The organism is Azospirillum sp. P4_B5 (assembly GCF_056402275.1).
Window position 1 is genome coordinate 110,807 of sequence record NZ_JBFUHT010000012.1, and the last position, 53,615, is coordinate 164,421.

At 69.4% G+C, this 53,615-nt stretch carries 53 protein-coding genes and 2 pseudogenes (2 of these 55 running past the window's edge); 27 read left to right on the forward strand and 28 right to left on the reverse strand.

The genetic code is table 11. The features are described 5' to 3' along the window. Positions 1-1,035: the 5' portion of a pentapeptide repeat-containing protein gene (locus tag AC1DVI_RS12005; RefSeq protein WP_149164178.1), read on the reverse strand. It extends 330 nt beyond the left edge of the window; only the first 1,035 of its 1,365 coding nucleotides appear in the window; it begins with the start codon at positions 1,033-1,035; the stop codon falls past the left edge of the window. A gap of 396 nt (positions 1,036-1,431) precedes the next feature. Here AC1DVI_RS12005 and ffh point away from each other — a divergent pair, with 396 nt between their 5' ends. The 5 genes from ffh to rplS all read left to right on the forward strand — a co-directional run bounded on the left by ffh (position 1,432) and on the right by rplS (position 4,990). After that, complete coding sequence (ffh, locus tag AC1DVI_RS12010) at positions 1,432-2,799, forward strand: signal recognition particle protein (protein ID WP_014239324.1); 1,368 nt, start codon at positions 1,432-1,434, stop codon at positions 2,797-2,799. Positions 2,800-2,881: 82 nt separating this feature from the next. Continuing rightward, entirely contained in the window at positions 2,882-3,235 is a 354-nt protein-coding gene (gene rpsP / locus AC1DVI_RS12015) for a 30S ribosomal protein S16 (protein ID WP_014239325.1), read from the forward strand. 15 nt (positions 3,236-3,250) lie between these two features. Continuing rightward, entirely contained in the window at positions 3,251-3,757 is a 507-nt protein-coding gene (gene rimM, locus AC1DVI_RS12020; protein WP_476958160.1) for a ribosome maturation factor RimM, read from the forward strand. After that, complete coding sequence (gene trmD / locus AC1DVI_RS12025; protein ID WP_476958161.1) at positions 3,754-4,554, forward strand: tRNA (guanosine(37)-N1)-methyltransferase TrmD; 801 nt, start codon at positions 3,754-3,756, stop codon at positions 4,552-4,554. The genes rimM and trmD overlap by 4 nt, the downstream gene beginning before the upstream one ends. Positions 4,555-4,594: 40 nt before the next feature. Then, positions 4,595-4,990: a 50S ribosomal protein L19 gene (gene rplS, locus AC1DVI_RS12030; RefSeq protein ID WP_014239328.1), complete on the forward strand. Its 396-nt coding sequence runs from the start codon at positions 4,595-4,597 to the stop codon at positions 4,988-4,990. 141 nt (positions 4,991-5,131) lie between these two features. On the opposite strand, the gene AC1DVI_RS12035 is transcribed toward rplS, so the two are convergent. Together AC1DVI_RS12035 and AC1DVI_RS12040 are read right to left on the reverse strand one after the other, a co-directional pair. Next, a complete protein-coding gene (locus AC1DVI_RS12035; RefSeq protein ID WP_476958162.1) occupies positions 5,132-6,043 on the reverse strand; it encodes a DMT family transporter in 912 nt (303 codons plus the stop codon). A gap of 111 nt (positions 6,044-6,154) precedes the next feature. Then, positions 6,155-6,352, reverse strand: a complete 198-nt coding sequence (locus AC1DVI_RS12040; RefSeq protein WP_014239330.1) for a hypothetical protein — start codon at positions 6,350-6,352, stop codon at positions 6,155-6,157. Between the two features lie 248 nt (positions 6,353-6,600). Here AC1DVI_RS12040 and leuC point away from each other — a divergent pair, with 248 nt between their 5' ends. Further along, the gene (gene leuC / locus AC1DVI_RS12045; RefSeq protein WP_476958163.1) at positions 6,601-8,004 is read left to right on the forward strand and encodes a 3-isopropylmalate dehydratase large subunit; all 1,404 of its coding nucleotides are present in this window, start codon (positions 6,601-6,603) and stop codon (positions 8,002-8,004) included. A gap of 77 nt (positions 8,005-8,081) precedes the next feature. Here the strand turns inward: leuC and AC1DVI_RS12050 are convergent, their stop codons facing one another. From AC1DVI_RS12050 to AC1DVI_RS12080, 7 genes are all read right to left on the reverse strand, one after another. Then, on the reverse strand, positions 8,082-9,428 hold the full coding sequence (locus tag AC1DVI_RS12050; RefSeq protein ID WP_476958164.1) for a branched-chain amino acid ABC transporter permease: 1,347 nt from the start codon (positions 9,426-9,428) through the stop codon (positions 8,082-8,084). 83 nt (positions 9,429-9,511) lie between these two features. Then, on the reverse strand, positions 9,512-10,249 hold the full coding sequence (truA, locus tag AC1DVI_RS12055; RefSeq protein ID WP_038526072.1) for a tRNA pseudouridine(38-40) synthase TruA: 738 nt from the start codon (positions 10,247-10,249) through the stop codon (positions 9,512-9,514). Beyond that, positions 10,231-11,199 (reverse strand): methionyl-tRNA formyltransferase, encoded by a 969-nt coding sequence (gene fmt, locus AC1DVI_RS12060; protein WP_476958165.1) that lies wholly within the window; start codon positions 11,197-11,199, stop codon positions 10,231-10,233. The genes truA and fmt overlap by 19 nt, the downstream gene beginning before the upstream one ends. A gap of 39 nt (positions 11,200-11,238) precedes the next feature. Further along, a complete protein-coding gene (gene def, locus AC1DVI_RS12065; RefSeq protein WP_476958166.1) occupies positions 11,239-11,745 on the reverse strand; it encodes a peptide deformylase in 507 nt (168 codons plus the stop codon). A 138-nt stretch (positions 11,746-11,883) separates the two neighbouring features. Continuing rightward, the gene (locus AC1DVI_RS12070) at positions 11,884-12,114 is read right to left on the reverse strand and encodes a hypothetical protein (RefSeq protein ID WP_145674796.1); all 231 of its coding nucleotides are present in this window, start codon (positions 12,112-12,114) and stop codon (positions 11,884-11,886) included. A gap of 108 nt (positions 12,115-12,222) precedes the next feature. Next, entirely contained in the window at positions 12,223-12,432 is a 210-nt protein-coding gene (locus tag AC1DVI_RS12075; RefSeq protein WP_014239340.1) for a cold-shock protein, read from the reverse strand. 199 nt (positions 12,433-12,631) lie between these two features. Next, positions 12,632-14,062 carry a DNA recombination protein RmuC gene (locus AC1DVI_RS12080; protein WP_476958167.1) on the reverse strand — a complete coding sequence of 477 codons (1,431 nt, stop codon included), beginning with the start codon at positions 14,060-14,062 and terminating at the stop codon, positions 12,632-12,634. A gap of 163 nt (positions 14,063-14,225) precedes the next feature. Here AC1DVI_RS12080 and AC1DVI_RS12085 point away from each other — a divergent pair, with 163 nt between their 5' ends. After that, on the forward strand, positions 14,226-14,822 hold the full coding sequence (locus AC1DVI_RS12085; protein WP_476958168.1) for an NUDIX hydrolase: 597 nt from the start codon (positions 14,226-14,228) through the stop codon (positions 14,820-14,822). 20 nt (positions 14,823-14,842) lie between these two features. Here AC1DVI_RS12085 and AC1DVI_RS12090 read toward each other — a convergent pair whose 3' ends face one another. Next, entirely contained in the window at positions 14,843-16,030 is a 1,188-nt protein-coding gene (locus AC1DVI_RS12090; RefSeq protein WP_476958169.1) for a ChaN family lipoprotein, read from the reverse strand. A 141-nt stretch (positions 16,031-16,171) separates the two neighbouring features. Here AC1DVI_RS12090 and AC1DVI_RS12095 point away from each other — a divergent pair, with 141 nt between their 5' ends. Next, entirely contained in the window at positions 16,172-16,909 is a 738-nt protein-coding gene (locus tag AC1DVI_RS12095; RefSeq protein WP_059399062.1) for an SDR family NAD(P)-dependent oxidoreductase, read from the forward strand. Positions 16,910-17,003: 94 nt separating this feature from the next. On the opposite strand, the gene AC1DVI_RS12100 is transcribed toward AC1DVI_RS12095, so the two are convergent. The 3 genes from AC1DVI_RS12100 to hemA all read right to left on the reverse strand — a co-directional run bounded on the left by AC1DVI_RS12100 (position 17,004) and on the right by hemA (position 19,823). After that, a complete protein-coding gene (locus AC1DVI_RS12100) occupies positions 17,004-17,780 on the reverse strand; it encodes an Hpt domain-containing protein (RefSeq protein WP_476958170.1) in 777 nt (258 codons plus the stop codon). A 113-nt stretch (positions 17,781-17,893) separates the two neighbouring features. After that, positions 17,894-18,439 carry a hypothetical protein gene (locus tag AC1DVI_RS12105; RefSeq protein ID WP_476958171.1) on the reverse strand — a complete coding sequence of 182 codons (546 nt, stop codon included), beginning with the start codon at positions 18,437-18,439 and terminating at the stop codon, positions 17,894-17,896. 169 nt (positions 18,440-18,608) lie between these two features. Next, on the reverse strand, positions 18,609-19,823 hold the full coding sequence (gene hemA / locus AC1DVI_RS12110) for a 5-aminolevulinate synthase (RefSeq protein ID WP_145625333.1): 1,215 nt from the start codon (positions 19,821-19,823) through the stop codon (positions 18,609-18,611). Positions 19,824-20,279: 456 nt separating this feature from the next. Between hemA and AC1DVI_RS12115 the strand changes: the two genes are divergently transcribed. Beyond that, positions 20,280-20,681 carry a hypothetical protein gene (locus tag AC1DVI_RS12115; RefSeq protein WP_476958172.1) on the forward strand — a complete coding sequence of 134 codons (402 nt, stop codon included), beginning with the start codon at positions 20,280-20,282 and terminating at the stop codon, positions 20,679-20,681. A gap of 73 nt (positions 20,682-20,754) precedes the next feature. Here the strand turns inward: AC1DVI_RS12115 and AC1DVI_RS12120 are convergent, their stop codons facing one another. Next, a complete protein-coding gene (locus tag AC1DVI_RS12120; RefSeq protein ID WP_476958173.1) occupies positions 20,755-22,155 on the reverse strand; it encodes an aspartate aminotransferase family protein in 1,401 nt (466 codons plus the stop codon). A 208-nt stretch (positions 22,156-22,363) separates the two neighbouring features. On the opposite strand from AC1DVI_RS12120, the gene AC1DVI_RS12125 reads away from it, so the two are divergent. Further along, positions 22,364-22,999 carry a glutathione S-transferase family protein gene (locus AC1DVI_RS12125; protein WP_476958174.1) on the forward strand — a complete coding sequence of 212 codons (636 nt, stop codon included), beginning with the start codon at positions 22,364-22,366 and terminating at the stop codon, positions 22,997-22,999. 16 nt (positions 23,000-23,015) lie between these two features. Here the strand turns inward: AC1DVI_RS12125 and AC1DVI_RS12130 are convergent, their stop codons facing one another. Further along, positions 23,016-24,764 (reverse strand): putative bifunctional diguanylate cyclase/phosphodiesterase, encoded by a 1,749-nt coding sequence (locus tag AC1DVI_RS12130; protein ID WP_476958175.1) that lies wholly within the window; start codon positions 24,762-24,764, stop codon positions 23,016-23,018. Positions 24,765-25,222: 458 nt separating this feature from the next. Between AC1DVI_RS12130 and AC1DVI_RS12135 the strand changes: the two genes are divergently transcribed. The 4 genes from AC1DVI_RS12135 to AC1DVI_RS12150 all read left to right on the forward strand — a co-directional run bounded on the left by AC1DVI_RS12135 (position 25,223) and on the right by AC1DVI_RS12150 (position 27,814). Further along, positions 25,223-26,062, forward strand: coding sequence for a universal stress protein (locus AC1DVI_RS12135; protein ID WP_476958176.1), 840 nt, complete (start codon positions 25,223-25,225; stop codon positions 26,060-26,062). A gap of 137 nt (positions 26,063-26,199) precedes the next feature. After that, positions 26,200-26,604, forward strand: coding sequence for a hypothetical protein (locus tag AC1DVI_RS12140; protein WP_476958177.1), 405 nt, complete (start codon positions 26,200-26,202; stop codon positions 26,602-26,604). 202 nt (positions 26,605-26,806) lie between these two features. Beyond that, a complete protein-coding gene (locus tag AC1DVI_RS12145) occupies positions 26,807-27,322 on the forward strand; it encodes an outer membrane lipoprotein (RefSeq protein ID WP_476958178.1) in 516 nt (171 codons plus the stop codon). A gap of 165 nt (positions 27,323-27,487) precedes the next feature. Next, positions 27,488-27,814 (forward strand): hypothetical protein, encoded by a 327-nt coding sequence (locus AC1DVI_RS12150; protein ID WP_476958179.1) that lies wholly within the window; start codon positions 27,488-27,490, stop codon positions 27,812-27,814. 461 nt (positions 27,815-28,275) lie between these two features. On the opposite strand, the gene AC1DVI_RS12155 is transcribed toward AC1DVI_RS12150, so the two are convergent. After that, entirely contained in the window at positions 28,276-29,166 is an 891-nt protein-coding gene (locus AC1DVI_RS12155; RefSeq protein WP_149164341.1) for a LysR family transcriptional regulator, read from the reverse strand. A gap of 423 nt (positions 29,167-29,589) precedes the next feature. Here AC1DVI_RS12155 and AC1DVI_RS12160 point away from each other — a divergent pair, with 423 nt between their 5' ends. Further along, entirely contained in the window at positions 29,590-29,835 is a 246-nt protein-coding gene (locus tag AC1DVI_RS12160; protein WP_476958180.1) for a hypothetical protein, read from the forward strand. A 27-nt stretch (positions 29,836-29,862) separates the two neighbouring features. Here the strand turns inward: AC1DVI_RS12160 and AC1DVI_RS12165 are convergent, their stop codons facing one another. Next, positions 29,863-31,302: a DHA2 family efflux MFS transporter permease subunit gene (locus AC1DVI_RS12165; RefSeq protein ID WP_476958181.1), complete on the reverse strand. Its 1,440-nt coding sequence runs from the start codon at positions 31,300-31,302 to the stop codon at positions 29,863-29,865. Positions 31,303-31,411: 109 nt separating this feature from the next. Continuing rightward, entirely contained in the window at positions 31,412-32,191 is a 780-nt protein-coding gene (locus AC1DVI_RS12170; RefSeq protein ID WP_476958182.1) for an enoyl-CoA hydratase-related protein, read from the reverse strand. A gap of 167 nt (positions 32,192-32,358) precedes the next feature. Here AC1DVI_RS12170 and AC1DVI_RS12175 point away from each other — a divergent pair, with 167 nt between their 5' ends. From AC1DVI_RS12175 to AC1DVI_RS12185, 3 genes are all read left to right on the forward strand, one after another. Next, a complete protein-coding gene (locus tag AC1DVI_RS12175; RefSeq protein WP_476958183.1) occupies positions 32,359-34,020 on the forward strand; it encodes a peptide ABC transporter substrate-binding protein in 1,662 nt (553 codons plus the stop codon). A 90-nt stretch (positions 34,021-34,110) separates the two neighbouring features. Next, positions 34,111-35,076, forward strand: a complete 966-nt coding sequence (locus tag AC1DVI_RS12180) for an ABC transporter permease (protein ID WP_149164206.1) — start codon at positions 34,111-34,113, stop codon at positions 35,074-35,076. A 29-nt stretch (positions 35,077-35,105) separates the two neighbouring features. Further along, entirely contained in the window at positions 35,106-35,981 is an 876-nt protein-coding gene (locus AC1DVI_RS12185) for an ABC transporter permease (protein ID WP_476958184.1), read from the forward strand. A 138-nt stretch (positions 35,982-36,119) separates the two neighbouring features. Here AC1DVI_RS12185 and AC1DVI_RS12190 read toward each other — a convergent pair. From AC1DVI_RS12190 to AC1DVI_RS12205, 4 genes and pseudogenes are all read right to left on the reverse strand, one after another. Beyond that, positions 36,120-36,521, reverse strand: a pseudogene (locus AC1DVI_RS12190) (protease complex subunit PrcB family protein); the annotation flags it as partial. Between the two features lie 8 nt (positions 36,522-36,529). Beyond that, the gene (locus AC1DVI_RS12195; RefSeq protein ID WP_476958185.1) at positions 36,530-37,150 is read right to left on the reverse strand and encodes a glutathione S-transferase family protein; all 621 of its coding nucleotides are present in this window, start codon (positions 37,148-37,150) and stop codon (positions 36,530-36,532) included. 139 nt (positions 37,151-37,289) lie between these two features. Further along, entirely contained in the window at positions 37,290-38,693 is a 1,404-nt protein-coding gene (gene hemN / locus AC1DVI_RS12200) for an oxygen-independent coproporphyrinogen III oxidase (RefSeq protein WP_476958186.1), read from the reverse strand. Positions 38,694-38,774: 81 nt separating this feature from the next. Beyond that, entirely contained in the window at positions 38,775-39,200 is a 426-nt protein-coding gene (locus AC1DVI_RS12205; RefSeq protein WP_476958187.1) for a DUF4112 domain-containing protein, read from the reverse strand. Between the two features lie 523 nt (positions 39,201-39,723). Here AC1DVI_RS12205 and AC1DVI_RS12210 point away from each other — a divergent pair. From AC1DVI_RS12210 to AC1DVI_RS12220, 3 genes are all read left to right on the forward strand, one after another. Beyond that, complete coding sequence (locus AC1DVI_RS12210; RefSeq protein ID WP_476958188.1) at positions 39,724-39,960, forward strand: hypothetical protein; 237 nt, start codon at positions 39,724-39,726, stop codon at positions 39,958-39,960. A 138-nt stretch (positions 39,961-40,098) separates the two neighbouring features. Then, entirely contained in the window at positions 40,099-41,187 is a 1,089-nt protein-coding gene (locus tag AC1DVI_RS12215) for a Tim44 domain-containing protein (protein ID WP_476958189.1), read from the forward strand. Positions 41,188-41,324: 137 nt separating this feature from the next. Continuing rightward, positions 41,325-42,134, forward strand: a complete 810-nt coding sequence (locus AC1DVI_RS12220) for an ImuA family protein (RefSeq protein ID WP_476958190.1) — start codon at positions 41,325-41,327, stop codon at positions 42,132-42,134. A gap of 59 nt (positions 42,135-42,193) precedes the next feature. Here AC1DVI_RS12220 and AC1DVI_RS12225 read toward each other — a convergent pair whose 3' ends face one another. Then, positions 42,194-42,364 carry a hypothetical protein gene (locus tag AC1DVI_RS12225; RefSeq protein ID WP_476958191.1) on the reverse strand — a complete coding sequence of 57 codons (171 nt, stop codon included), beginning with the start codon at positions 42,362-42,364 and terminating at the stop codon, positions 42,194-42,196. Positions 42,365-42,611: 247 nt separating this feature from the next. On the opposite strand from AC1DVI_RS12225, the gene AC1DVI_RS12230 reads away from it, so the two are divergent. Beyond that, on the forward strand, positions 42,612-43,313 hold the full coding sequence (locus AC1DVI_RS12230) for a tRNA-uridine aminocarboxypropyltransferase (protein WP_476958192.1): 702 nt from the start codon (positions 42,612-42,614) through the stop codon (positions 43,311-43,313). Positions 43,314-43,609: 296 nt separating this feature from the next. Then, complete coding sequence (locus AC1DVI_RS12235) at positions 43,610-44,188, forward strand: tyrosine phosphatase family protein (protein ID WP_476958193.1); 579 nt, start codon at positions 43,610-43,612, stop codon at positions 44,186-44,188. A gap of 21 nt (positions 44,189-44,209) precedes the next feature. Here the strand turns inward: AC1DVI_RS12235 and AC1DVI_RS12240 are convergent, their stop codons facing one another. The 3 genes and pseudogenes from AC1DVI_RS12240 to AC1DVI_RS12250 all read right to left on the reverse strand — a co-directional run. After that, complete coding sequence (locus tag AC1DVI_RS12240) at positions 44,210-47,500, reverse strand: error-prone DNA polymerase (protein WP_476958194.1); 3,291 nt, start codon at positions 47,498-47,500, stop codon at positions 44,210-44,212. 10 nt (positions 47,501-47,510) lie between these two features. Beyond that, positions 47,511-48,554, reverse strand: coding sequence for a Y-family DNA polymerase (locus tag AC1DVI_RS12245; protein ID WP_476958195.1), 1,044 nt, complete (start codon positions 48,552-48,554; stop codon positions 47,511-47,513). A 142-nt stretch (positions 48,555-48,696) separates the two neighbouring features. Next, positions 48,697-49,164 (reverse strand): annotated as a pseudogene (locus AC1DVI_RS12250) (Y-family DNA polymerase); the annotation flags it as partial. 97 nt (positions 49,165-49,261) lie between these two features. Here AC1DVI_RS12250 and AC1DVI_RS12255 point away from each other — a divergent pair. The 3 genes from AC1DVI_RS12255 to AC1DVI_RS12265 all read left to right on the forward strand — a co-directional run bounded on the left by AC1DVI_RS12255 (position 49,262) and on the right by AC1DVI_RS12265 (position 51,676). Continuing rightward, positions 49,262-49,798 carry a hypothetical protein gene (locus tag AC1DVI_RS12255; protein ID WP_476958196.1) on the forward strand — a complete coding sequence of 179 codons (537 nt, stop codon included), beginning with the start codon at positions 49,262-49,264 and terminating at the stop codon, positions 49,796-49,798. Between the two features lie 104 nt (positions 49,799-49,902). After that, a complete protein-coding gene (locus AC1DVI_RS12260; RefSeq protein ID WP_476958197.1) occupies positions 49,903-50,466 on the forward strand; it encodes a HupE/UreJ family protein in 564 nt (187 codons plus the stop codon). A gap of 118 nt (positions 50,467-50,584) precedes the next feature. Beyond that, complete coding sequence (locus tag AC1DVI_RS12265; RefSeq protein ID WP_476958198.1) at positions 50,585-51,676, forward strand: TAXI family TRAP transporter solute-binding subunit; 1,092 nt, start codon at positions 50,585-50,587, stop codon at positions 51,674-51,676. A gap of 13 nt (positions 51,677-51,689) precedes the next feature. Here AC1DVI_RS12265 and AC1DVI_RS12270 read toward each other — a convergent pair whose 3' ends face one another. After that, positions 51,690-52,349 (reverse strand): glutathione S-transferase family protein, encoded by a 660-nt coding sequence (locus AC1DVI_RS12270; RefSeq protein WP_476958199.1) that lies wholly within the window; start codon positions 52,347-52,349, stop codon positions 51,690-51,692. 149 nt (positions 52,350-52,498) lie between these two features. Between AC1DVI_RS12270 and AC1DVI_RS12275 the strand changes: the two genes are divergently transcribed. Further along, positions 52,499-53,615: the 5' portion of a leucyl aminopeptidase family protein gene (locus AC1DVI_RS12275; RefSeq protein ID WP_476958200.1), read on the forward strand. 272 nt of this gene lie beyond the right edge of the window; 1,117 of the gene's 1,389 nt are visible here — the first part of the coding sequence; its start codon is at positions 52,499-52,501; the stop codon falls past the right edge of the window.

Sequence of the window (53,615 nt, forward strand, 5' to 3'; positions counted from 1 at the left end):
CAGGTCGGCCTTGGTGAAGTTCACCTTGCGCAGGTCCGACAGCGACAGGTCCGCGATGGCCAGCGAGGTGCCCATCATCGAGGCGCCGCGCAGCGTGATGCATTGCAGGATGCCGGCGGACAGGTTGATGCCGTCGAGGGTGCGCCCCGACAGGTCGAGCGAGGAGAGGTCGGCGCGCTTGCCGTCCTTGCCGCCGCTGTCGATCCAGGAGAGGTGCAGGGTCAGGATGTCGCGCAGGTCGTCGTCCGGATTCTCCAGAACCTTCGCCATCACCGCGGCGGACAGGTTGGGCGAGCGGAGTTGGGCCGCGTCCAGGATGGCGCCGATCAGGTTGGCGTTGGTGAAGTTGGCGCGCCCGATGGCGCAGTTGGTCATCACCGCGCCGGACAGCCGGGCGCCGGACAGGTTGGCCTCCGACAGGTCGGCGTCGGTCAGGTCGCAGCCCGTCAGGTTGGAGTTCGTCAGGTTGGCCCGCATGAACTTGGTGCCGCGCAGGATCGCGTCCGTCAGGTCGGTCTGCATGACGAAGGCGTTCGCCACCTTGGCCCGCGACAGGTCGGCGCCGCGGATGACCGCCGCCGTCAGCTCCGAGGTCAGGACCGAATCCTCGAAATTGTGCGGCATCATCTCGCCCGACGGGGTGTAATGCAGCAACGTGCCGTCGCGCAGGTCCACCTCCACCAGCATGGCTTCCGACAGCACGGCGCCGCGCAGGCAGGCGCCGCGCAGGTCGGCGCGGCGCAGGTCGGCCTTCTCCAGGTTCGCCAGCCGTAGGTCGGCGGCGTAGAGGTTGGCGTTGGTCAGGTTGGCCCGCGTCAGCCGGGCGCTGAACAGCTTCGCCCCGGACAGGTCGGCGTCGGACAGGTCGATGCCGGACAGGTCCAGATGCGACAGGTCGCGCATCTTCAGGTTCGCGCGCACACCGCCCGGCTGGCTTTTCCGGAAAGCCTGATGCCGGAGCAGGATCGTGTTCAGCTGACTTTGTGTCAGCTTCGTGCGCGGTGTGTTCGTTCCGAAGCCTTGCGCGGGGGGCATCAGGGAAATCCCGGGTTGGAGTCGCGGCACACTCTAAAGGAGAGCCGCGAAGAAAAAGTTAACAACCGGTAACGCTTTATTCAAGTACGCCTCGAATGCGTTCTATCGCGGGCGCTGTTCCCGGGCCGCAAAGCCCTTGGTTGTGTGTGGAAATAGTGGCCCTTTGCGCGCCGTTGCGCAAGAGGCTCCCGCACGGCATGCCGTTGCTGCGTGGTTGACTCCGCCTCCCGTGATGCGTATGGTCCGCCGACCTGCATCCGTCGAGCCATCGACCGGGTACCATCGGCCTGTGTGCCGGGGACCTCCGCCAGTCCGCGAGTTTCGCGCACTGGCTCGTTTGTGCTTGAGCCGATCGTGTTCGAGCGGATGGAGACCGAAACTGAGGACCGCTGACCCATGTTCGATGGCCTGACCGGACGCCTGGGCGACATCTTCGACAAGCTGCGCCGCCGTGGCGCGCTGAGCGAGGAGGACGTCAACGCTGCGCTGCGCGAGGTGCGCGTGGCGCTGCTGGAGGCCGACGTCGCCCTGCCGGTGGTCAAGCAGTTCGTCAACCAGGTCAAGGAACGCGCGATCGGCCAGGAGGTCCTGCGCTCGATCACCCCCGGCCAGCAGGTCATCAAGATCGTCCACGACAACCTCGTGGAGATGCTGGGGCAGGGCGAGGAGATCAACCTCAACGCCGCCGCCCCCGTGCCGATCCTGATGGTCGGCCTGCAGGGTTCGGGCAAGACCACCAGCACCGCCAAGATCGCGCTGCGCCTGAAGAACCGGGACCGCAAGAAGGTCCTGATGGCCTCGCTGGACGTGCGCCGTCCGGCGGCGCAGGAGCAGCTGAAGGTCCTGGGCGAGCAGACCGGCGTCGCCACCCTGCCGATCGTTCCCGGCCAGGACCCCGTCGCCATCGCCCGCCGCGCCATCGAGACCGGCCGGCGCGAAGGCTACGACGTGGTCATGCTCGACACCGCCGGCCGCCTGTCCATCGACGAGGAGCTGATGGCCGAGGTCGCGGCCGTGCGCGACGCGACCAAGCCGGCGGAAACGCTGCTGGTCGCCGACGCCATGACCGGCCAGGACGCGGTGACGGTCGCCACCAACTTCAACGACAAGGTGGGAATCACCGGCATCCTGCTGACCCGCGTGGACGGCGACGCCCGCGGCGGTGCCGCCCTGTCGATGCGCCAGATCACCGGCAAGCCGATCAAGCTGCTGGGCATGGGCGAGAAGATCGACGCCCTGGAGGCCTTCCACCCCGACCGCATCGCCGGCCGCATCCTCGGCATGGGCGACGTGGTGTCGCTGGTCGAGAAGGCCGCCGAGAGCATCGACAAGGAAGAGGCCGAGAAGCTCGCCCGCAAGATGGAGAAGGGCCAGGGCTTCGACCTCGACGACATGGCCTCCCAGCTCAAGCAGCTGCGCAAGATGGGCGGCATGTCCGGCCTGATGGGCATGCTGCCGGGCATTGGCAAGATCAAGAACCAGCTCAAGGACGCGAACATCGACGACGGGGTGATCAAACGCCAGGAGGCGATCATCTCCTCGATGACGAAGAAGGAGCGCAAGCACCCCGAGCTCATCAAGGCATCGCGCCGCAAGCGCATCGCCGCCGGCTCCGGCACCAGCGTGCAGGAGGTGAACAAGCTGCTCAAGCAGTACGACACCATGCGCGGCATGATGAAGCAGGTGCAGAAGCTGGGGCAGAAGGGGCTGATGCGCCACGGGCTGCAGAGCCTCCTGCCGAAGAATTTCCGGGGACCGAACTGATCCCCGGCGAAAGCAACCGCGCGATGAGCGCGATTACCTTCAACCGCACACCAAGCGACTACACCAAGGAAGCGACTGTCCCATGTCCCTGAAGATCCGTCTGGCCCGTGGCGGCGCCAAGAAGCGTCCGTTCTACTCGATCGTCGTCGCCGACGCCCGCAGCCCGCGCGACGGCCGCTTCATTGAGAAGATCGGCACCTACAACCCGATGCTGCCGCGCGAGCACGAGCAGCGCATCGTCCTGGACGCCGAGCGCGCCAAGCATTGGCTGTCGGTCGGCGGCCAGCCGACGGACCGCGTCGCCCTGTTCCTGGCGAACGCCGGCCTGATCGCCAAGCCGGAAATCCGCGAGACCCCGAAGAAGTCCGCCCCGAAGGCCAAGGCGCAGGAGCGTCTGAAGGCCGAGGCCGCCGCCAAGGCCGCCGCCGAGGGCTGATAAGGATCGGCGTGTTTGCCCCCACCCTCCCGCGCTTGCGCGCGGGTCCCTCCCTCCCCCGCTTCGCAGGAGCGCTTCGCGCTGACGCTTCAGGGCACCATGAAGGACCTGTTCCTGGTCCGCGTCGATGGCATCGCCACGCGCGAACAGGCGCAGGAACTGACCGGCGTCCGCCTTTATGTGGACCGTTCCGCCTTGCCCGAGACGGAGGACGAGGACGAGTTCTACCACGCGGACCTGATCGGGCTGCGTGCGGAACTCGCCGACGGCACCGTCTGGGGCACGGTGAAGGCGCTGTACGACTTCGGAGCCGGTGACGTGCTGGAGATCCGCACGGAATCGGGGCCGCTGGAGATGCTGCCCTTCACCCGCGCCTGCGTTCCGGTGGTCGATGTGAAGGGAGGCCGCGTCGTGGTCGATCTTCCCGCCGTCATCGAAGCGCGCGAAGGCGAGGCGGAAAAGGACGGAGAGGATGCGCCGGAAGGCGCGGATGTCGCTGAAGACGAGGGGACCGGCCCGTGAATCACGGCGCTTCCGGTTCTCTTGCCTGGACGGCCAAGGTTCTGACGCTGTTCCCGGAGATGTTTCCGGGTCCGCTGGGGCTCAGCCTCGCGGGAAAGGCGCTGGAAAATGGAGTCTGGGCGTTGGAATCAGTGGACATTCGCACGTTCGCGCGCGATAAACACCGCTCCGTCGACGACACTCCCTTCGGCGGAGGGGCCGGCATGGTCATGCGGCCCGACGTGCTGGACGCGGCTCTGACCGCGACGGCGGGTCCTCCGGGCACTCCTGGACGCGGACGGGCGATCTACCTGTCGCCTCGCGGACGGGTGCTCGACCAGGAGCTGGTCAAGGAGTTGGCGGCCACCCCGGTGGTCACCCTGCTCTGCGGCCGGTACGAAGGGGTGGATGAGCGGGTGCTGGACGCGCACAGCCTTGAGGAGGTCAGCCTCGGGGATTTCGTGCTGTCCGGCGGCGAGACCGCCGCCCTGTGCCTGATCGACGCCGTGGTGCGCTTGCTCCCCGGTGTCATGGGCAATGTGGAGACGGCGGGCGAGGAAAGTTTCGAACGGGGGTTGCTCGAATACCCCCACTACACCCGGCCCGCGGTCTGGACCGACGGGCAGGGTGTGGAACGGTCGGTTCCGGACATCCTGTTGTCCGGCCACCACGAGAAGGTTCGCGCCTGGCGGCTCGCCGAGGCGGAGCGGATCACGCAGGCCCGGCGACCGGACCTGTGGGACCGCTACGAGGCGGGCAGGAAGGCCGAGGGTCAGATTGGAAAACGGGGTCGCCGGCGCGGCCCGAAACCAGAGTGACGGTCCGCCGCGAGGCGCACCGATGGAAAGGGGTAGTGTCATGAACCTGTTGCAGCAGCTCGAGCAGGAGCAGATCGAGAAGGCCCTCGGCGGCAAGACCATTCCTGTGTTCTCGCCGGGCGACACCGTCCGCGTGAACGTGAAGGTGGTCGAGGGCACGCGCGAGCGTGTCCAGGCTTACGAGGGCGTCGTGATCGCCCGCCGGAACGCCGGCGTGAACTCGTCCTTCACCGTCCGCAAGATCAGCTACGGCGAGGGTGTGGAGCGCGTGTTCCCGCTCTACAGCCCGCGTCTGGAGTCGATCGAGCTGGTCCGCAAGGGCGCCGTCCGCCGCGCCAAGCTGTACTATCTGCGCGACCGTCGCGGCAAGTCGGCCCGTATCGCCGAGCGCACGACCGGCCGTGGCATGAACAACACGAAGGCCGCCGCGGAGTAATCCGGCGCCCTTTCGTTCGGTACGCCTGAACCAGCACCCGCCCGGAGCGATCCGGGCGGGTGTTTGGCGTTGGGGAATGGGGAATTGGTTGCGTCGGTGCCCCCCTCCCGACCTCCCCCCGCTTTCGCAGGGGGAGGAGATTTAAGCCCTCCCCTGCGGAGCTCTCGCGCAAACCATAGGTTTGCGCTGACGCGGCAGGCGGACCTTCGGTCCGCCGAGAGCGGGGGAGGGTTGGGTCAACAGGGCGGTGACGGGGACGAGGCAGATGATCTGCCCGGCCTGGGCCGCAGGCATGGCGGTCAGCGACTTCGCCCACCACCAGAAGCACAGGCCCGTGGCGATCACCCAGTTGAAGGCCAGCACGGTGCCCAGCGCGGGCGTCCAGTGGATCGGCCGGGCGTGCTCCGCCGCCAGGGCCAGTGGGGCGGTCGCCACGGCGCTGACGGCGATCTGCCAGAAGGTCTGGGTCCAGAAGGGCGTGCGCCAGCCGCCGCGGCGACGGCGGTAGAGGGTGGCGCCGAGCGCCCAGCTCAGCGCGCAGGCCAGCAGCAGCCCGTTGCCCAGCAGAACCGCCGGGTCGCTCCAGTCCATCAGCGCCGGGTTGAAGAAGACGAGGACGCCGGCGAAGGTCAGCAGCGCACCGATCACCCGCCCGCGCGTGAAACGCTCCCCGGCGAGCAGCACGCCCAGCGGCAGCGCCCACATCTGCATGGTGTAGGCGAGCACCGCGGCCCGTCCCGGCGGCACGACCCGCAACGCGATGGAGCTGAGATCCAGCATGCTGGCGATCTGGAGCAGCCCGACCAGGGCCAGCGGCCAGCGTTCCCCCGGCGGCGGCAGGAGGGGGAAGCGCAGCACCCGCGACAGCAGGGCCAGCACCGCGGCCGCCCCGGCGAAGCGCAGAAGACAGAAGGTCAGCGGCCCGATGTCGGACAGGGCCAGCTTCATCAGGGGCCAGTTGGCGCCCCAGAACAACACGATTCCCGCAAGCTGCGCGTAGACCACGGTGTCCGGACCGCCCACGGGTCCCTGGCCGGCCGCGGCGCGTGGCATGGCCTGATCCGCCATGAGTCCTCCCAACCCTGAATTTTGCCGCATCCTACGGCGCGGGCGGGGGTGGGAGGTCTGCGTTCCTGGTGCGGCAGCCCCGCGAGGGGGCCGGCGTTACGGCGTGCCGCCGGTGGAGAAGCCGGTGAAGACCTGGATGCCGAACCAGCCGCCGATGGCGAACAGCACCAGAAGGATCATGGTGGTGGCGATGGCGATGTTGGTCTGGCGGATGCGCCGGCAATTCGGGCAGCCGGGAAGCTCGGCGGGATAAGGCCGTTCGCAGCGTTCACAGCGGACAGTGGGGTCCGTCACGGGATGACCCTTCATCGAATGGGGCAATGGAGATCGGTGGGCGGACGCTACCATAAGGAGCGCCTTCCCCGCCAGCCGATGGGCGGCGCGGGGGAGCGGCGATTTTTCGGTGCGGGATGCGGGGTGTTTTCCACAGCCTCGGCCTTGTCCTGCTTGAAAGAGACGGCTATTGTGCGGCCCTCTTACCGCACGCTTCGTTCGTCCGGTCTGTGGTTTGCGAGAGAGAATTGCCGCGAGAGAGAGTTGCTATGTCCAAGCCGCGCACCCTGTTCGACAAGATTTGGGACAGCCACGTCGTCCACCGTCAGGACGACGGCACCTGCATCCTCTACATCGACCGCCATCTGGTCCATGAGGTGACCAGCCCGCAGGCGTTCGAGGGGCTGCGGCTTGCCGGCCGTCCGGTGCGCCGTCCGGAAGCGACCCTCGCCGTGCCCGACCACAACGTGCCGACCACCGACCGCTCCAAGGGCATCGTCGAGGAGGAAAGCCGCATCCAGGTCGAGACGCTGGACAAGAACGCGCGCGACTTCGGCGTCCGCTACTTCCCGATGGACGACGTCCGCCAGGGCATCGTGCACATCGTCGGTCCGGAGCAGGGCTTCACGCTGCCCGGCGCCACCATCGTCTGCGGCGACAGCCACACGGCGACGCACGGCGCCTTCGGCGCGCTCGCCTTCGGCATCGGCACGTCGGAGGTGGAGCATGTGCTGGCCACCCAGACCCTGCTGCAGAAGCCGGCCAAGAACATGCTGGTCCGCGTCGACGGCGAACTGCCGGAGGGCGTGACCGCCAAGGACATCGTGCTGGCGATCATCGGGCGGATCGGCACGGCCGGCGGTACCGGCCACGTCATCGAGTTCGCCGGGGACGCCATCCGCGGCCTGTCGATGGAAGGCCGCATGACCGTCTGCAACATGGCCATCGAGGGCGGCGCGCGTGCCGGCCTGATCGCCCCGGACGAAAAGACCTTCGAGTATGTGAAGGGCCGCGCCCTGGCCCCGAAGGCCGGCGCCTGGGAGCAGGCGGTGGAGTACTGGAAGACGCTGCCGTCGGACGAGGGCGCCGTTTACGACACCACCGTCGTGCTGAACGCCGCCGACATCGTCCCGCAGGTCACCTGGGGCACCAGCCCGGAGGACGTGCTGCCGATCACGGCGACCGTGCCGAACCCGGCCGACGTGGCCGACGCCGGCAAGCGCGCCGCCGTCGAGCGCTCGCTGGCCTACATGGGCCTGGAGCCCGGCCAGAAGCTGACCGACGTGAAGGTGGACACCGTCTTCATCGGCTCCTGCACCAATGGCCGCATCGAGGATCTGCGCGCCGCCGCGGTGATCGCCCAGGGCCGCAAGGTCGCCGAGGGCGTGCGCGCCCTGGTCGTTCCGGGCTCCGGTCTGGTGAAGGAGCAGGCGGAGGAAGAGGGTCTGGACAAGATCTTCACCGAGGCCGGTTTCGAGTGGCGCGAGCCGGGATGTTCCATGTGCCTCGCCATGAACGCCGACCGCCTGTCGCCGGGCGAGCGCAGCGCCTCGACCTCCAACCGCAACTTCGAGGGCCGCCAGGGCCGCGGTGGGCGCACCCACTTGCTCAGCCCGGCCATGGCCGCCGCGGCGGCGGTGACCGGGCACCTGACGGACGTTCGGTCGTTGTAATCCGGCGCTGTCATCCGGCAGAGTTTTCGGAAGCGGGGGCGGAGACATCCGCCACCGCTTTTCTGTTTCCGCTTTCCTCAATCCCCCCGCCCGCGGCTTCGGCCCATCAGCCCGTCCGGGCGGTAGATCAGGAAGAGGGTGAGCAGGCCGAAGGCCACGATGTCCTTGTAGGCGATGGCGAAATAGGCCGACCAGAAGGTCTCGACCAGCCCCAGCAGGGCGCCGCCCAGCATGGCGCCGGGGACCGACCCGATGCCGCCGACCACCGCGGCGGCCAGCGCCTTGAAGCCCACCAGATAGCCCGTGTAGAAGTTCACCCCACCGTAATAGAGCGCGATCACCGCCCCCGCCGCCGCCGCGAGCGCGCCGCCCACTGCGAAGGTGGTGGCGACGGTGCGGTCCACATCTACCCCGACCAGCTCCGCCGCACCCACATCGTCGGCGCAGGCGCGGTGGGCGCGGCCGTAGGCGGTGCGCTGCATGATCGCCCACAGCAGAGCATACAGCCCGCCGGTCATCAGCAGAATGACGGCCTGCGAGGTCAGGGCGGTGACGGTGAAGGCGCCGTCGCTGAGCAGCTCGTGCCGGTCGGCCAGGAACTGGGCGGGCCACCAGTCGCGGGCGCCGTGCAGGAGCCGCATCCCCTCCTGATAGGCGATGGACAGGCCCACCGCGGCGATCAGCGGCGTGTGATTGTGGGTGCGGCGCAGGCGGCGGAACACCAGCCGGTCCATGGTCCAGCCCTGGACGGCGGTGAAGGCCATCACCGTGGCGAAGACCCCCAGCACCGCCAGCGGCAGGCTGCCCAGCCCGGCCATGCCCAGCGCCGCCGCTCCCATGGCGGTCAGCATGGCGCCGATCATGGTCAGTTCGCCCATGGCGAGGTTGATCTGTCCCAGGATGCCGTAGACCAGCGTGTAGCCCAGCGCCAGCAGCCCGTAGACGCAGGCCACCGTGGCCGCGTTGATGAGCTGTTGCAGGAAGAAGAGAAGCGGCGCCCAGTCCGTCCGCGGCCGCGGTTCCGGGCCGCTCGACTCTGGCGGCAGGCCGAGGCGGGCGGCGGGCAGGCCGGCCCAGATGCGCAGCATGGTGAATTGCATGGGCCGCAGCCGCCCCATGCGGTCGGTGGCCACCGCCACCAGCTCGTGCCGGCGCGAATCGAAGAAGCGTCCACCGAAGCGGCAGGCGATCCAGTGGGTCCCGGTTTCCGCGCGGCCAATGTCCGAGCGGTAGGTCAAGCGTAGCGCCGGCTCCTCGCCCGCTATCTCGGCCGTGTCCAGGATGGTGACGGGGCCGGAGTCGAAGGCGGGGATCAGCTTGCGGCACAGCGCGGCCTGATCGCCGTCCACACCGCAGCCGGTCAGCAGCAGGGCGGCGATCAGCAGGAGAAAGGGCGGGAACAGGCGCGGCGGACGGCGGTGCACGGCGACGGAAACCCGGCCGGTTGTGCTTCGCCGGAGAGTCTATCGGCAATTGGCGACGAGCGCCAGACGCCGCCTTGGGAGTGTCAGTAGCGGGCGCCGACGAAATACAGACCGTCCGGCGGGGCGGTCGGCCCGGCGGCGGAGCGGTTGCGGGCCTCCAGCGCGCGGCGCAGGTCGTCGGCGCTCCATTTGCCGGCCCCGACCAGCTCCAGCGTGCCCACCATGTTGCGCACCTGATGGTGCAGGAAGGAGCGGGCGGCGGCGTGCACCCGGACCTCGTCGCCGACCCGCTCCACCGCCAGCCGCTCCAGCGTCTTGACCGGGGAGTTGGCCTGGCAGAGCGCGGCGCGGAAGCTGGTGAAGTCGTGCTGGCCGACCAGGACCTGTGCTGCCGCGTGCATCGCCTCGGCGTCCAGCGGGCGCATGACGTGCCAGGCGCGGCCCGTCTCAAGGGCGAGCGGGGCGCGGCGGTTGACGATGCGGAAGACGTAGCTGCGCCCCAGGCAGGTCATGCGGGCGTGGAAGTCCTCCGGCACCGCCTCGGCCAGCAGGACGGCCACCGGGGCGGGCCTCAGGTGGAAGTTCAGCGCGTCGCGCAGCTTCAGCCCGGTGAAGGGCTTTTCCAGGTCGAAATGGCAGACCTGCCCCAGCGCGTGCACCCCGGCGTCCGTCCGTCCGGAGGTGTGGACGCGCACGGTCTCGCCGGACAGGCGCTCGATCGCCTCCTCCAGCGTCTGCTGGACGGAGGGGCCGTTGTCCTGCCGCTGCCAGCCGACGAAGGGCCGGCCGTCATATTCGAGGGTCAGTTTCCAGCGCTGCATGCGGCGTCGCCGAGACGGGTGCCGACGGGCAGGGCGAAGCCGCGCAGCAGGGCGGCGCCGTCCACCGGGGCCTTGCCGGGCCGCTGCACCAGGGTGAGGCGCACGGCGCCGTCGGCGCAGGCGACGGTCAGGCGGTCGTCGAGCAGCGTGCCGGGCGCCGAATTCCGGGCTTCGGGGGCCGGTTCGGCCTTCAGCACCTTGATGCGCTCCACCCCGCCGGTCGGCGTCGGGGCGTCGAACCAGCAGCCGGGCCAGGGCGTGAAGGCGCGGACCTGCCGCTCGACGAAGGCGGCGTCGCGCGTCCAGTCGAGCCGGCCATCCTCGCGCGTCAGCTTGGCGGCGTAGGTCACGCCCTCCTCGGGCTGTGGCTCGGCGGTCAGACGGCCCGCGGCGAGGCCGTCGAGCGCCTCGACGATCAGCCGCGCGCCCATGTCGGCGAGCGCGTCATGCAGGCTGCTGGCGGTGGTCTCGGCGGTGATCGGCACCGCGTCCTTCAGCAGCATGGCGCCGGTGTCGAGCCCGATGTCCATCTGCATGATGGTGATGCCGGTCTCGGCGTCGCCGGCCAGGATCGCGCGCTGGATCGGGGCGGCCCCGCGCCAGCGCGGCAGCAGGGAGCCGTGCACGTTCAGGCAGCCCAGCCGCGGCGCGTCGAGGATCGGCTGCGGAAGGATCAGCCCATAGGCGGCGACCACCGCGGCGTCGGCCTTCAGATCGGCGAACTCGGCCTGGGCTTCGGCGTTGCGCAGCGACTTGGGCGTGCGCACGGGGATGCCGCGCTCCTCGGCGAAGCGGTGGACCGGAGATTTCTGGACCTGCTGCCCGCGCCCAGCGGGGCGGGGCGGCTGGCTGTAGACGCAGACCACCTCGTGCCCGGCATCGGCCAGGGCGCGCAGGCTGGGCACGGCGAAATCCGGCGTGCCCATGAAAACGAGGCGGAGCGGCGTCATGAGGAGTCGTCCAACGTCAGAAGGTTAGGCGTCAGAAGGTTAGGCGCGCTGCATCTTCTGGACTTTGCGCAGGATCATGTTGCGCTTCAGCATCGACAGGTAGTCGACGAACAGCACGCCGTTCAGATGGTCGATCTCGTGCTGGATGCAGGTCGCCAGCATGCCGTCGGCTTCGATCTCGCGCGTCTCGTTGGTCTCGTCCAGATAGCGGACGCGGACCGAGGAGGGGCGGGTGACCTCGGCGTACTGGTCGGGCACCGACAGGCATCCCTCCTCGCACACCGACGTCTCGTCCGATTTCCAGACGATTTCCGGGTTGGCGAGGCGGATGGGGTTCGGCTTCTCGTCCTTCTCGTGCACGTCCACGACAATCACGCGCTCCAGGATGCCGATCTGCGGCGCGGCGAGGCCGATGCCCTTCGCGGCGTACATGGTCTCGACCATGTCGTCCATCAGCTTGGCGATGCGGGCGTCGACCTTGTCGACGGGCTTCGCCTTCTGCTTCAGGACGGGGTGCGGGGCGACGAGGATATCGAGAACGGCCATGGGAACTCAGCAACGGTGCGTGGAGGTGCGACAATCCGTCAAAATATGAGGGGCGGGCCACGAGGTCAAGGAAGGCGCAAGGCACAACCCGCCTTCCTTGACCTCGCGACCCGCCGATCCGGTCATGACGGCCGCGCCTCAGAGGGGCGAGCGGGTGATCGACTTGATGGGGCCGCGGGGATTGCCGGACATTTCGGCGATTTTGCGGTCCTGCTCCTCGATGAAGCCGCGGGCCGGCTCGTCGCCGTCCAGGCCGCCGACCAGCGTGCCGGGAACCTTGCGGTTGGAGGTGCGGGCGCCGTCTTCGTACAGAACGTCGAACAGCACGTAGGCGCTGTCCACCGGCTGCTTCTTCTTGGTCTTGGCCATGGGGGGAAACTCCGAACGTCAGGGGGGTGCTTGTAGAGGAAAAGCGCGCAACGGAAAAGGGCACCGGTTTCCCGGTGCCCCCTCCGATGCCGTGCCGTGAGACGTGGCTCAGACGGCCTTCAGGTTCTCCGCCGAGGTCTTGCCGCGCTTCGGATCGCGCTGCTCCTCGTAGGACACCTTCTGGCCCTCGTTCAGGCTGCGCAGACCCGCGCGCTCAACCGCGGAGATGTGGACGAAAACGTCCGCACCACCGTTGTCCGGCTGAATGAAGCCATAACCCTTGGTGCTGTTGAACCACTTGACGGTACCGACGGGCATGATTGCTCTCCGATTAGTATGAAAGGCGCCGCATCGGCCGGTGCGGCGCATCAGACTGTGTCCAGGCATAGCGACGATCTGGGCACCCGAAGGCGTAGCAGGCCGGCAGTCCGAAGCACAATGACAGGAGGGAAATTGGGACCGCCTCCGCTCTTTGCAAGGCGAAACAGAACAGGGCAAATCTGGGTTGCTGCGGACCTCACACTCTGGCCGCCGCCCGAAGCTCCGGCGCCTGGATCGGGCGCGGGGCGTGTTCCAGCGGTTCCAGCAGGGGGATCTCCTCGGCGCTGTCCGGGGTGGCGTGCAGGTCCCGGAAACGGCGGGCGGTGACCAGGACGCGGGACTCCAGGCTGCCGACCGCCCCGTTGTAGCTGCCCACGGCCTTTTCGAGCTGCCCGCCCAACCGCTCCATGTGGCCGCCCAGGTCGTGCAGGCGCTTGTAGAGTTCGGCGCCCAAGGCGCTGATCTCGCGGGCGCTGTCGGTCAGCCGCTCCTGCCGCCAGCCGTAGGCGACGGCGCGCAGCAGCGCGATCAGCGTCGTCGGGGTGGCGAGGATCACGCGGTGGTCGATGCCCGCCTCGATCAGCGCCGGATCGTGCTCCAGCGCCGCGGAGAAGAAATTCTCGCCGGGCAGGAACAGCACGACGAATTCCGGGGAATCCGCGAACTGGTCCCAATAGGCCTTGGTGCCGAGCTGCTTCATATGCTCCCGCACATGGCGGGCGTGGCGCGACAACCCGTCGCGGCGGGCGCCGTCGTCGGCGGCCTGGACCCCGTCGAGATAGCCCTCCAGCGGCGTCTTGGCGTCCACCACGATGGTCTTGCCGCCGGGCAGCTTGACCACGAGGTCGGGGCGCAGCCGTCCGCCGGCGGCCTCCACGCTCATCTGCTCCACGAAGTCGCAATGGTCGAGCATGCCGGCCATCTCGCAGACCCGGCGGAGCTGGATCTCGCCCCAGCGCCCGCGGGCCACCGGGCTGCGCAGGGCGCGGACGAGGTTGCCGGTCTCCGTGCGGAGCTGGGCCTGGGTCTCCACCAGCGACAGCACCTGCTGCTTCAGCCCCTCATAGGCGCCGGCGCGGCTGCGCTCCATCTCCTGGATCTGGCCGTCCATGCGTTCCAGCGACTGCCGGACCGGGGCGACGATGTCGGCGATGGCGGTCTGCCGCTTCTCCAGGTCGCCGCGTGCCTGCTCCTGGAAGGTCGTCAGCGTCTCCTTGGCGAGATCGAGGAAGCTCTGGTTGTTGGAGCGCAGGGCCTCCGCCGACAGGGCCTTGAAGCTGTCGGACAGGGTGGCCTGCGCGCGCTCCAGGAGGGCGAGCTTTTCAGCCGCCGAGGCGCGCTCGCGGGCCAGCGTGGTGGACAGCTCCGCCTGCCGTTCGCGGGCGGCGGACAACTCGCCGGTCAGCCGGGTGATCTGGTGGTCGCGGGCCTCCACCTCCTCCCGCAGGTCGCCCTCGATTCGCTCGGCGACGTCGAGCCGGGTGACCAGCTCGGCGTGGATGGCGGCGGCCTCCGCCTCGGCGCGTGCGGCGTAGAGGCGCACGATCATGCCGGCGAGGATCGCCCCGAGAAGGGCGCCGGCAAGGCCACCGAGAGCCACCGACTGTGCGTCGAACGCGAACTGCATGAAATTCCCCGAAGAATGCTGCAAATCCCCAGACCACAGGGGAGACTACAGGAACGAATCAGGAAAGAGAACGGGCAATGAACAAAGATGAATCCAAACCACAGCTCCGGCCTGTCTGCGATGCAGACTTGCCCGCCGTCCCCGTCTGCGCCATATCCGACGGATGCCCGACGATCCGCCCGCCCCCTCCGGCCTTCCCTCCGGCTCCCCACATGGCCCCCTCAAGGGGCCCCGGCTCCGCACCATCCCGCCCGGCGAGGATCGCGAGCGGCTGACCTGTCCGGACTGCGGCTACATCGCCTACCAGAACCCGCTGATCGTCGTCGGGTCGGTGGCGACGTGGGAGGACCGCATCCTGCTGTGCCGTCGCGCCATCGAGCCGCGCAGGGGTTATTGGACGCTGCCCGCCGGCTTCATGGAGGAGCGGGAGAGCACCATGGAGGGCGCCGCCCGCGAGGCGTGGGAGGAGGCGCGGGCCAAGATCGCCATCGATTCACTGCTGGCCGTCTACGACATCCCGCGCATCAGCCAGGTGCAGATGATCTTCCGCGCCCGCCTGCTGTCGCCGGACGTGTCCGCCGGGCCGGAGAGCCAGGAGGTCGGGCTGTTCCGTTGGGAGGAGATCCCCTGGGACGATCTGGCCTTCCCGACCGTCCAGTGGGCCTTGCGGGAGCACCGCTCGCGGCTTGGCCGCCAGGACTTCGCGCCGGCGATGAACCCCACGCCGGACGTGTTGGCGCAGTGGGAGCGGATGCTCTAGCCGGGCCTCACTCCACCCCGTTATTCCACGGTGGGCGAGGCGGGGAACTTCGCCACCAGCTCCGTCGTGCCCTGCTCGCGCTTCACGGTCAGCGGCAGCCATGTGCCGGGGGCTTGGCGCTGCACCACCGCCGTCAGGTCGGAGGTCTCGCGCACCGGCGACCCCGCCGCAGCGACCACGAGGTCGCCCGCCGTCAGGCCGGCGGCGGCGGCGACGCTGCCTTCGGTGACGGAGCGCACGCGCACCCCCTCGGTTCCTGGCTCCAGCATCACGCCCAGCCGGGGGCGGGGCGTCTCGGCCGGCGCCTCGCTCTCGCCCAGTCCGTAGACCGCGTCGGCGATCCGCCCGTCCAGCTCGGCGCAGGGGCGGTCCTCGTCCCAGGGCAGCAGGACGACGCTGTTCCGGACGCCAAGGTCGGCAAGCTGGTGGGGGACGCCGTCGCGGCCTTCGATGTGGCCTTGGCCCAGGATGGCGACGACGGTGCGGCTGGTCCGGCGGTGGGTGTCGGCGATCCGCTCCGCCATGGCGCGGTCCCAGACCGATTGCGCCTCGACGAATCGCTCGAAGCTGCCGGAGCGGCGCTCGGTCGGGCCGTGGGCGGCCATCACCTGGCGCAGCCGCTCGGTGTAGGATGCCGGGGGAGGGGCTGGATCGCCCACGCCTTCCCGTTCGTTGGCGGGAACGGCGGCCCAGCCCTCGCGCGCGGTGCGGCTGACCAGCCCGCGGTCGACGTTCAGCGCGACCACCGGCAGCCGGTTCATGCGGGCGAAATGCAGGATCGGCAGGTAGAAGCGGGCGTCGTAGCCCCAGACCTTCGGCCAGTTGGTGTCGCGCAGCAACTCCGCCTCGGTCAGTTGCCCGGCGCTCCAGCGGTCGAGGACCGGCTGGACGCTGCGCGGGAACATCTCCATGCCGACTGCCAGATCGGGATTCAGCGCGTGCAGCGCCGCCAGACTGTGCAATTGCCAGCGGTGGTGGTCGGCGTTGTCGTGCCGCTCCCCCAGCAGAACGGCGGGCGAGGCCGCGGCGCGGCGCAGCAGGTCGGCGGCGTTCAGCGGGCGGGCGGCGGCGTCGGACCAGCCGCCGGGCGGCACGCAGGCATTGTTGGTCTGGGTGGCTTGGGCGGCGGCCTGCGCCGGGGCCGTGGCGCCCAGGCCGGCCAAGAGGCCGCCGGAGAGCAGAAGGACGGCCATCAAACGGGGGAGCACGTCGGCGGTCCTCCAGGACTCTGTGAAACGGTTGGCCTCAGGCTGAAGGTTGGGCGGTGGGGTGCGCCCGTCAACGGTGCATGGTCTGACCGGCAACGGCCGCGCTGGCGCGCTGCGGCGAAGCGGGGTATCGTGGACATCATGCCGCACCGTAAAACCGTCATTCTGACCGGCGCGAGCCGGGGCATCGGCCACGCCACCGTGCAGCGCTTCAGCGCCGAGGGCTGGCGGGTCATTTCCTGTTCCCGCGAGGAGGTGCCGGACCATTGCCGGCGCGATCCGAACTGGACCCATCACATTCCGACGGACCTGTCCGATCCGGACAGCCGCGCCCGTTTCCTGGAGGAAGCCAACCGGGCGCTGGACGGCGGGCCGCTGCACGCGTTGATCAACAACGCCGGCATCTCGCCCAAGACGCCGATCAAGGAGCGTCTCGGCTGCCTGAACGGGGCCATCGAAGGCTGGCACCGGGTGTTCGAGCTGAACTTCTTCGCCCCGCTGGTGCTGGCCCGCGGCTTTGCGGCACCGCTGTCGCGGGCGAAGGGGGCGATCGTCAACGTGACTTCGATCGCCGGCCATTCGGTGCACCCCTTCGCGGGGTCGGCCTATTCGACCTCAAAGGCGGCGCTGTCCGGCCTGACCCGCGAGATGGCCGTCGAATTCGCCGAGATCGGCGTGCGCGTCAACGCCGTGGCGCCGGGCGAGATCGAAACCGCGATGACCGGGCCGGAGTACGACGTGCTGATCCCGCGCATCCCGCTGAAGCGCATGGGCACGCCGGAGGATGTGGCGGCGGTGGTCTTCTACCTGTGCGGTCCCGACTCGGGCTACGTCACCGGAACGGAGATGTTCATCACCGGCGGGCAGCACCTGTATTGATGCGGGTGGCTGACCCCACGGATTGCACGGATTTCTCTAAGTAACTCCGTGCAATCTGTGAAGCCGTTGTTGCCCGCTGCAGCGTTCCCGCGCTTCAGCCGAGGTTGTGCTTCGCCACCACCGCCGCGAAGTCGTCCCCGAAATGCTCGCCGACGCGGATGACCGAGACGCCATGCGGGATTTCCTTCAGGGCCGGGTTGTCCAGGCTCATCGATGTCAGCAGCGCCATCGGCACGGTGTGGGTGACGCTCATCGCCCGCAGGCCGCGGATCAGGTCCAGGCCGGACAGGCCGTCCATCACCATCGACGCGATCAGCATGTCCGGCGGGACGCGCACGGCGAGGCTGATCGACTCGATGGGGTCGCTGACCGTCACGGTGCGGAAGCCGCAGGCCGCCAGTTCCCCGCCCACCTTCTTGGCGACGACCTTGGACGGGGTGACCAGCATGATCTCGACGTTGCTGATCTGGATGTCGGTGATCTCGAACTGGTAGCGCACCGGCAGGGCACGGATGATCCGGTTCGTTTCCGCAACCTGCGGCTGCTCGGCGCGGTCCACCAGCTCGGCGATCCGGTCCACGAAGGTCTGGGCGTCGTTCAACTCGCGCTGCTCCAACCGTTTCAGGCCGGACAGGTAATCCTCCAGGCGGTGCGCGACGAGGCTGACGGTGGGGTAGCCGAAGCTGGTGCCCATGCCCTTGAAGTTGTGGGCTTCCAGCCGGAGCACGCCGATGACCGCGCTTTCCTCCCGCGTGCCCTTGGACAAGCCTTCCAGGGCGGCGTTCATCACTTCCAGCCGGTCGCGGGCGTCGTCCATGAATTCGACGCGCAGGCGGTCTTCAAGATCGTCGGGCGACAGGTTGGAAGCCATGGGAGGGGGTCCTGACTATGCTTTCGGGTTAGGCAGTATGGCCCCGAAAGTTACACCAGAACCCTAACGCGGAACAAATGTTGGCATGAAAGGCGGCTAAAACGCCGCGCCGATCACAACCGGGACAGGAGATTGTTGAACCAGTTCAGCCGCTCTTCGGCCTGGGCGATGTCGTGCTCCAGCCATTCGGCGAAATGGCCGTCGGTTCCCGCACTCGCCCGCTTCAGGTCGCCCAGCCGGGCCAGCTCCGTCTCGCACAGGGAGGCGAGGTGGTCGATCTGGTCGCGCTGCGACTCGACGTCCAGAAGATGCAGGAAGCGCAGCTTCAGCGCGATGACCAGCTTGTTCACACCATCCGCAGAGGGTGCGCGCACGTTGGCGCGCATCAGCGTGTCGAACTCCGACCGTCCGGCCCCGGTGGCGCCGAGCAGGGCGTTGTCCTCCATGCCGGTGCCGTCCAGCGCCTCGATCAGCCCCTCGTAGCGCAGCATCTCCAGCGAGGTGCCCATGAGGTCGAGCGACGGGCCGACGATGCGGTCGAGGAAATGGCGGAGCGCGCCGGCCAGTTCGGCGTAACGCTGCGGCCCGTTCTGGATCAGCGTGCCCAGGACGGCGAGGCGCACGGCCTCCTTCGGCATCAGCGAGTTGTCACGGTACATGGCGAACCCCTGGGCGGTGGCTGTCGACGTTTACGGACCGAACGTTGCGAAACGTTCTCAGATACGTCTAAAGGTAAGGCGCTCCGGCCCACAAGTCCAGAGCGCCGATGCCATCATCGCCGGGAGATCACCGAATCCCCTCCTCCCTGGAGGAGGGATGCCGTGGGGCTTACGCCGCCAGACGCAGGTCCAGGCGGCTCCACACGTCGAGCAGGGCGTCGACGAGGCGCGCCATCTCGGCGTCGCTGTGCAGCGGGGTGGGGGTGAAGCGCAGGCGCTCGCCGCCGCGCGGCACGGTCGGGTAGTTGATCGGCTGGACGTAGATGTCGTGCCGCTCCATCAGCTCGTCCGAGGCGCGCTTGCAGCGGTGGGCGTCGCCGACCATCACCGGGACGATGTGGCTGGCCGACGGCATGACCGGCAGGCCGGCCTCGGCCATTAGGCGCTTCAGGGTCGCCGCGCGCTCCTGGTGCCGGTCGCGCTCCGTCTGGCTGGTTTTCAGGTAGCGGATGCTGGCCAGCGCCCCGGCGGCGAGGACCGGCGACAGGGACGTGGAGAAGATGAAGCCGGCGGCGAAGCTGCGGATGCAGTCGACCAGCGCTGTGGAGCCGGTGATGTAGCCGCCTTGGACGCCGAACGCCTTGCCCAGCGTGCCCTCGATGATGGTCAGCCGGTCCATGGCGCCGTCGCGCTCCGCCACGCCGCCGCCGCGCGGGCCGTACATGCCGACCGCGTGCACCTCGTCCAGATAGGTCATGGCGCCGTGCTTGTCGGCGACGTCGCACAGGTCGTGGATCGGGGCGACGTCGCCGTCCATGGAATAGACGCTCTCGAAGGCCACGACCTTCGGGCGGTCCGGGGCGATCTGCGAGAGCAGCTCGTCCAGATGCTTGGGGTCGTTGTGGCGGAAGATGTGCTTCTCGGCGCCGCTGTTGCGGATGCCGGTGATCATCGAATTGTGGTTCAGCGCGTCCGACAGGATCACGCAGTTCGGCAGCAGCTTGCCCAGCGTCCCCAGCGTCGCGTCGTTGGACACGTAGCCCGAGGTGAACAGCAGCGCCGCCTCCTTCCGGTGAAGGTCGGCCAGCTCGCGCTCCAGCAGCACGTGGTAGATGTTGGTGCCGGAGATGTTGCGCGTGCCGCCGGCGCCCGCACCCACGCCGTCGATGGCGTCGTGCATCGCCTTCAGGACGACCGGGTTCTGGCCCATGCCCAGATAGTCGTTGGAGCACCAGACGGTGACCTCCCGCTCCTTCCCGGCGGCGTCGCGGAAGGTGGCTTTCGGAAAGTTCCCCGCGTGCCGTTCGAGGTTGGCGAACACCCGGTAGCGGCCATCCTGCTTCAGGCTGGCGATCTGGGTGCGGAAAAAGCTCTCGTAATCCATCGCGCGTTCCGTTCGCGTTCATCCGAAGGGGCGGGTGCCGTCCGGGCGGTTCAGCCGCCGGGCCTAGCACGTTAGGAAGATGGCATGATCGTCGCCGCGTTGCCACCCGGCATTGACCGATGTCAATAGGTCCGCCATGCAGGGAGGCAATTCTCGCCGATCCGCCGCCGCGGGGCCATTCGACCTATGGATGATCGTCCGCGCCGGGCGATTCATGTCCGGCTCCCGTCGCGCCGTTTCCGAGGGCGGGAAACACCCTTTCGTCCTGGCATTCCATTGATGATCGAAAGTGATCGTGAATATCAGCGAGGTATAGCGGATAGCAAAGGCGGAGGCGTCTCCTGTCCGATTATGCCGAATACCTTTGTTGTATTCCTTTACGAGCAAGGTCGTATGGACGAAAACGGGGAGTAAGTGAGAGGGTTCAGTCAAGCCGTTGATGGGGAGTGTTGTGCGATGAGTGCCGTTCTGACGTTCGACAGCGCGCGGGGCCGGCAAATGTCCGGCCCGGAATTGAGCCATGGTGCCATCGGTCCGGGCGGCAGCAAGGTCATCCCCTTCCGCCCAGCCTCCTTCACGGCGGATTCCCCAGCGCCGCTCCTGCCGCGGCGCCCCGCCGTGCCGTCTCCGGCCTACGCCGATGGGGTGGCCCATCCGGCGGAGCCCGCGCCGCAGCCGGAGCGTCTGGCGCGGCTGATCTACATGGCGAGTGTGGGCGGCTACGTGGCCATGCGCGAGGGCACGCTGGTGCAGTTGGACGGGCGCATGGTCTGGCCGACCGCCGATGCGCTGATCCGCGACGCGGCGGCGGCGGGCGTCCCGGTTTCGTCGCACGTCATCAACACCGCCCGTTCCTGACGCCTGCCTTCGACTGAAAAGGGCCGCCCGCGCCGGATGGCGGGGCGGCCCTTCGTCGTCGCGGAGTCCGGCGTTACCCGCGCAGGACGGGGATCGCGGCGTCCAGCGCCGTGGTCAGGCGATCGAACATCAGGTTGATGTCCTCCTCGCCGATGACCAGCGGCGGGCAGACCGCCACGCTGTCGCCCATGGCGCGGATGATCAGGCCGTTCTCCTGGCTCAGCCCGTTCACGACGGCGCCGGCCCGGCCCACCGGATCGAACGGGGCCTTGGACTCCTTGTCGGCGACCAGTTCGAGGGCGCCGATCAGCCCGATGCCGCGCGCCTCGCCGACCAGCGGATGGTCGGCCAGGGCCTTCAGCCGTCGCTGGAACAGCGGCGCGACGGCGCGGACATGGCCGACCATGTCCCGCTCCTCGTAGATCTTCAGCGTCTCCACGGCGACCGCCGCCGCCACCGGGTGGGCGGAGTAGGTGTAGCCGTGGCCGAAGGTGCCGATCGTCTTGCTCTCCTCGACGCAGGCCCGGTAGACTGCGTCCGACACCATCACCGCGGAGATCGGCAGATAGCCGGAGGACAACTGCTTGGCGCAGGTCACGATGTCCGGCTGCATGCCCATGGTCTGGCTGCCCCAGAAATTCCCGGTGCGCCCGAAGCCGCAGATCACCTCGTCGGCGACCAGGAGGATGTCGTACTTCTTCAGGATCGGCTGGATCTTCGCGAAGTAGGTCGCGGGCGGGACGATGACGCCGCCGGCGCCCATCACCGGCTCGGCGAACATGGCGGCGATGGTCTCCGGCCCCTCGGCCAGGATCAGCGCCTCCAGGCTTTCCGCCAGACGGGTCGCGAAGGCCTCCTCGCTCTCGCCCGGCTCGGCGAAGCGGTAGTGGTGCGGGCAGTCGGCATGGTGGATGCGGGCGATCGGCAGGTCGAAGTCGCGGTGGTTGTTCACCAGGCCGGTCAGGCTGGCCGTCGCCACGGTGACGCCGTGATAGGCCTTCACGCGCGACAGGATCTTCTTCTTCTCCGGGCGGCCCAGCGCGTTGTTGTAGTACCAGACCAGCTTGACGGCGGTGTCGTTCGCCTCCGACCCGGAGTTGGCGAAGAACACCTTGGACATCGGCACCGGAGCCAGCTTGATCAGCCGCTCGGCCAGATCAATGCCCGGCTCGTGGCTCTTGTGGCCGAAGACATGGTAGGTCGGCAGCTTGCGCATCTGGCGGGTGGCGGCCTCGACGAGGCGCTCCTCGCCCCAGCCCAGCGACACGCACCACAGGCTGGCCAGACCCTCGATGTATTCCTTGCCACTGTCGTCGAAGACGCGCACGCCCTCGCCGCGCTCGATGATCAGCGGACCCTGGGTCTCGTGCGCGTGCAGGTTCGTGTAGGGGTGGAGGAAATACGCCTTGTCGCGGCTGGCTGCGGAGTTTCCGGCCCCGGAATTTCCGATCGCCACGGTGCCTTGTTCGGTCATGTTTGCTATCCCTGTATTCGCTGCCGGAGTCGGTCGTTGCCGGTGCCCGTCCGCCGCTGTTGAAAATGTTAAACGGCGTCCACGATCATAGGCATGGTTGGCCCTCCTGACAAAGCCGGAGAATCAGGGGGTGGAACGGGCATTCCCGTCCTGCATGGCGCCCAGGTTCGCTGCACAAGCTCCGGAGTTTCGGAAGAGAAGGGGAACGATGATCACCTTGTATGGAATGCCGAGCAGCGCGTCGATGGCGCCGCACATCCTGCTGCGCGAGATCGGGCTGCCCTTCGAGCTGGTCCTGCTGGACCGGGCCACCGCTGCGCACAAGGCGCCGGACTATCTGCGTCTGAACCCCAACGGGCGTGTGCCGACGCTGGTGGACGGCGATCTCGTGCTGTTCGAGGCGGCGGCGATCTGTCTGCACCTCGCCGACTCGCACCCGGCCTCCGGACTGGCTCCGGCGCTCGGCACGGCGGAGCGCGCGCATTTCTACCAGTGGCTGGTCTTCCTGACCAACACCGTCCAGGCCGACATGCTGGTCTATTTCTACCCGGAGCGTCACGCCGAAGGGGCGGAGGCGCAGTCCTCGGTCAAGGCGATGGCGGAGGCGCGGCTGTTGGAGCGCTTCACGCTCCTGGACCGCGAATTGGCGGGCAAGGTGTGGTTCCTGGGCGACCGCTACAGCGCCGTCGATCCCTACCTGTTCACGCTGGCCCGCTGGACCCGCTTCATGGGCACCCCGGCGCGCAGCCTGCCCAACCTTGGTCCCTACCTCGCCCGCGTGCTGGAACGCCCCGCGGTCAAGGCGGCGTTCGAGGCGGAAGGGCTCGGCGCCCCATATTATTGAGTGGAGGGGGTGCCGCTCAGCGCGGCACCTGCCAGGGAAGATGCTCCGCCCCGACCAGCCGGTCGGCGTCGGCGGCGGGCATCGGGCGGGCGAAATGGTAGCCCTGGCCATAGTCGCAGGCGAGCGCGCGCAGCAGGTTGGCGTCGGCGCTCGTCTCGATGCCCTCGGCGATGACGTCGAAGCCGAGAAGCCGCGCCAGATCCATGATGATGCGGACGATGGCGCGGTTCTCCTCCGACTGATGCATGGCCATGACGAAGGAGCGGTCCACCTTCAGGCTGTCGATGGGCAGCTTGTGCAGGTAGGACAGCGACGAATAGCCGGTGCCGAAATCGTCGATGGACATCTTGATGCCCAGCCCGCGCAGGGTCTGCAGCAGGCGGATCGACTGCTCGGCCTTTTCCATGACCGCGCTTTCGGTGATCTCCAGCTTGATCCAGGACGGCTCGGCTCCGGTCTCGCGCAGCACTTGGCGCACCAGCGAGACCATGTCGGGGTCGTTCAACTGGCGGGTCGACAGGTTGATGCTCATGAACAGGTTGGCGGAGCCGGGCAGGCGCTGGTCCTGCCATTCGGCGATCTGCCGGCACGCCTCGCGCAGCACCCAGGCGCCCAGCGTGACGATCAGGCCGGTGCTCTCGGCGATGGGGATGAAGATGCCGGGTGGGATGTTGCCGCGCTCCGGATGGTTCCAGCGCACCAGCGCCTCGAACCCGGCCAGGCCGCCGGTGACCATCTCGACGATCGGCTGGTAGGCGACCCACAGTTCCTCACCGCGCTCCAGCGCGCGGCGCAGGTCATGCTCCAGCCGCACCTGCTCGACGACGCGGGCGTGCATGGCCGGGTCGAACCAGGCGTGGCGCCCGCCGCCCTGCTCGCGGGCGCGGCCGGTGGCGATCTCCGCGTCGCGCAGCACGTCCTCCGGCCGGCTGTGGGTGTCGCAGGAGGCGGCGACGCCGATGCTGGCCGACAGGAAGACCGAGGCGCCCGACGCCGTCTTGGCGGAGCGGACCAGCGACGCGATGGTGGACAGCCGCTCCTCCACCTCCAGCGGGTCCTGCGTACCGCCGATCAGCAGCGCGAAGGCGTGGTCGCTGATGCGGGCGATCAGGTCCACCGAACCGGCCCGCACGCTCAGCCGCGTGGCGACGTCGGTCAGGATCTCGTTGGCGAAGCCCTGGCCCAGGCTGGTGCGCACGTCGACGAAGCGGTCGAAATCCACGATGACCAGCGTGAAGGGTTCCCCCATGCCGTGGAAATCGGCCATGTGCTTGACCAGCAGGAGCCGGTTGGCCAGCCCGGTCACCGGGTCGTAATAGGCCAGCCGGAAGAGGTCGTCCTGCGTGCGCCGCCGCTCCGTCATGTTCTGCATGATGACGAAATAACCGGCGATGGAGCCGTCCGGGCCGCGGTAGGGCGCGTGCACCCGCGTCACGTAGTCGTTGCCGCCGCCGGACCGGGGAAGCCAGCCCTCCACCTGCACCGTCTCGCCGTCCAGCGCGCGTTCAACCGCGGCGCTGTTGTTGCGCTGGGTTTCCGGCCCGAGGATGTCGCCCACCGTGGTCCCGATGAGGGTGTCCAGCTTGCGGCCCATATAATCCAGATACGCCTGGTTGGCGTAGAGGTGCCGCCGCTGCGTGTCGAGCAGGCCGACCATCGCCGGCATGACGTCGAGAAGCTGCCGCAGGGTGTCGAGCGCCGGAGCCCCGGAAGCGGTGCCGGACAGGGCTGCGGCAAGGGAGGCGAGGTGAGGGTCCGGCTTCATGGGCGGGAATGGTCGAGACACCGTTGGGGAAACCACGATCAACACTTACGCGAAAGAATGGCCGCCCGTCAAAACCAAAGCCGCCGAAGACGGTGGAAAGCATCGCCCCACTATAGTTGCCCGACGACAGAGCCGACCTTCATACTCGGGTATTCATGCAAATCACGGTTGATGTTTTGATTGGCTGCGATTGATTTTGTGGCATCGGTGGCGCCTGGGGCCGGGGTCCGCGTGCCGATCCGTGCCGGACCACGGCAGGTTGCCGGCGCTGTGCGAGGCCGCGAATGGTCGAATCCTAGGCCGGTGACCGGACCGGTCGGGCGCGCAGATGCGGCATGTCAGCGTTCCCCATTCTGACCATCGTCAGAGACGGCCATGCCGAGCTATAATTTCGACCAATGCGCGAGAAGAGGTGGTGCACAACGATCGCCCACCCGCGCGAGCGAGGGAGAATCGCCATGGCACTCAAGGATCTGCTGGTGGTCGTCGACGACACCGCCGCCGCTGCGGCGCGAATCGATGCCGCCGCCCAACTGGCCGCGCGCACCGACAGCCACATCACCGGCCTCTACCCCATCGTTCCGCTGACCCTGCCGGGCTATGTCGAGGCCGAACTGCCGGACGAGGTGCGCGCCATGCAGCGCGGCTACACCGAGAACCAGACCGCTAGGGCGGAGGCTCTCTTCGTCGACGCGGTGCGCCGCAACGGCCTGACCGACCGCTCGGAATGGCGGGTCCTCTACGGCCACCCGACGGACAGCGCGGCGCTGCACGGGCGCTACGCCGACGTGGTGGTGATCGGACAGGCCGATCCGCACCGCGACCGTGATCGCCCGATCGTGCTGCCGCAGGATCTGGTGTTCGAATGCGGCCGTCCGCTGCTGGTCGTGCCCTACGCCGGCTCTTTCCCCCACATCGGGGAGCGTGTGCTGGTCGCCTGGAACGGCAGCCGCGAGGCGGCCCGCGCGGTGGCCGACGCCATGCCCATCCTGACCGCCGCCAAGCGCGTGGTGGTGATGGCCGTCAATCCCAAGGCCGGTCCCGCCGGCATCGGCGACGAGCCGGGTGCGGACATCGCCAAGCACCTGTCGCGCCACGGCTGCCGGGTGGAGGCCACCCACATCGTGACCGACCAGATCGATCCGGGCGACACGCTGCTGAACACGGTCGCCGACGAATCCTGCGATCTTCTGGTCATGGGCGCCTATGGCCGCTCGCGGCTGCGCGAACAGGTGCTGGGCGGCATGACCCGCTACATGCTGGAGCACATGACGGTTCCGGTCCTGATGAGCCATTGAGGCCATTCGGTCATCCGGGAATAGTCCGGCGGGACCGCCTGTTCATCCCAGTGAGGCGGCGCCGGACTTCGGTCAATGGACTTCGGTCAATGGACTTCGGTCGATGGACGCCGCCGGACCTGCGAAGGAAGGCCGGCATGAGCGCGCTGATCCCCACGTTCCTCCACCGTATGCGTCCTCCGGGCATGGCTGCGGTTTTTCGTCCGGCGGTCCGCTTGGCGGTGCTGGGCATCGCCGGGGCTCTGGCTTTGGCCGTTCTTCCCGCGGCGGCGGACGCGCATGGCCCGCGCGAGCGTGGCTCCTGGTACGGCGGTCCTCCGTATGGCGGTCCTTCGGTGATCGTGCCGCCGCCGGGAAGCCGGGTGATCGTCGTGCCCGGCTATCGCCCGCCGCCGCCCATCGTGGTCGCCCCGCCCCCCTACTGGGGCCCGCCGCCCCGCCATCACCACCGCCGTGCCTGGCGCAACGACTGGGGGCCGCGGCCCTATCCGGGGCCGAGGTTGCAGTTCTACGGGGGGTGGTCGTCGGGCCGGGGCTGGTGACGGTCCAGGCCGTCTGTTTGAAGGCGGTCTGTTTGAAAGAGAATGGGTGTCACGGGAACGGCGCCGCAACGGCGCATTCTCGCATGGACATCGACTCTTTGCCCGGCCATGCTCGTCTCGGTGGCGCCCGGTTCTGGGCGCCGCGCCGCGCGAGCGTGAGGGTGCGATGTTCTCCAAACAAGAAGCGGATTTCCGGCTCTCTATGAAGCGTGGCCTGGCCGCGGCGATGCTGGGCGTGGCGGCCCTGTCGCTCGGCGCTTGTGCAAGCCAAAGCCAGAACCGTTACAGCTACCGGGATGTTGGTCACGCGACCTCGGTCGAGTTCGGCACCGTGATGGCGACCCGTCCGGTGGACATCCGGGGCCAGAACACGGGAGCCGGCGGGCTGGTCGGTGGTGCCGCCGGCGGGCTGGCGATGTCCAACGTTGGCAGGGGCTCGGGCAACGTGGCGGCGATCCTGGGCGGAGCCCTGGTGGGTGCCGTGGCCGGCGCCGTGGCGGAGCAGGCGATCTCGGACCGCACGGGGGTCGAGTATGTGGTGACCCTGGCCACAGGCCGCACGATCACCATCGTGCAGGAACAGGCGGCCAATGAGCCGGTGTTCGGTCCCGGCCAGCGCGTGATGGTGCAGGCGAACGGCACTTACCAGCGTGTCCTGTCGGCCGACCATCTGCCGACCGAAACGAGTCGCCCGAAGGGCATCAAAGTGGTGGACTGAGGTGGACCGGCCGTAGGCTGAGGCCTCGGCACATGACATCCTCCTGCCTGTTGACCCCCGAGGGAACGAAGGAACGGCGTGCGGGAGGGTGGTCCTATGGCGGGCGGAACAGTCGGGAAGGCAGGGTGCCTGCGAGCGATCCAGCGGGGTGGAGCCGTCCTGTCGATGGTTCTTTTGGCGGCCTGTGCCGGGCTGAGCCCGCCACCGCAGGCCACTCCCGAACCCGGTGCGGTGAGCGCCCTGGATCGGCTGAGCCCGAACCGCTGCAACGGGGCCGTGGCCTCATCCCTCGCCGGGGTGCGGATACCGGTGTCCGACGTCCGCTATCTCGCCTATGGCCTGTATCGCAACATTCCGGGGGATATCATCGGCTACGATGCGTGGGTGGGCTTGAACAGCCAGCCCGGTGCCGTGGTGGTGCAACTCGATGAATATTGCGCGCCGCGCCAAATTTACGCACGCGAGGGCGCCCGGCTTCCCGACGCCCGATGACGCATCGGCTGCTCCCATCCGGGCTCCCGGAAAAAAACTGCCGCTAACCCATTGGGCTAGCGGCGAGTTGAACAGGGAGGCTTCACGTCTGGGAGACGCTGGGTCCGAGGACCCAACCCCGGAAGCGGGCTTCCGGGACGAAACGCCGGATGCTGCGGCGCAACATCCAACGCCCAAGATTTGACCATTCTGCCCAAAGGATTCCATCCCCAAATATCCGATTCGGCCATGCGAGAACCGCATAGCTTGTAAGTCATTGAAGAAAAATGAGAAACTGGGATGCGGATGCGTATGGTGCTGAAGAGCAGGTGGCCTCGTACGGAAAACGGCAACCGGATTGCAAAGATCCGGGATGGTTTTCGGTACAATCCGTACAAAAAGAAAGGCGCCCGGTATGAATTGCCGAGCGCCTGTGCATCAAATACGGGCAAACACCTTGGCTGCCCAAAGGCTGGGCTGGGTCAGAAGGCCGACTCCGCCACCTTCTTCACCAGGAAGTCGCGGAACACCGCGATGCGCTTGGAATGGCGCAGTTCCTCGGCATAGACGAAGTAGGCGTCGACCTTCGGGCCGTCCACGTCGGGCAGGACGCGCGTCAGCTCCTTGCTGCCGTCCACCAGGAAGTCGGGCAGGGCGGCGATGCCCAGTCCGCTCTCCACGGCCCGGTACATGGCGTAGATGCTGTTGACCTGCAGGATCGGCTTGCGCACGCCCGGGGCCGGGTCGCCCACCTCGTTGATCCAGTTGACGTTGGCGATGGGCGCGCGGACGTCCGGCGGATAGGCGACGATGTCGTGCCCGTCCAGGTCGGCGGGGATCTTCGGGGCGCCGCGCTTCTTCAGATAGTCCTGATGGGCGTAGAGATGGAAATGCACCGACATCAGGTGGCGCTGGATCAGGTCGGGCTGGCGCGGCGTGTTCATGCGGATGGCGATGTCCGCCTCGCGCATCGCCAGATCCAGTTCGTTGTCGTCGATCAGCAGGGTGAGCTGGATGTCGGGATAGATCGACAGGAACTCGTTGACGCGCGGGGTCAGCCAGGTTGAGCCGAAGGCCACCGTGGTGGTCACGCGCAGCGGCCCCTTCGGATGCTCCCGGCTTTCGGTCAGCATCGCCTCGGTCATCGACAGCTTGGCGAAGACGTCGCGGGCGGTGCGGTGCAGAAGCTCGCCCTGCTCGGTCAGGATCAGGCCGCGCGCGTGCCGGTGAAACAGCGGCACGCCCAGGCTTTCCTCCAGCGCGCTGATCTGGCGGCTGACCGCAGACTGGCTGAGGTTCAGCGTCTCGCCGGCGTGCGTGAAACTTCCAGCCTCGGCCACGGCGTGGAAGACCCGAAGCTTGTCCCAGTCCATCATGCCTGTCTTGCTGCCCGCGCCCTGGCGGGGAGCCTCCCGTTCATTCTTGAAGACGGCGCATAGCCGCCATGCTCATTTATACCGGGAACGCGCGGCGAACGCACCCCCAACCAAAGGCCCACCGCACGAAAAAGAGCCAAGCTTGGTAAGAATTTTCCGTTGTGCTGCGAAGAGCGCACATTTGTTTATCCCGCATTGTGGGATTTTTGCCTTTCCCGCAACCGAGGGACGACGTCGCCGCTCTGGATTTGCCCGGAGGACAACCGAAGACGGGCGCGGGACCGGGAGACTCGGGCCGGCGGACCCTGAAAAGACGCATCCCCCTTGTTGCGGTAGGGCCTCCCCCCTTGCGCCGTTGCGCGGACCGGGAGACGGGTTGCTAATCAGGTGTGACGCGGACTTGGGAAGGAGGGGTTCCGAATGCCCGACCAGCATCAGCCGGCGCTCACCCGCGATCAGGTGATCGACATCTGCGGGCGCCTGGACGACATGCGCATCGCCAGCATCATCGGCACGGGCGCAACGCCCGCCGAATTGATGGAGGCCACCAGCTGGACCGGCGCCGACGACTACATGGGGGAGGCGACTCAGCATCCTCCCTCGGGCCGGGTCGCCCGGCTCGTGGAGCTTCTCAAGGCCGACGAGCCGGACTGGGAGGACCGCTGATCCGGTTGCGGCTGATCTGATTGTGGCTCAGTCGGCCGCCTCAAGGGCGCGCGGCGGTTCCTTGGTCCGCGCGCGGGCGCGGTGGCCGCTGATCTCCGAACCGGCGTCGGGCGACAGCCGCAGGAAGAACAGGGCCGACACGCAGGCCATCCCGCCGACCGTCAGGAAGGCCGGCACGAAGTCGGTGGGCGTCAGCGCCGCGCCGGGGCCGCCGGTGGCGCTCTGCGTCAGGTGCAGCACCGTCGCCCCGACCGCGACGCCCAGGCTGAGCGAGACCTGCTGCATCACGCTGGCCAACGTGTTGGCGCGGCTCAGATACTCCTTGGGCACCTCGGCGTAGGCCAGGCTGTTCAGCCCGGTGAACTGCAGCGAGCGGAAGAAGCCGCCCATCAGCAGAGCGCCCAGGATGACCCAGTGCGCCGTCTCGGGCCGGAAGGCGGCGTAGCTCGCCAGGATCAGGCCGCTGAGCAGCGCGTTGGCGGTCAACACGCGGCGGAAGCCCAGCCGGCGCAGGATGGGACCGGCCAGCGCCTTCATGGTCAGCGCCCCGGCGGCCCCGGCGAAGGTCAGCGCCCCGGATTCGAACGGTGTGCGCCCGAAGCCGACCTGGAGCATCAGCGGCATCAGGAAGGGCACGGCGCCGATGCCGATGCGGAACAGCGTGCCGCCCATGACCGAGGCGAAGTAGGTCGGCAGCCGCAGCAGCGAGGGGTCGAGCACCGGCCGCTCCATCCCGCGGGCGTGGCGCAGATAGAGCCACGCGGCGGAGAAGCCCAGCCCGAGCACCCCGGCGACCGCGGCGGGCGGCAGCACCCCGCGGCCGACATTCTCCAGCCCGAACATCAGCGCGGCCAGGGCCAGCGCGCTCAGCGCGAAGCCGCGGCTGTCGAAGGGGTCGCGCTCGGTCTCCCGCACGTTGGGGATCAGGGTCAGCACCAGCGCGATCCCGATCAGCCCGATCGGCACGTTGATGTAGAAGATCCAGCGCCAGGAGGCGTAGGTGGCGATGAAGCCGCCGACCAGCGGCCCCAGCGCCGGGCCGATCAGCGCCGGCAGGGTCATCTGGGCCATGGCGGCGACCAGCTTTTCCTTGGGCACCGTCTTCAGCAGGATCAGCCGCCCCACCGGCACCATCATCGCCCCGCCCAGCCCCTGGACGATGCGCGCGCCCACCAGCTCGTACAGCCCGTCCGACTGGCCGCAGAGGATCGAGCCGACGGTGAACACCGCGATGGCCGCCGCGAAGACCGTTCGCGTGCCGTAGCGGTCGGCCATCCAGCCGCTGACCGGCAGGAACACCGCCAGCGCCAGCATGTAGGAGGTCATGGCGAGGCTGAGGCGCAGCGGGTCCTCGCCCATCGACCGCGCGATTTCCGGCAACGCCGTGGCGATCACCGTCGCGTCCAGATTCTCCATGAACAGGGCGCAGGCGATGATGAAGGGAATGTAGCGGGTGGCGCGGGGCATGGCGGATGAGACGGAACGTGCAATGGGGCGGGGGATACAACGTTTCCAATCTGGACTTCCGCCGTCCGGAAACCACCGCTATGGCGCGAACCCTGGCATGCGCCGGGGCTCACCGCCCCTTGAACACCGGCTTGCGCTTCTCCAGGAACGCCCGGTAGCCCTCGCGGAAATCCTCCGTGCCGAAGCAGTGGTAGCATTCGGCGATCTCCGCCTCCGACAGCGGGGCGGGGTCGGACAGGCGGCGGACGAACTGCTTGTGCAGGCGGGCGGCCAGCGGGGCGCCCCCGGCGATGCGCTCGCAGGTCGCTGCGATCTCCTCCTCGAAGGCGTCGTCGGCCACGAGGCGGTGGACCAGCCGCTTGTCCTTGGCCTCCTCCGCGCCGAAGACGCGGCCTTCCAGCAGGATTTCCAGCGCCGCCGGGCCGCCCGCGATGTCGTGGAGCAGCTTCAGCTCGGGCAGCGCCATGGAGATGCCGAGCCGGCTGACCGGCACGCCGAAGCGGCTCCCCGCCGTGCAGACCCGCAGGTCGCAGGCCAGCGCGACGGCCAGCCCGATGCCGCAGCAGGCGCCCTGGATGGCCGCCAGCGTCGGGTGCGGCAGGTCGCGCAGCAGGGTCAGGCCCTCGTCCATCAGCACGCCGTAGTCGGCGCCCTGTTCGGGGCTGTTGCGCTCCGTCTCGAATTCAGAGATGTCGGCACCGGGGCTGAAGGCCCGCCCGCCGGCGCCGCGCAGGACCACCGCGCGCACCGTGTCGTCGGCGCCGAGCTGGCGCAGCAGCGGGATCAGCGCGAGCCACATCGGCTTGTCGAAGGCGTTCAGCTTGTCGGGATTGCTGAGCGTCAGGGTGGCGACGACGCCGTCGCGGGTCAGGATCACGGTGCCGGCCATGGCGTGTCGGGCTCCCCATCCATTCGGTTGCGTATGGGGCAGACCACAAACACCGGCGGCCCCGTTCCGTCAAGGGCTTCGCAAAGGCTGCTTCCACTCTGGACCGCAGGGCCGCGGGTCCCCATAGTTCGTAGCCGGGACTTCACCGGACGGGAGATGACGCCGCGATGCGAACGGGAATAGCCGCCTTTACCCTGGCCGCCGCTCTGATGAGCGCCCCCGCATTCGCGGCGAAGGACGAGCTGGTGATCGGCATGACCCAGTTCCCGTCCAACTGGCACCCCTCCATGGAAGCGATGATGGCGAAGAGCTACGTCCTGTCCATGGCGCGCCGGCCCTTCACCGCCTACGACCCCGACTGGCGGCTGACCTGCCTGCTCTGCACCGAACTGCCGGCGCTGGACAAGGGCACCGCGGAGGTCGAGACACGGCCCGACGGCAAGAAGGGCATCAAGGTCACCTACACGATCAACCCCAAGGCGACCTGGGGCGACGGCACGCCGATGACGACCGAGGACGTGCTGTTCACCTGGACGGTCGGCAAGCACCCGCAGAGCGGCTACAGCAACTTCGACCTGTTCGCCCGCGACATCGTGGCGATCGACGCCAAGGACGAGCGCACCTTCACCATCCACCGCGACAAGGCGGTGTGCAGCTACGCCGAGATCAACGACTTCGAAATCCTGCCCGCCCATCTGGAACGCGCGGTGTTCGAGGCCGACCCGGCGACCTACCGCAACCGCTCGAAGTACGAGACGGACACGACGAACCCCGGCCTGTGGTTCGGCCCCTACCGCATCGCCCAGGTCGAGCCGGGCAGCCATGTGGTGCTGGAGCCGAACCCGACCTGGTGGGGGGCGAAGCCGGCCTTCAAGCGGGTGATCGTGAAGTCCATCGAGAACACCGCCGCGCTGGAGGCCAACCTGCTGGCCGGGCAGGTCGACATGGTGCCGGGGGAGACCGGCCTGCCGCTCGATCAGGTGCTCGCCTTCGAGAAGCGGCACGGCAGCCGCTACAACGTCTTCTACAAGCCGGGCCTGTTTTTCGAGCATGTCGAACTGAACCTCGACAACCCGGCGCTGGCCGATGTGCGGGTGCGCCGGGCGCTGCTCCACGCCATCGACCGCGAGGCGATCTCCAAGCAGCTCTACGACGGGCGCCAGCCGGTCGCCCACAACGAGATCAGCCCGCTCGACCGCGTGCACGCGCCGGGCTACCCGACCTACGCCTTCGACCCGGCGCTGGCGGCCAAGCTGCTGGACGAGGCGGGCTGGATGGAGCGGCGCGCCGGGGTGCGCCACAACGCCAAGGGGGAGCGGCTGTCGCTGGAGATCATGACGACCGCCGGCAACCGCTCCCGCGAGGTGTTGCAGCAGGTGCTCCAGGCGCAATGGCGGCAGGCCGGGATCGAGGTGCGCATCGTCAACGAGCCGGCCCGCGTCCTGTTCGGCGACACGCTGGAGAAGCGCCGCTTCAAGTCGATGGCGCTGTTCGCCTGGATCAGCGCGCCGGAGAACATCCCGCGCACCATCCTGCATTCCAGTATGATCCCGACGGAAGCCAACAACTGGGCGGGCCAGAACTACACCGGCTACAGGAACCCGGAGATGGACAAGGTCCTGGAAGACCTGGAGCATGTCTGCGAGCCCGACGCCAACCGCGCGCTGTGGGCGAAGCTGCAGACGCTCTACGCCCAGGACCTGCCGAACCTGCCGCTGTTCTTCCGCGCCGACCCGTTCATCCTGCCGTCCTGGCTGGAGGGCGTGGTGCCGACCGGGCATCTGGATTCCAGCACGCTGTGGATCGAGACGTGGAAGGCGAAGGAGTGAGGGGGGTGAGGGTGTCGTGTCGGGCCCCCCTCCCAACCTCCCCCCGCTCTCAGCGGACCGAAGGTCCGCCTGCCGCGTCAGCGCCAACCCATGACCCGCTTCCTCGCCTCCCGGCTGCTCCAGGCGCTGGTCGTCCTGCTGCTGATGAGCTTTGTCATCACGGTGCTGATGACGCTGATGCCGGGCGATCCGGTGGACATGATGCTGGCCGGCAACCCGCGCGCCACGCCCGCCGACGCGGCGCGGCTGAAGGCGCTCTACGGCCTCGACAAGCCTCTGCTGGAACGCTACGGACACTGGCTCCAGGCGGCGCTGATGGGGGATTTCGGCTTCTCGCGGCTCTACGCGCAGCCGGTGCTGACGATCCTGCTGCCGCGGCTGGGCAACACGCTGCTGCTGCTCGGGGCGGCGATGGCGCTGACGCTGGCGGTGGCGCTGCCGCTCGGCGTCTACGCGGCGCGGCGGCCCTACGGCTGGGCGGACAACGCCATCAACCTGTTCTGCTTCGCCGGCATCTCCGTTCCCGCCTTCTGGCTGGCGCTGCTGCTGATCCTGCTCTTCGCGGTGGAGCTGCAATGGCTGCCGGCCTCGGGCCTCGGCCCGGTCGGCGGGGAGGGCTGGTGGGAGCGGTTACCCTACCTCGTGCTGCCGGTGGCCTCGCTGACGCTGGCGAGCATCGGCGGCTACACGCGCTACGTCCGCGCCGCGATGATGGGGGAGCTTCGCCAGGATTACGTCCGCACCGCCCGCGCCAAGGGACTGGGGGAGGGGCGGGTGGTCTGGCGCCACGCGCTGCGCAACGCGACCATCCCCATCGTGACCATCGTGGCGCTGGAGTTCGGCGCCCTCTTCTCCGGCGCGCTGGTGACCGAGACGATGTTCGCCTGGCCGGGCATGGGCAAGCTGATCTACGACAGCATCATGGGCAACGACCTGAACGTGGCGCTGGTGGCGCTGCTGTTCGCCACGCTGACGACGCTGGCTGGCAACCTGCTGGCCGACGCCGCCTACGCCGGGTTGGACCCGCGCATCTCCTTCAAGGGAGACGGGGCGTGAGGGCCGGGCGCTTGAGAGCCGGACGCTTCTTGCGGCGCTTCGCCCGCCACCGGCTGGCGGTGGTCAGCGCCGTGTTGCTTCTGGTGCTGGCGGTCACGGCGGCCGCCGCACCCTGGGTGGAACACTGGCTGGGGGTGGAGGCGACGGGCATCAGCCTGCTCGACCGTTTCGGCCCGCCCTCGGCCCTGCACCCGCTGGGAACGGACGAACTGGGGCGCGACGTGCTGGTGCGGCTGCTCTATGGCGGGCGGGTGTCGCTGTTCGTCGGCGTGGCGGCGGCGCTCGCCTCCGCCGTCATCGGCACGGGGATCGGGCTGCTGGCCGGCTATTTCGGCGGGCGGCTGGACGATCTGCTGATGCGGGTCACCGACGGGCTGATCGCGCTGCCGCTGCTGCCGCTTCTGATCGTGCTGGGCGCCATCGACCTGACGCGGCTGGGCATCCCGCCGGAGGTGGCGGGGGCGGAGGACGCCAGCCTGCTGCGCATCGTCGTGCTGGTGGCGCTGTTCGGCTGGACCACGGTGGCGCGGCTGGTGCGCGGGGCCACCCTGTCGGCGCGGCGGCGCGACTATGTGCGGGCGGCGGTGGCGATGGGGGCGGGCAGCCGCCGCATCATGCTGGCCCACATCCTGCCGAACGTCGCCGCCCCCGCCGTGGTGGCGACGACGCTGACGGTCGGCAACGTGATCCTGCTGGAGTCGGTGCTGAGCTTCCTCGGCCTGGGCATTCAGCCGCCGCTGCCCTCCTGGGGCAACATGCTGACCAACGCGCAGGAGCTGGTGGGAACGGCGCCGCTGCTGGCGGTGTGGCCGGGGCTGTTGATCTTCCTGACGGTGATCGCCGTCAACCTGCTGGGCGACGGGCTGCAGGACGCGTTGGACCCGCGGGTGGTGGGGAAGCGGTAGGAAGGTCGTTGTCTGGACACGTATTGCCCCCTCCCTAACCCTCCCCCGCTTCGCAGGGGAGGGGATCAAGCGCCCTCCCCTGCGACTTTGAAACCTCGCCGTCCCCGCCACCATCGGGATCAAGCGCACCGCATAAGGCGACGTCTGCATCTGCGCCACCGCCTGGGCCGGACCCGGAACGCGCTCGCGGTAGCCGACGACGACATCGCCGCCGGACGCCCGCGCGCTGACGATGGACACGCCGTAGCCGCCGGTATCGCGCGGGCCGAGGAAGACCGCCGCGGCCATGCGGTCACCGGGCAGGGGGCCCGGCGCGGCCTCGCCGACACGGGCCCAGAGATCGTTCCATTCCTGCGGGTTGCGGGCGACCACATAGGCGCGCTCGTAGGCCTGGCTGCGGTCGCCCTGCCAATAGGTGCCGGGATCGGCGTCGGCGGGGAGCAGGGCCTGCGGCTCCGCCCCGTCCGGAGCGGTCTGGCAGGCGCCGAGAAGGGGAAGCGTCAGGGCGAGGGCAAGCATGGCGACGGCTGGGCGGGTCATGCGGCGGCTCACTCCGGCACCGCCATGCCGCGCTTGACCGCCGGGCGCTCCGCGACCGCGTCGTGCCAGCGCTTCAGATTGGGGTAGCGGTCCAGCACGTTGCCCTCCGCCTTGGCGGCCACGGCCACGAAGGGGAAGCAGGCGATGTCGGCGATGGAGTAGGCGCCGCCGGCCAGATACGCCGACCCGCCCAGACGCTCCTCCATCGCGGCGTGGATGCGCTGCAGCTCGCCTTTGAAATAGTCGATGGCGTAGGGGATCTTCTCCGGCGCCATCACGGCGAAGCGGAACTTGCTCAATCCCGAGGGGCCGAGGTCGCTGACGCCCAGCATCAGCCAGCTCATCGCCTCCGCCCGCTCGTCCTCGTCCTCGGGCAGCAGGCGGCCGGTGCGCTCGGCGTAGTGCAGCAGGATGGCCCCCGAGCCGAACAGGCGGCGCTTTTTGCCGCCGGGCAGATCCTCGACGACGGCCGGGATCTTGCCAATCGGGCTGACCGCCAGATAGTCGGGCTGACGGCCTTCGCCGGCCACAAGGTCGACCTTGTGGACCTTGTAGGTGAGACCCAGCTCTTCCAGCAGGATCGAAGCCTTTTGCCCGTTCGGCGAGGCGAAGGTGTAGAGCGTGATCATCGGTGCCCGTCCCTGGAGCCTGTCCCTTTGCCATGTCCGCAAAGGCGTTCAACAGGCGCCAGTTTCGCCGATTTGCGCACGGAAGGCCAGAGGCAGGCAAAAAGCGCCTTTTTGCCTGCCGATCAAACGGTTTCCATGCTCACACCGCGCGGCTGTGCTTCCCGGCGCCGGTGGACAGGTAGGTGTCGAAGCGCGCGGCGACGATGCGCATCAGCGGGCGGGCGGGTTCCGGCACATGGACGCGGCGGCCCTCCACCACGGCGACCCCGTCGGCCACCAGATCGGCCATCGCCTCCAGGTCGGCGTCGAAGGTCCCGGCGGCCAGCCCATGGGCCTCAGCCACCGCGCCGGCGTCCACCGACAGGTCGCACATCAGGCGCACGATCAGGTCGCGGCGCAGCCGGTCGTCGGCAGTCAGCGTCAGCCCCTTGCCGGTCGGGAACCGCCCGGCCTCGACGGCCTGGGCGTACTGGTCGAAGGGAACGGCGTTCTGCACATAGCCCTGCGGCAGCGCCCCGATGGAGGAGGCGCCGAAGCCCAGAAGAACCTCCGCGTCGTCGGTCGTGTAGCCCTGGAAGTTGCGGCTGAGCCGCCCCTCGGCCTGCTGAACGGCCAGCTCGTCGTCGGGTCGGGCGAAGTGGTCGAGGCCGATGGGCTGGAAACCGGCGTCGGTCAGCACCCCGGCGATGGACGCGAACTGCTCCCACCGGCCCAGCGTGCCGGCCAGCGCCGACTCGTCGATCTTCTTCTGGTGGGACTTCATCCACGGCACATGGGCGTAGCCGAAGACCGACAGCCGGTCCGGCGCCATGGTCAGGGCGATCTCGGCGGACCGCGCGACGCTCTCCACCGACTGCTTGGGCAGGCCGTACATCAGGTCGAGGTTGATGTGGCGGATGCCGTTGGCGCGCAGCCATTCCAGCGTCTGCTCGGTCTGTTCCCGCGGCTGGATCCGGTTGATGGCCGCCTGCACCCCGGCGTCGAAGTCCTGCACGCCCAGCGAGGCGCGGTTGACCCCGGCGCGGCCCAGCGCTTCCGCCATCTCGCGGGTCAGGGTGCGCGGGTCGATTTCCACCGCGATCTCCGCGTCCGGCGTCACGTCGTAGCGCTCACGCAGCAGGGCGATCAACGATTCGAAGTCGTCCGGCGCCATCATGGTCGGGGTGCCGCCGCCGAAATGGATGTGCCGCACCCGCAGCCGTCCGGAAATGCGGTCGGCGACCATGCCGATCTCGCGGCGCAGATGGCCGAGATACTCGGCGATGGGGGCGTAGCGGGCGACGATCTTGGTGTGGCAGCCGCAGTACCAGCACATCTTCGCGCAGAAGGGCACGTGCAGGTACAGCGACCCCGTATGGGCCGCCGTGTCCAGCTCCGCCAGCCAGTCCGCGTAGCGCTCCGCCCCCACGGCGGCGGTGAAGTGCGGCGCCGTCGGGTAGCTGGTGTAGCGGGGCACCCGCAGCCCGTCGTACTTGGCGAGCAGGGCGGCGTTCAGCGGGGCGGTCGGGGCGGTGGCGCAGGCCACGGGGGAGATCGCGTTCATGACGGGGAGGATCGTGCAGACCGCCTCCCGCCGCTTTGACACAAGTCAAGCGTTCGAACGCCCGCCCGTCAGGCCTGTCCGTCAGTCGGGTGCGGCCAGCCGGTTCTCCAGATGCTCCAGCAGCAGGTTCAGATTGCGGCGGTTGGCCTTGAAGCCGATGTCGAAGAGGGCGCCGACCACCGGGACCGAGCCGCCGGCCCAATCCACGGCCATGTTGGCGACCATGCGGGCGATCAGGCTTTTCGGAAGGTCGAAGCGGGCGGCCTCCATGACAATGTAGGCGGCCACCACGGTGGTCGCCGTGCTGCCGGCGACCGGGACCAGCGCGGCGATGCCGTCCAGCCCGACGGGGATGCGCGTGCCGGGAATGCGCCAGCGCGTGTCCATCAGCCGGGTCAGCCGGCGCAGCCGCTCCAGCCTGTTCAAGTCGATATGGATGACCGGCGGCGCCGTGGCGACGCCCGAGAGGGTGGAGGCGGGCGCGGGACGCGTGCGGATGTCGCTCATGGGGCTTCACCGGTGCAGGAAAGCCGCCGTGGGGAGCCGCCGGAGGAGGGAGCCGTGGGCGGAGCCGGTCGGGCGTGTCGGGTGAGCAACCCGCGGCTGTGCCCCGCGGTTCCCGGCCTATCTCCATCGGGTGCCCGGCACCACGGACGCGTTCACAGTCCGGGCGGGGCCGCCGTCATACGGATAATCGGGCGGATAATCAGGCGGACGCAGGGTCATTGTCCGAAAGGAGGGGGAAACTTGCCGGAGCGGATGCGGCGATTGGACGCGCGATGTGGGCTCGCTGGAGGCTAAATGTTTGACGTTTCTGGGAATTATCCGGTGTGGCCAAGCTTTTTTTGGCATCGGTCGGACGGCCATATGCCGAAGGCCTCTCTGGTCCGAGGCGCCCCAAAGGACAACAATGGTGCGCGCACGTTGAGACTAAAGACCGAAAAGAACCGAACGGGCACCCGCTCCACAGGGTGATGGGCAGGGCACCGAACATCGGAAAAAAACAGGTCGGAAAAAAGGGAGGATCACCATGACCATGCTTTATTGCGCCTGCTGCGGACAGCCGTTCCGCCGCAGTTCGTCGCGCGGGCCGGCGCCGCTCTATTGCTCACGCGATTGCCGCCGCCAGATCGAGGTCCGCCGCCGCGTCTGGGCGTCGCGGCAAACGGCGGAACGGACGGCCGCCACGTCGCGGGCGCCAGTGGTTCCGGCCGGTGCGGGTGCCTTCCAACAGGGGGGGATGGTGTGGGAGCGCGCCTCCGCCTGATCGGGCGCCGCACGCAGTCTGCGCATTTTTTGGCCGGTTTGGTTGTGGCCCCTCTAAAACGGCAGGGCTGCCATACCATATAGGAGGACGCTACATGATGAGCGTCCCCCTGAACCGAGGGCTTTTCCGAACACGGCCATGACCCAGAACACGCGATCCCCCCGCACCGTTTCCCGCACTCCGGCCCGCGCCTTCGGCGCCGTCGCTCTGGCGCTGGCCGTGGCGCTGACCGCCGGTACCGCCGACGCCCGCGCCGGTAAGAGCAGTTCCGCGGGCAGCCGCGGCTCGCGCACTTACGAGGCGCCGGCCCAGACCAACACCGCGCCGCGAGCCGCCCCGATGGAGCGCTCGGCGGCCCCGGCCCAGACTCCGGGCGCCCAGCAGCCGGGCATGCAGCAGCCGGGCATGGCGTCGCCGGCGGCGGCGCAGCGCGGCGGCTTCTTCTCGCGCGGCGGCTTCATGCCGGCCCTGATGGGCGGCCTGATCGGCGCCGGCATCGCCGGCATGCTGTTCGGCGGCGGCTTCCTCGACGGGCTGGGCAGCTTCGCCGGCATCCTGGGCTTCATCCTCCAGATCCTGCTGGTTGTCTTCCTGGTTCGGCTGGCCATGCGCTTCTTCCGCAACCGCTCGGCGGGCGCGGCGCGGCCGGCGGGCATGGGCGCTCCCAACACCGCCTATGCCGGCCCGAATCCGGGCGTCATGAACCGCGAGGCGGTGGACGCGCGCTCGAACCCGCTGGGTGGTGGCGCTCGCGGTGGTGCGGCGGCGGGTCCGGCCTCGGGTCCAGCTTCTTCCGGCCGTCCGGGCGTGCGCCGTGACGACGTGGGCATCGGCCCGGCCGACTATCAGGCGTTCGAGCAGACGCTGGTTGCGGTCCAGACCGCCTACGGCAACGAGGACCTGACGGCCCTGCGCAGCGCCGTGACGCCGGAGATGGCCTCCTACTTCGCCGAGGAACTGGCGGCCAACAACAACCGCGGCGTAATCAACCGCCTGTCCGACGTCCGTCTGCTCCAGGGCGACCTGGCCGAGGCGTGGCGCGAGGGCAACGTGGAATACGCCACCGTGGCGATGCGCTTCTCGCTGACCGACGTGACGGTCGACCGCGCCAGCAACCGCGTGGTCGAGGGCGACCCCAACCGCCCGGTCGAAGCCACGGAAATCTGGACCTTCACCCGTCCGCGCGGCGGGCGCTGGGTCCTGTCGGCGATCCAACAGGCCGGCTGACCACTCTCCACTCCTCAACCGGTCTCGCGAGGGGGGCGTCCGAAAGGGCGCCCCCTTTCGCATTTCCGGACTCCCCTGGGCGGATGGGACATGATAGAACATATCAGGAACAAATACCTGCTCAGCGGAAGCGAGTCATGCCCGAACTTCCTGTGCCCGAGTCTTGCGTCGGAGCGCCTGCGCCGGACCGGGCGGCCGTTCTTGCCGATCTGCGCGCCCGCATCCGGGGCCTGGAAGGGCTGGGCGGGGAGGGGGCGCGGGTGCTGCCCTTCGGCCTGCCGGACCTCGACGGGGTCTTTCCGGCAGGGGGGCTGCCGCTCGGCTGTCTGCACGAGGTGGCGGGGGAGGAGCCGGGAGCCGGCACGGCCTTCGCCGCGCATCTGCTGGCCCGCCTCGCCAGCGCGGCGGCGCCCGCGCTGTGGGTCGTGCGCGGGCGCGACCTGCACGCCGCCGGGCTGGCCGCCTATGGGCTGACGCCGGACCGGCTGATCGCCGTGCGCGCGACCCGCGACGCCGACGCCCTGTGGGCGATGGAGGAGGCGCTGCGCTGCAAGCGGCTGTCCGCCGTGCTGGGGGAGGTCGGGGGGCTGGACCTGACGGCGAGCCGCCGGCTGCAACTGGCCACCGAGTCGTCGGGTGTGACGGGATTCCTGCTGCAGAGCACCGCCCGCCGCTCGGCGGCGAGCGCGGCGGTCACCCGCTGGCGGGTCGCGCCGGCTCCCAGCCGGACGGCGGAACCGGGCGTGGGCGATCCGCGCTGGCGCGCCGAACTGGAGCGCTGCCGGGGCGGTCGCCCTGGGGTGTGGCTTCTGGAATGGCGTGACGGTGCCCTGGTCCCGGCGAGGGAGCCGAAGCGGGCCATTCCCGCGCCTGCACCCACATCCACCCCGGTTCGGCGTCCGGCACCGGCGTCCGGAAACGGACCGTCCTGGGCCGAGGTGGCGTGATGCGGACGGAAGGACGGGCGGTGATGTCGCTTACACGACAGCCGCCCGTCAGCTTCCGATCAGTAGTTGGTGGTCCAGTCGGGCAGGGAATGCCCGGTTTCGCCATCCGGATCGGTGTGAAGCGGAAAGGGCGCGTCGTCCGCGTAGAGCGGCAGTTGCCGGGCGAATTCCGCCGATTCCTGAGCCCGGCGTTGCTCCAGCAAGCGGGCGGCCAAATGAGCGGGCAGCATGGCAAGCCTCCTTTTGAGCGTCGGGAGAGCCTGGGGAGCGGTCCTGTCGGCCGCCCTCGGCCCAACCCGTCCTGTGTGTCTGGACGCTATCATGCAAGGTCCAGGCCTCTAAGTGATGCAGATCACGCGTTATGCAAACTTTAATGCGCCGGTTTCTTTTTCAGGCCCCGTTTCTTTTTTGAGGCGGGAAGCCCATAGTCCCCGCCTCCCGCTTCTTTCCGCCGATGTTCCTTCTCCGAGACCGACCATGCACGCCGAACCCTGCCCTACCTGCCTAAAACCTATGCATTTGTGCGTTTGCGAGGCGGTGGAGCCGATCGACAACGCCGTCTTCCTGCTCATCCTCCAGCACCCGCAGGAAAAGCGCGAGACGCTGGGCACCGCGCAGATCACCCATCTCCAGTTCCGGAACTCCGCGCTGAAGGTGGGGCTGAGCTGGTCGAACCTGAAGCGCATCCTGGGGCGCGAGGTCGATTACAAGCGCTGGGGCGTGCTCTATCTCGGCCCGGTCAAGCAGGGCGCCGCCCCCCTGCCGGAGGTGTCCATCGTGGATAAGGGCGGCGTCCCGCAGAGGGACAGCGAGTTGGTTCTGGCCGATCTGGAGGGCGTCATCGTCCTGGACGGCACCTGGAGCCAGGCCAAAACGCTGTGGTGGCGCAACCCGTGGCTTCTGAAGTGCCGCCGCATCGTGCTGAACCCGCAGTTCCGCTCCCTCTACGGGCAGGCCCGCAAGGAGCCGCGGCGGGACAGCGTGTCGACCCTGGAGGCCGCCGCCTTCCTGCTGTCGCGGCTGGAGGCCGAGCCGGCGATCCTCGATCGCGCGCTGAAGCCCTTCTCGCTGCTGCTGAACAAGCTGCGCGCCCCGCGCCCGCGGCCCGTGGCGCCGCCCGGCGCGGAATCGGCGGAACCGATTGCGGATCAGGCCCCGGATCAGGACGAGGCGGAATAATCCGCGTTTCTTCCGGGATCGCCCTTTCCGGGTAAGCCCCCCTCGACCAGGGCGGCCGCGGCAACCAATGCGCTGTTGCGCTGTTGGGGATTGCATCGGCCGCTCGGGCCTCAACCAAGGGAGCGATCCATGAAGGGTATTTTGCTGTGGCTTGTCGGGCTTCCCATTCCGATCATTCTTCTGCTGTATCTGTTCAACGTCCTTTGATCGGCCCTCCGATCGGCTTGACGGCACGGACCGGCGGCGCCACATGCGAACCGCGCCGCCCTCCACGCGCACGGCAAGAGACGAGGACCATGGCCCGCGATTTCGTTCCCTTCGGACTGACCGTCTGCGGCATCGAGGAGCTGAACGGCTTCTGCGAGGCCGGCGTGACCCATGTCCTGTCGATCCTCGACCCCGGTCACCCGGAGCCGACCGCCTTCGGCTCCTACGGCGAGCACACGCGGCTGGAGCTGCGCTTCCACGACATCATCGACCCCTACATGGGCCAGGCCCTGCCGCAGCGCGCGGACGTCGAGCGCATCCTGGCCTTCGGGCGCGACCTGATGACCGAGCCGACCGGGGTGGGGGGGCTGCTGGTCCATTGCCACGCCGGCATTTCGCGCTCGACCGCCGCCCTGACCATGATCCTGGCCCAGGCCAGCCCGGATCGTCCCGCCGCCGAGGCGATGGCCGCCGTGGTCAATATCCGCCACAAGGCGTGGCCCAACCTGCGCATGATCGAATTCGCCGACGAGATCCTGGAGCGCCGGGGCGAACTGGTCGCCGCCGTCCGCGCCCGCCACGCCAGCTATGGCCGGGAGCGTCCCGATCTGGTCCAGTTCATGATCGACAACGGCCGGGTGCGCGAGGTCGCGGACCTGATCGACTGATCTTTCGCCCCCTGCCGCATCTCAGCGGAAATTTCGGCCTTCCGGGAAGACCGCGGCGGCCGAGCGGTTGGGGAGCGCGTCGGGGTCGGTCAGGTCGCGCAGCCGGTGCGTCAGGTCGGTCAGCCGCTCGACGCGCAGGTGGATGACCTCGCCGCCCTCGGGATTGGGCTTGCCGTTGCGCTCCACCCGGCCGGTGGCGGCGATCAGGCGAGCGCCGAGGATCGTCTTGCGGAATTTTTCGAACACGTCCGGCATGATGACGAGGTTGGCGATGCCGGTCTCGTCCTCCAGCGTGATGAAGACCACGCCCTCGGCGCTGCCGGGCCGCTGCCGGACCAGCGCCAGCCCCGCCACGGTCAGCCGCGTGCCGGCCCGTACCTTTCCCAGCCGTTCGGTCGGGACCACCCCGGCGAAGCCGTCCCGCAGCAGCGCCATGGGATGCGCCTTCAGCGACAGGCACAGGCTGCCGTAATCCATCACAACATGCTCGCCCAGCGCCATGGCGGGCAGGAGGGCCTGCGGCTCCTCCTGGGCGGAGTCGGCGAGGCCGGCGAACAGCGGCAGCGGCAGCGGCCGCGCTCCCAGCGCCTTCACCGCCCACAGCGCGGCCCGCCGGTCCAGCCCGACGGAGCGGAAGGCGTCGGCCTTGGCCAGCCGCTCCAGCCCGGCGACCGGCATCCGCGCGCGGCGCCACAGGTCGTAGGGGTCGCGGTAGCCCGCCCCGCGGCACAGCACCAGCCGCCGGGCGTCCTCCTCGTCCATCCCCCGGACCAGCCGCAGGCCGAGGCGCAGGGCGTAGCGGATGGTGCCGATGCCCCCTCTCCCCCCCSGGGAGAGGGTTGGGGTGAGGGGGTTTCGCGGCTCTGAACCGTCCGGCACAAGGGCAACCCCCTCACCCTCCCCTCTCCCCGGGGGGGAGAGGGTATGCGTTCCCATTTTGGAAAGCGGTTCCAGCGTGCAATCCCACTCCGACCGGTTGATGTCCGGAGGCAGCACGGTCACCCCGTGTTCGCGGGCGTCGCGGACGATCTGGGCGGGGGCGTAGAAGCCCATGGGCTGGCTGTTCAGCAGCGCCGCGGCGAAGGCGTCCGGGTGGTGGCACTTCATCCAGGCCGACACATAGGCCAGCAGGGCGAAGCTCGCCGCGTGGCTTTCGGGGAAGCCGTATTCGCCGAACCCCTCGATCTGCTGGAAGCAGCGCTCGGCGAAGGCATGGTCGTAGCCGTTCCCGACCATGCCTTCGATGAAGCGGTCGCGGAAGGTGTGGACCAGCCCGGTCTTGCGGAAGGTCGCCATGGCGCGGCGCAGCCGGTCGGCGTCCTCCGGGCTGAAGCCGGCGCCGACGATGGCGATCTTCATCGCCTGCTCCTGGAACAGCGGCACGCCCAACGTCTTCCTCAGCACCTTCTCCAGTTCGGGAGACGGGTAAGTGACCTGTTCCTCGCCGGTGCGGCGGCGCAGGTAGGGGTGGACCATGTCGCCCTGGATCGGGCCGGGGCGCACGATGGCGACCTCGATCACCAGATCGTAGAAGGTTTTGGGCCGCAGGCGGGGCAGCATGGACATCTGCGCCCGGCTTTCCACCTGGAAGACGCCCAGGCTGTCGGCCCGGCACAGCATGTCGTAGGTCGCTGGGTCCTCCTGCGGCACCGTCGCCAGCGTCAGGGCGCTGTCGTAATGCCGCTTCAGCAGGTCGAAGCCGCGGCGCAGGCAGGTCAGCATCCCCAGGGCCAGCACGTCCACCTTCAGGATGCCCAGCGCGTCGATGTCGTCCTTGTCCCACTCGATGGTCGTGCGGCCCGCCATGGCGGCGTTGGCGACGGGGCAGAGGTCGCTCAAGGGGCCGCGGGTGATGACGAAGCCGCCGACATGCTGCGACAGGTGGCGGGGAAAGCCGATCAGTTCCTGCGCCAGTTCCAGCGTCCGGCATAGCCGCGGGTCGTCGGGGTCGAAGCCGTACTGCCGGGCGCGCTCTTCGTCCACACCGTGGCGGCTCCAGCCCCAGACGGAGCCGGACAGCCGCGCCACCAGATCGGCCGACAGGCCCATGGCCTTGCCGACCTCGCGGATGGCGCCGCGCGCGCGGTAGCGGATGACGGTGGCGGTCAGCCCGGCCCGTTCGCGCCCGTACTTCGCATAGATGTACTGGATGACCTCCTCGCGCCGCTCATGCTCGAAATCCACGTCGATGTCCGGCGGCTCGTTGCGGGCGGCGGAGATGAAGCGCTCGAACAGCAGGTCGATGGCGGTGGGATCGACCGCGGTGATGCCCAGGCAATAGCAGACGACCGAATTGGCCGCCGAGCCGCGCCCCTGGCACAGGATCTGCTGCGAGCGGGCGTAGCGCACGATGTCGTGCACCGTCAGGAAATAGGGCGCGTAGCCCAACTGCCCGATCAGCGCCAGTTCATGGTGCAGGGCCTTGGTCACCGTCTCCGGCACGCCGTCCGGGTAGCGGCGGGCGGCGCCGGCCCAGGTCAGGTGGGTCAGCGTTTCCTGCGGGCTGCGCCCGTCCTCGGCCACCTCGTCCGGGTATTCGTAGCGCAGCTCCTCCAGCGAGAAGCGGCAGGCGGCGGCGATCTCCACCGTGCGGGCGACGGCGTCGGGGTGGCGGTGGAACAGGCGGGCCATCTCCACCCCGGCCTTCAAATGCCGTTCGGCGTTGGCGGACAGGCGCCAGCCGGCCTCGTCGATGGTCGTGCCGCTGCGGATGCAGGTCATCACGTCGGCCAGCGGGCGGCGGGCGGGCGAGTGGTAAAGCACGTCGTTGGTCGCCACCAGCGGCACCCGCTCCGCCTCCGCCAGCCCGGCCAGCCAGGACAGCCGCCGCTGGTCGTCGCCGCGGTAGCGGTGGCAGGCGGCGAGGTGCAGGCGGTTCCCCAGATCGGTGCGCCAGCCGCGCAGCGCGTGGACGAAGGCGGGGTCGCGGTCGTCCGGCGGCACCAGCAGGAACAGCATCCCCTCCGCATGCTCCAGCAGGTCGGCGCGGGCGATGAAGCAGGCGCCCTTGGGCGCCCGCCGCTTGCCCAGGGTCAGCAGCCGCGACAGCCGCGCGTAGGCCGCCCGGTCGGTGGGGTAGGCGAGCAGGCTGTCCGCGTCGGTCAGGTCCAGCCGGCAGCCGACGATCAGGCGGAGGCCGTGCTTGCGGGCGGCGGCGTGCGCCTGCACCACCCCGGCCAGCGAGTTGCGGTCGGTCACCGCGACGGCGGCGTGGCCGAGGGCGGCGGCGGTCAGCGCCAGCTCGTCCGGGTGGGACGCGCCCTCCAGGAAGGTGAAGCTGGTCGAGACCTGGAGTTCGGCGTAAGGGGTCATGGCGGCCCCGTCACCCGAAGAAGCCGTGCAGGAACCACGGCGCCGCCACGCCGGGCCGGTACAGCCCCTGGCGGAAAACCCAGAAGCGGCGCCCGGCCTCGTCCTCGACGCGGTAATAGTCGCGGGGCTCGCCGTCGCGCCGCCACCATTCGGCCGCGATCCGCTCCGGCCCGTCGGCAAGGCGGATGCGGTGCTGGGCGCCGCGCCAGCGGAACATCACCGGCGGGTCGTCGGGAACCAGGGCCATGGCCTCGATGGGCTCCGGCGGGGTGAGCAGCCGCACCGGGCGCGGGCGATCGGCGGGCCACAGCGCACCGCCGGGGGCATCCGCGAAGGCCGCGGCGGGGGCCACGCTGCGCTCCGGCAGCCAGCTTTGCCGCGGGACCAGCCGCAGCACCGCCCGCTCCCCCAGCCGGTTGCCCAGCCGGTCCATCAGCTCGCCCAGCTCCGGCTGTCCGCCCGTGCCCCCATCCGCACCGCCATCCGTTGTGCCATCCAGCGCGGCCTGCGCGGCGGCGAGCGGACCGGCCTCGGTGGCCGACAGCACCATCAGCTCCAGGCCGGGGCCGGGCTCCACCCGGTCGAGCTTCTGGGCGAACAGCCGCATCAGCGCGTCCGGGCGGCGCACCGGGTGGCCGGTGCCGATGGCCAGCGTCTGGGGCGCGTCCTCCAGCCGGCGGTCCACCCGGTGCAACTCCAGCCGCAGGCGGCGGGCGCCCTCGCCGGTTTTCTCCAGCCCGGCGCAGAGGGTCATCAGCAGGCGGCGCAGGGCCTCGGCGATGGTCTCGGCGGTGGTGAGCGGCTCGGGCAGGGCGAGGCGGGCGCTGTGCGGCGGCACCGGCAGGCGGGGCGACAGCGGCTCGTCCAGCCGTCCATAGGCTTGGTCGAGCCGTCGCAGCAGCTCCGGCCCGAAGCGGGCGGCCAGCGTGGCGCGGGGGATGGCGTGCAGGTCCCCGATCCGCCGCAGCCCCACCGCGGCCAGACCGTCCACCGTGGCGGCGGGCAGACGCAGCGCGGCGACGGGGAGGGAGGGACCCGCGAAGCTCTCGCGCAAGCGAAGCTTGCGCTGACGCGGCAGGCGGACCCTTTGGGTCCGCCGAGAGCGGGAGGGTGGGGGCCTTCCTCCCGAACCGTGCCAGCGCCCAGGCCGCCGCGGGCGTGTCGGCCACCGCCAGCCGCGACTCGAAGCCCGCCGCGGTCAGGCGGGCGGTCAGGTCGGCGGCCATGGCCTCCTCTCCGCCGAACAGATGGGCGCAGCCGGTGATGTCCAGCGCCACGCCGTCGGGACCGTCCGGGGTGGTCCAGGGGGTGTAGCGGGTGCACCAGCCGGCGATCCGTTCCAGCAGACGGGCGTCCGACTCGGGATCGGCGTCGAAGACGGCCAGGGCGGGTTCGATGGCGCGGGCGTCGGCCAGACTCATGCCGGGCCACACCCCGGCCTCCGCCGCGGCGCGGTTGACGGCGGCCACGCCCAGCCGCCCGCGCTCGGCCAGGATGGCGGCCAGGGGATGGCCGCGCCGCTCCGGATGGCGGCGGCTGTGGGCGTCGGTGGGCAGCCGCGGCAGCCACAGGGACAGGATGCGCCGTGCCGTCCGTTCCGCCTCCCGTTCCACCATACCGCCCTCCCTCCGCACATTGTTTCTACTCGAACAAAACAAGAACATTCTAGCGGCAAAAGCTGGCGGGTGGGAGTCCCCTTACGGCCTCACCAGGAAGAGGGAGATGGGCAGGGGGCCTTGTCCCGGCTCCGCGGGGCACGACATGGTTGGTATGACCTCGATCCGCGCCACCGCCACGCTTCTGCCCGTCACCGTCGCGCTCGCCGCCCTTGCGCTGGGGGCCTGCGCGACGGAGGTGCGCGACGAAATGCCGGGGCGGGCCCAGGCGGCACCGCCGGCGTCCGCGCAAGGCGGCGGGCTGAAGACGCTGCGCCAGATCCAGGCGGAGGAGAACGCCCGCCCGATCCCCGCGCCGCAACCTCCACCCGCCCCGCCGCAGAAGCTCTCCGACGCCTCGCAGATGCCCAACCAGCCGCCCAACCAGCCGCCGCCGGTGCGCCGCCGCGGCAGTTCGTCTCCCCCGCCGCCGCCCATCGACCAGCCGGCCACGCCCGCCCTGCCGGCGCCGGGCTCCACCCAGGGGCTGACCGACCGCGCCAAGCGCGACCTGATGAGCCCGGAGGTCGACCGGTTGCGCACCGACGACGCCATGGGCCGCCTCGACCCGCTGCAGCAGCGCGACCTGCTCCGCAAGCAGCAGGATCTCCGCCAGTACGGCCCCGGCCCTCTGGGTTACTGACCCCGGCGTTCAAAAGCCTCCGGCTCTGGTCACTTGACCCCACCCCGCGCAGCGGCCATACCGGCCCGGTGCTGCGCAGAGACGTTGGGGAAAAGGGGTAGGGGATGGTGGCGATCCGGTCGGTTCTTCTGGCGCTCACACTGATCGGCGCCGGGGCCGCGCCCGCGCTGGCGCGGATGACGGTGACCGGGCCGTTCGGCACCGGCCTGACCGAGCCCGTGTGGGTGTTGCAGCATCTGCTGGGCTTCCTCGCCATCGGGCTGTGGAGCGGGCAGAACGGCGGCGCCGCCGTCTGGCAGCTTCCGGTGGCGGCGCTGACCGCGGTGCTGTCTGCCGGATTGGCCGCGCAGATCGGCATCCGCCTCCCCTACGCCGCGGAAGGGTTGTCGGCGTCGCTGATCCTGATGGGCGGGCTGGTCGCCTTCGGGTTGAAGGCGCCGTTGGCCCTGGGGGTGCTGACGGTCGCCGCGGCGGGGGCCTTCCACGGCTATGTGCATATGGGCGGTCCGCTGTTCTGGGCCGGGTTGTCGTCCGGCGTGCTGCTGGTCATCAGCGCCGGGCTGGGCCTGTCGGTGGCGGTGGGGCAGGCGGCGTCGGGCCGGGTCGTGCAAATGTGTGGCGGCGCGGTAGCACTTGCCGGAGTTCTTGATCTGGCGGGCGTCTTTTAAGCCCCCGACGCCTTGAAAAAGCCGGGCTGCGGGTATTCTTGTAAGAGCGTGTCCAACACACGCCGCCGATGGCCCATGCCGCCGGGACGGCTGGCCAGCAGGAAAGGTGGACCCGCCGGTGCCGCGCGCAGGAGCCAACCCCCGCCTTTCCTCGCAAGGTCTTCCCAGCCGCCGCCATCTCCTGGCCGGTGTCGCGGGGGCCGCTCTGCTCGGCCTGCTGCCGCGGGGTGCTGCGGCGCAGGACATCCGCTATTTCCGGATCGGCACGGGCACCACGTCGGGCACCTATTTCCCGATCGGCGGGCTGATCGCCAACGCCATCTCCAACCCGCCCGGTTCCCGCCCCTGCGACCGCGGGGGAAGCTGCGGCGTGCCGGGGCTGATCGCGGTGGCCCAGGCGACGCTCGGCTCGGTGGAGAACATCGAGCTGCTGCGCTCCGGCGCGATCGAAGCCGGGATGTCCCAGGCCGACATCGCCTATTGGGCCTACACCGGGTCGGGCATCTTCCACGGCAAGGCGCCCTTCGAGGGGCTGCGCTCCATCGGCATGCTCTACGCGGAGGCGATCCAGCTCGTCGTTCGCGCCGACAGCGACCTGCACGGCGTGGCCGACCTGAAGGGCAAGTCCGTCTCGCTGGGCGAGGAGGGGTCCGGCGTGCTGGTGGAGGCGCGGGCCATCCTCGACGCCTTCGGCGTGAAGGAGGCGGAGCTGCGGCCCCCGGCCTACCTGAAGCCCGGCACCGCGGCGGACCGGCTGGCCAAGAAGGAGCTGGACGCCTTCTTCATGGTCGGCGGCTTCCCGGTGGCGGCGGTCACCGACGTGGCGAACCGCGAACCGATCCGCCTGATCCCGCTCGACGGCGAGATGGCCGCCCGGCTGCGCATCCGCCAGCGTTTCTACATGGACCAGACCATCCCCGCCGACACCTACCCCGGCGTGCCGGAGATTCACACGCTGGGGGTGGGGGCGGAACTGCTGGTCCGCGCCGACCGCGACCCCGCCCTGATCCACGGCGTCACCAAGGCGCTGTGGCACGAGAACACCCGCCGCCTGCTGATCGAGGGCCACCCCAAGGGGCGCAGCTTCGACGCCACCAAGGCGGTCGCCAACGTCTCGGTCCCGCTGCATCCGGGCGCCGAGCGCTATTACCGCGAGGTCGGCCTGATCGGCAACGCCGCCAACGAACCGACGGGAGGGCCGACGCCCTGATCCCTTCCGCGCGTCAGATGGTCCGTTCGTCGGCGTAGAGGTCCCACGGCTCCGCCTCGGCGGCCGCCACCCATTCCGTCATGGCCGGCAGTTCCATCACCGCCCGCGCGTAGGCGCCACACAGCCCGTCCATCGCCACCCCGTAGGTGAGGAGGCGCGTCACCACCGGCGCGTACATGGCGTCGGCGATGGAGAAGCCGCCGAACAGGAAGGGGCCGCCCGCCCCGAAGCGGGACCGCGCGTCGCGCCACACCGCGAAGACGCGGGCGATGTCGGCCTCGCTTTCGGCGTTGCGGCCCACGCCGGGGCGGAACGCCTTGAGGTCCATGGACATGTGAGTGCGCAGAGCGGCGAAGCCCGAATGCATCTCCGCCGAGACCGACCGCGCCACTGCGCGGGCGTGGGCGTCCACCGGCCACAGGGCGGCCTCCGGGAAGGACTCCGCCAGATACTCGCAGATCGCCAACGAATCCCAGATCACCCGGTCGCCGTGCCGCAGGCAGGGCACCCGGCCCGAGGGCGAATGCTCCGCGATGCGGGCCGCGGTGTCGGGCTGGCGCAGCGGGATCACGATCTCCCGGAAGGGCCGGCCGGTCCGCTTCAGCGCCAGCCAGGGCCGCAGGGACCAGGAGGAGAAGGCCTTGTTGCCGATGACCAGCGTCAAGTCGTCCATGGGATGCCTCGGTCGCGGAGGGAGGGGAGGCGGAGCATGCCTGCCCCGCGACCTTGCGGCAAGCCGGCGCGCAATCCCCCTTTTCAGGGACGCCCCGGCGCGCCATGCTTTCCATCACTGCTTCCGTTTCCTGACGAAGGACGCCCGCCTTGCTCGCCACCCTGCTCGCCACGGCCGGCCCCGGCACCGTGACCATCACCCCGCTGAACAAGGCCGGTCTCGCCACGTGGCTGGAAGGCCAGCCGCCCGCCACCGCGGCCTGGGTGAAGGCCGTGAACTTCACGGCCGAGGCCGGTTCGACGGCGTTCCTGCCGGGGGAGGGCGGGGCGGTCGCCCGCGTGCTGGCCGGCGTGTCGGCGCTGGACGACCTGTGGGGTCTTGCCGGGCTGCCCGCCGGCCTGCCGCCGGGGAACTACCGGCTGGACGAGGCGGTGGACGCCGCGCTGGATCGTCGCGCCGCCACCCGTCTGGCGCTGGGCTGGGCGCTCGGCAGCTACCGCTTTGGGCGCTACAAGGCGTCGGACAAGGTCTTCGCCAATCTCGTCTGGCCGAAGCACGCCGACCAGGGCGAGGTGCAGCGCACCGCCACCGCGACCTATTTGCTGCGCGACCTCGTCAACACGCCGGCCAACGACCTCGGCCCGGCGGAACTGGCCGAGGTGGCCCATGCCGTGGCGGAGGAATTCGAGGCCGGGCTGGAGGTGATCGTCGGCGACGACCTGCTGGACCGCGACTATCCGGCCATCCACGCGGTGGGCCGGGCCAGCCCGCGGGCGCCGCGGCTGATCGACCTGCGCTGGGGCAACCCGGCGCACCCGAAAGTGACCATCGTCGGCAAGGGCGTCTGCTTCGACAGCGGCGGCCTGGACATCAAGCCGTCTTCGGGCATGCTGCTGATGAAGAAGGACATGGGCGGCGCCGCGCACGCGCTGGCGCTGGGGCGCATGGTGATGATGGCGGGGCTGCCGGTGCGGCTGCGCGTGCTGGTTCCGGCGGTGGAGAACGTGATCTCCGGCAACGCCTTCAAGCCGATGGACGTGCTGAAGACGCGCAAGGGGCTGAGCGTGGAGGTCGGCAACACCGACGCCGAGGGCCGACTGATCCTGTGCGACGCGCTGGCCGAGGCGGATTCGGAGAAGCCCGCCCTGCTGATCGACTTCGCCACCCTGACCGGGGCCGCCCGCGTCGCCCTGGGGCCGGACCTGCCGGCGCTGTTCGCCAACGACGACGGCCTCGCCGACGACCTGCTGGCCGCCGGGGAGGAGC

What these genes read in the sequence shown, in the direction of transcription:
- ffh (WP_014239324.1), top strand. Translation starts at nt 1,432, where the DNA reads ATGTTCGATGGCCTGACCGGACGCCTGGGCGACATCTTCGACAAGCTG.
- rpsP (WP_014239325.1), top strand. Translation starts at nt 2,882, where the DNA reads ATGTCCCTGAAGATCCGTCTGGCCCGTGGCGGCGCCAAGAAGCGTCCG.
- rplS (WP_014239328.1), top strand. Translation starts at nt 4,595, where the DNA reads ATGAACCTGTTGCAGCAGCTCGAGCAGGAGCAGATCGAGAAGGCCCTC.
- AC1DVI_RS12035 (WP_476958162.1), bottom strand. Translation starts at nt 6,043, where the DNA reads ATGCCACGCGCCGCGGCCGGCCAGGGACCCGTGGGCGGTCCGGACACC.
- leuC (WP_476958163.1), top strand. Translation starts at nt 6,601, where the DNA reads ATGTCCAAGCCGCGCACCCTGTTCGACAAGATTTGGGACAGCCACGTC.
- truA (WP_038526072.1), bottom strand. Translation starts at nt 10,249, where the DNA reads ATGCAGCGCTGGAAACTGACCCTCGAATATGACGGCCGGCCCTTCGTC.
- fmt (WP_476958165.1), bottom strand. Translation starts at nt 11,199, where the DNA reads ATGACGCCGCTCCGCCTCGTTTTCATGGGCACGCCGGATTTCGCCGTG.
- def (WP_476958166.1), bottom strand. Translation starts at nt 11,745, where the DNA reads ATGGCCGTTCTCGATATCCTCGTCGCCCCGCACCCCGTCCTGAAGCAG.
- AC1DVI_RS12070 (WP_145674796.1), bottom strand. Translation starts at nt 12,114, where the DNA reads ATGGCCAAGACCAAGAAGAAGCAGCCGGTGGACAGCGCCTACGTGCTG.
- AC1DVI_RS12075 (WP_014239340.1), bottom strand. Translation starts at nt 12,432, where the DNA reads ATGCCCGTCGGTACCGTCAAGTGGTTCAACAGCACCAAGGGTTATGGC.
- AC1DVI_RS12080 (WP_476958167.1), bottom strand. Translation starts at nt 14,062, where the DNA reads ATGCAGTTCGCGTTCGACGCACAGTCGGTGGCTCTCGGTGGCCTTGCC.
- AC1DVI_RS12085 (WP_476958168.1), top strand. Translation starts at nt 14,226, where the DNA reads ATGCCCGACGATCCGCCCGCCCCCTCCGGCCTTCCCTCCGGCTCCCCA.
- AC1DVI_RS12095 (WP_059399062.1), top strand. Translation starts at nt 16,172, where the DNA reads ATGCCGCACCGTAAAACCGTCATTCTGACCGGCGCGAGCCGGGGCATC.
- AC1DVI_RS12100 (WP_476958170.1), bottom strand. Translation starts at nt 17,780, where the DNA reads ATGGCTTCCAACCTGTCGCCCGACGATCTTGAAGACCGCCTGCGCGTC.
- AC1DVI_RS12105 (WP_476958171.1), bottom strand. Translation starts at nt 18,439, where the DNA reads ATGTACCGTGACAACTCGCTGATGCCGAAGGAGGCCGTGCGCCTCGCC.
- hemA (WP_145625333.1), bottom strand. Translation starts at nt 19,823, where the DNA reads ATGGATTACGAGAGCTTTTTCCGCACCCAGATCGCCAGCCTGAAGCAG.
- AC1DVI_RS12115 (WP_476958172.1), top strand. Translation starts at nt 20,280, where the DNA reads ATGAGTGCCGTTCTGACGTTCGACAGCGCGCGGGGCCGGCAAATGTCC.
- AC1DVI_RS12120 (WP_476958173.1), bottom strand. Translation starts at nt 22,155, where the DNA reads ATGACCGAACAAGGCACCGTGGCGATCGGAAATTCCGGGGCCGGAAAC.
- AC1DVI_RS12125 (WP_476958174.1), top strand. Translation starts at nt 22,364, where the DNA reads ATGATCACCTTGTATGGAATGCCGAGCAGCGCGTCGATGGCGCCGCAC.
- AC1DVI_RS12130 (WP_476958175.1), bottom strand. Translation starts at nt 24,764, where the DNA reads ATGAAGCCGGACCCTCACCTCGCCTCCCTTGCCGCAGCCCTGTCCGGC.
- AC1DVI_RS12135 (WP_476958176.1), top strand. Translation starts at nt 25,223, where the DNA reads ATGGCACTCAAGGATCTGCTGGTGGTCGTCGACGACACCGCCGCCGCT.
- AC1DVI_RS12140 (WP_476958177.1), top strand. Translation starts at nt 26,200, where the DNA reads ATGAGCGCGCTGATCCCCACGTTCCTCCACCGTATGCGTCCTCCGGGC.
- AC1DVI_RS12145 (WP_476958178.1), top strand. Translation starts at nt 26,807, where the DNA reads ATGAAGCGTGGCCTGGCCGCGGCGATGCTGGGCGTGGCGGCCCTGTCG.
- AC1DVI_RS12150 (WP_476958179.1), top strand. Translation starts at nt 27,488, where the DNA reads ATGGTTCTTTTGGCGGCCTGTGCCGGGCTGAGCCCGCCACCGCAGGCC.
- AC1DVI_RS12155 (WP_149164341.1), bottom strand. Translation starts at nt 29,166, where the DNA reads ATGGACTGGGACAAGCTTCGGGTCTTCCACGCCGTGGCCGAGGCTGGA.
- AC1DVI_RS12160 (WP_476958180.1), top strand. Translation starts at nt 29,590, where the DNA reads ATGCCCGACCAGCATCAGCCGGCGCTCACCCGCGATCAGGTGATCGAC.
- AC1DVI_RS12165 (WP_476958181.1), bottom strand. Translation starts at nt 31,302, where the DNA reads ATGCCCCGCGCCACCCGCTACATTCCCTTCATCATCGCCTGCGCCCTG.
- AC1DVI_RS12170 (WP_476958182.1), bottom strand. Translation starts at nt 32,191, where the DNA reads ATGGCCGGCACCGTGATCCTGACCCGCGACGGCGTCGTCGCCACCCTG.
- AC1DVI_RS12175 (WP_476958183.1), top strand. Translation starts at nt 32,359, where the DNA reads ATGCGAACGGGAATAGCCGCCTTTACCCTGGCCGCCGCTCTGATGAGC.
- AC1DVI_RS12180 (WP_149164206.1), top strand. Translation starts at nt 34,111, where the DNA reads ATGACCCGCTTCCTCGCCTCCCGGCTGCTCCAGGCGCTGGTCGTCCTG.
- AC1DVI_RS12195 (WP_476958185.1), bottom strand. Translation starts at nt 37,150, where the DNA reads ATGATCACGCTCTACACCTTCGCCTCGCCGAACGGGCAAAAGGCTTCG.
- hemN (WP_476958186.1), bottom strand. Translation starts at nt 38,693, where the DNA reads ATGAACGCGATCTCCCCCGTGGCCTGCGCCACCGCCCCGACCGCCCCG.
- AC1DVI_RS12205 (WP_476958187.1), bottom strand. Translation starts at nt 39,200, where the DNA reads ATGAGCGACATCCGCACGCGTCCCGCGCCCGCCTCCACCCTCTCGGGC.
- AC1DVI_RS12210 (WP_476958188.1), top strand. Translation starts at nt 39,724, where the DNA reads ATGACCATGCTTTATTGCGCCTGCTGCGGACAGCCGTTCCGCCGCAGT.
- AC1DVI_RS12215 (WP_476958189.1), top strand. Translation starts at nt 40,099, where the DNA reads ATGACCCAGAACACGCGATCCCCCCGCACCGTTTCCCGCACTCCGGCC.
- AC1DVI_RS12220 (WP_476958190.1), top strand. Translation starts at nt 41,325, where the DNA reads ATGCCCGAACTTCCTGTGCCCGAGTCTTGCGTCGGAGCGCCTGCGCCG.
- AC1DVI_RS12225 (WP_476958191.1), bottom strand. Translation starts at nt 42,364, where the DNA reads ATGCTGCCCGCTCATTTGGCCGCCCGCTTGCTGGAGCAACGCCGGGCT.
- AC1DVI_RS12230 (WP_476958192.1), top strand. Translation starts at nt 42,612, where the DNA reads ATGCACGCCGAACCCTGCCCTACCTGCCTAAAACCTATGCATTTGTGC.
- AC1DVI_RS12235 (WP_476958193.1), top strand. Translation starts at nt 43,610, where the DNA reads ATGGCCCGCGATTTCGTTCCCTTCGGACTGACCGTCTGCGGCATCGAG.
- AC1DVI_RS12255 (WP_476958196.1), top strand. Translation starts at nt 49,262, where the DNA reads ATGGTTGGTATGACCTCGATCCGCGCCACCGCCACGCTTCTGCCCGTC.
- AC1DVI_RS12260 (WP_476958197.1), top strand. Translation starts at nt 49,903, where the DNA reads ATGGTGGCGATCCGGTCGGTTCTTCTGGCGCTCACACTGATCGGCGCC.
- AC1DVI_RS12270 (WP_476958199.1), bottom strand. Translation starts at nt 52,349, where the DNA reads ATGGACGACTTGACGCTGGTCATCGGCAACAAGGCCTTCTCCTCCTGG.